Origin of the sequence: Flavobacterium sp. GSP6 (assembly GCF_003984855.1) — a bacterium.
Lineage (GTDB): Bacteria > Bacteroidota > Bacteroidia > Flavobacteriales > Flavobacteriaceae > Flavobacterium.
In genome coordinates this window covers 1-57,671 of record NZ_RYDO01000002.1, presented here as the reverse complement: position 1 = coordinate 57,671, position 57,671 = coordinate 1, and the positions used below count along the sequence as shown (strand labels likewise).

Here is a 57,671-nt window from a genome sequence, read left to right as displayed (position 1 = left end):
GGTTCTACTCATTAGCATCAATCCCGGTGCACCACTTGGTGGTTCAGGAACACAATATTTCATTGGTGATTTTGATGGAAAAAGTTTTAAAACCACCCAAAAAAACATCAAATGGATTGACAATGGTGCTGATAACTATGCCGGAGTCACGTACAATAATACGCCAGAAAACAAACGGATATTCATAGGCTGGATGAGCAATTGGCTGTATGCCAGAAATACGCCTACCAAAAACTGGAGAAGCGCCATGACGTTGCCAAGAGAACTTTCGCTTGCAAAAATCAATGGCGATTATGTCCTAAAAAACGTTGCTGTGGAACAATTCAAAAAACAAGAGGCCATAGCCTTTTCTAAAGATGAAATTATCCTAAAAGCGAATCAAAAAACTACATTTAATTACCAATATTTAAATCAATCAGCAGTACAATTTAATGCTAAAAATAAAAATTTAAAATTGGTTTTTTCCAATGATGTAAAGGATTCTTTGGTCATGAATTACGATGCGAAACGAAAGACTTTTTCTGTTGACAGAAGACATTCCGGCGTAGTCAATTTTGAAAAAAGTTTTGGAGAAGAAATACACAACACCAAAATTCCAAATATAATTCCTGAGGCTATTGATTATCAAATCATAGTAGATTGGTCCTCAATAGAAATTTTCCTCAACGGTGGCGTTTACAGTTTCACAGAACAAATTTTTCCTAACAAACCATATACCAAACTAACCATTCAATCAGATGAAAATCACGAAATTAAAAATTTTAGTATTGCTGAAATAAAAGGAATCTGGTAATAAAATTCATTTATAATAACCAAAACCACTAACTAAAAAAAACAGAATAATGAATAACAAAAAAATACTCTATTGGTCCATTATCGTTGCCTTTGCAGGATTTCTATTTGGATTTGACACCGTCGTAATTTCAGGAGCAGATAAACAATTGCAACAACTATGGGGTTCTTCTGATTTGTTTCATGGATTAGTAGTGATGTCATCCGCATTATGGGGAACGGTTATTGGCGCTATTTTTGGTGCGTTTCCAACGAATATTTTAGGTCGGAAAAAGACTCTAATAATTATAGGATTACTGTTTTTGGTTTCTTCCATTGGAACTGCATTCGCAAATGATCCCATTTTCTTTTCCGTTTTTAGATTTCTTGGCGGAATTGGTATTGGCGCTTCAACCATTGCTGCTCCAACCTATGTTTCTGAAATTGCTCCTGCAAAAGACCGTGGAAAACTGGTTGCTTTGTACCAATTCAATATTGTTTTTGGAATTTTAATCGCCTTTACATCCAACTACTATTTGCAAGATATAGGAGAAAATGCCTGGCGATGGATGTTAGGAATACAAGCGTTTCCATCTTTCATTTACACACTTCTGGTATTTGGAATCCCGGAAAGTCCGCGTTGGATTTTAGAATACAAAAAAGACAGACAAAAAGCAGTCGCTATTTTGAAACAAATCAATAGTGACGCAGCAGTAGAAGCGGAAATTGCTGCTATAGAAAAAGAAACTATTCAGGAGGGGAAAAACGAATCTATTTTCATGGCTAAATATAGAAAACCATTGCTCTTAGCGTTTTTTATTGCCTTTTTCAATCAGCTTTCCGGAATTAATGCTTTTTTATATTATGCGCCTCGAATTTTTGAATTGGCAGGATTAGAAAAATCTGCCTCTTTTTTGAGTAGTATCGGAATTGGGATAATCAATTTAATATTTACCATGATTGGAATCTCGCTAATAGATAAATATGGCCGAAAAACGCTCATGTATTTGGGTTCGGTAGGATACATTATTTCTCTAGGATTAGTGACAACCGCCTTTTATTTTGAATGGAAAGGAATGGCTGTTCCGTTATTTTTCTTTTTGTTTATAGCCTCACACGCCATAGGTCAAGGAGCCGTCATTTGGGTATTTATCTCTGAATTGTTCCCGAATAAACTTCGAGCTGCCGGAACCTCTTTTGGCACTTCTGTACATTGGATTTTAGCAGCATTAATCCCATCATTCATTCCGTTTTTGTTTAAAGAGATTGGAACAACAACCGTTTTTGCCGTCTTCTGCATAATGATGGTTTTCCAATTGCTTTGGGTATTTACAAAAATGCCGGAAACCAAAGGGAGAACATTAGAAGAACTATCTGAAAGTTTGTCAAAAAAAGAATAATTATGACCAAAAAAATAATCTGTTTCGGGGAAGTTTTATTTGACGTTTTCCCAACGCACCAAAAAATCGGAGGAGCGCCATTGAACGTGGCGCTGCGTTTAGCATCACTTGGCATTGATGCTCAAATAATAAGCCGAGTAGGAAATGATGAAATTGGAAAAGAACTCCTTGCCTTTGTTAAAAAAAATGGAGTTGTTACCGATACGATTCAAGTAGATAAAAACGCTTCTACCGGACAAGTTATTGTTCAATTAAATGAGAAAGGAGCTGCTTCATACACAATCAATTATCCGGTTGCTTGGGACAAAATTATATGTATTGCAGAAGACGAAATAATGGTCAAGAAAGCAGATGCACTAGTTTTTGGGAGTCTTGCATGTAGAGATTCTGTTTCGCACGATTCCCTATTAGAAATAATTAACTATGCAAAATATGCCGTTTTCGATGTTAATTTACGTGCTCCTTTTTACACTAAGGAACTACTGATTAATTTGATGATGCAGTCAGATTTTATAAAATTTAATGATGAGGAATTGTATGAAATAAGTGCTTTTATGAATTCACCCTACCATTCATTAGAGCAAAATATTCTTTTTATTGCTACACAAACGAATACAAAACACATTTGCGTTACAAAAGGAAATCATGGTGCGGTGTTGTATTACAATGAAAAAATGTACTACAATAGTGGCTATAAAATAGATGTTGTAGATACCGTGGGTTCCGGAGATTCTTTTTTAGCCGGATTGCTTTCTAAACTATTAAAGGATGCCGATCCCCAAGAAGCAATTGATTTCGCTTGTGCAATAGGAGCCATTGTAGCCAAAAATGAAGGAGCCAATCCCAAAATTTCAAATAATGAAATTAGTGCCTTTATGAATCCATGCTAGTTTAGCGAAACTGATTTTTAACAATTACAACAACCCAAAAAAAACCCATGCATCTGTAAATCAATCATGAAAAGATTGATTTACAGAAATTTTTTAGGATAACAAAAAAGTTATTGTGCTTTTTTTTAGGGTTTTAAACAAAAGTATTGAACTTTGAAAAATCCCATTATCAACGAAATAGCCACTCAATTACGGATTTCTAAAACCCACGTTTCAGAGTCATTGAAGGAATGCCGAAATCTATTAAAGAAAACAATTCCCTTCTGGTTTTAAGTACATTAAGATCGGAACACGTATAAATGAAAGAACGTCAACCTAGGATGTTCCCGCCTTTACTAAAAATGGCAGATCCAATTAGTTTATGTAACGAATGTGTAATAATTTGTTTTATTATTAAAAAATTACAGAAATAAGATAAAAATCAATACCTTGGTAAGGAATATTTGAACTTATAGTCTTTTTTATACCTATGTCAAAGACTGAAAAAGGACGCACAGCAAAGTTACTATAAACACCTTTTCTTAAAATTAAATACGTAGAAATTCGATTCATGAAAGACATTACTCTTAAGGAAATTGCAACAAAACTGGGAATTTCAATAACGACTGTTTCAAAAGCGCTTAAAAATTACCCTGATGTTAGTGAAAAAACTAAAAAAGCAGTAATTGAACTTGCCCAGCAATTACACTACACTCCTAATAGTTTTGCTGTAAATTTAAGAACAAAAGAATCAAAAACCATTGGTCTAATTATTCCTGAAGTTGTACATCATTTCTTTTCGAATGTGGTCAATGCTATCATCAACGAAGCTGAAAAAAACGGCTATTTAGTAATCATTTTACAATCAAATGAGACACTGGCTTTAGAAAAAAAACAAGTAGAACTGCTTATAAACAAAAGAGTTGACGGAATCATCATGTCCTTATCAAATGAGTCCAATAATGATGATCATATAAAAGAAATAATGAATAGAAATATTCCTTTTGTTATGTTTGACAAAATAGCAAAGCTTTCTAAATGCTCGAAAGTAATAATTGATGACCAAAAAGCGGCCTTTAATGCAGTGCAACACTTAATCGACACTGGTTGTAGAAAAATAGCACACATTAGAGGGCCATTGAATCCACAAAATTCAATAGATCGGTATATTGGATATAAAAAAGCATTAGAGAAAAATAACATTCCTTTTGACACAAAATTAGTTTTTGCATGTGAAAATGTGACTTTTGAAGAAGGAAGATATTTTGCTAAACAGATTATTCAAGAGCATGCTGATATAGACGGCATTTTTGCTATAACAGATCTGGTAGCAGTGGGAGTATTAGACTATTTTAATGAAAACAAAATCAATGTCCCGGAACAAGTAGCGGTAATTGGTTTTAGCAATTGGTTTATATCGCAAGTACTGACTCCAAAACTTAGTACTGTAGATCAGCCAAGCCATGAAATGGGAATTGAATCTTTTAACTTATTGTTAGAAGAAATGAATTGTCATAAAGAAGGAATTCCTTTTACTCCAAGAACTGTTGAATTAGAAACAAGCATTATTGTTAGAGAATCTTCTACAAAATTCAAATAAATTAAGTTTCAAAATTTCGTTACTGTAAAAAATCAATATTCCTTTTTAATCCTTGAAACTTGGCTCTTTTAATTGGTGAGTTTTTAAAAACAGCTTTAAATGTTTCTTCAGTAATTTCTATCCAATCTTTTTTGGACAAGGACAGTAATTCTGGATTTGGGTTAAATAAAGGTTCATTATGTGCTTTTGAAAACTTGTTCCAAGGACAAACATCCTGACACACATCGCATCCAAAAGCCCATTCATCAAATTTACCTTTCATCTCCTGAGGGATATTTTCTTTTAATTCAATTGTAAAATAGGAAATGCATTTGCTGCCATCTACTACATAAGGCGCAACTATTGCCGCTGTAGGGCACGCATCTATACAAGCTGTACACGTACCACAATGATCGGTTGTAGGATTGTCATAGTCTAAATCTAAATCGATAATGAGTTCCGCGATAAAGTAAAAAGAACCTACTTTTTGTGTCAATAAATTACTGTTTTTGCCTATCCAACCCAAACCACTTTTGGCAGCCCAAGCTTTGTCAAGGACTGGAGCAGAATCTACAAAGGCCCGACCAGAAACATCTCCGATTGTAGATTGAATAGAAAATAAAAATTCTTTGAGTTTTTCCTTGATCACAAAATGATAATCCTGACCGTACGCATATTTTGAAATCTTATAAGAATCTGTATTTTGCAGGTCTTCTGGATAATAATTTAACAACAGTGAAACTACACTTTTAGCATCCTCAACGAGTAAAGTTGGATTTAAACGCTTGTCAAAATGGTTTTCCATATAGTACATTTGGCCATTTCTATTGTTCTCCAACCAGTTTTCTAACCGCGGTGCTTCTTGTTCCAAGAAACCAGCTTTAGCTATTCCACAGGATAAAAATCCGAGACGTTTCGCTTCAGATTTGATAAATTGCGTGTATGTCGCTTTTGTATTAATATAGTTAAAAAATAGAAGTTAATAAACGGGATTCCAAGACCTGATAGCATCGGCGTCTCCCGATTAACAAAAACTACGGCTGAAAAAGCCTTGTTTTCTATATCGGAAATACAGCGGAAAGCGGGAAACAGCTCCTAAAAATCAGAATAAACCGCCTTGATTGTTTGTTTTTAATTTCCCTAAATGTTGATATGCTTTATCGGTAACTTCTCTACCTCTTGGCGTACGCATAATAAAACCTTCCTGAATCAAAAATGGTTCATAGACTTCCTCGATTGTTTCACTGCTTTCAGATACGGCTGTCGCCAAAGTAGATAAACCTACAGGTCCGCCTTTGAATTTATCGATAATTGTATTTAGTATTTTATTATCCATCTCGTCCAGGCCATGAGCATCTACATTAAGTGCTTTTAAGGCGTAACGGGCAATTTCTATATCGATAGTGCCATTCCCTTTTATCTGGGCAAAATCACGCACACGCCGTAACAATGCGTTCGCGATGCGAGGAGTTCCACGACTACGACCAGCTATTTCTATAGCTGCCTCCATGGATATAGGCATTTTAAATATAGTAGCACTTCTTTCTACGATTGTGGTGAGTAACTCAGTGGTATAATATTGTAAGCGGGAAGAAATTCCAAAACGCGCTCTCATAGGAGCGGTTAATAAACCAGAACGCGTGGTGGCTCCAATTAAGGTAAATGGATTTAGATTGATTTGGACGGTTCTTGCATTAGGTCCAGATTCAATCATGATATCAATCTTAAAATCCTCCATAGCAGAATACAAATATTCTTCTACTATTGGACTCAAACGATGAATTTCATCAATAAATAAAACGTCTCTTTCTTCTAGATTAGTCAGTAAACCGGCTAAATCTCCAGGTTTGTCTAAAACCGGACCGGAAGTAATTTTGATTCCCACTTGCAATTCATTGGCAAGAATATTGGCTAAAGTTGTTTTTCCTAAGCCAGGTGGACCATGAAACAGCGTGTGATCAAGTGCTTCATTTCGTTGATTTGCAGCCTGAACAAAAACTTTCAGATTTTCTAATATTTGGTCTTGTCCTGCAAAATCATCAAAAGAAAGTGGTCTCAATTTTTTTTCAAGATCTAGCTCTTCTGAATTGTAACCATTTGCTGTTGGGTCTAAATTTTCATTCATATAACAAAGATAGCAAAGCAATATTGAATTATAAATTTAAATTTCAAATGCTATAAATAAAAAAGCAATACTATCAAGCAATCTATTTCAGTATGTTATTTTTTTATTCATTCAAACAAAATCCAGACACCACAATGGTTATAGAATGCACTGCATTGACAATTGAACCCTTCTATAAATACAGTGATTACACACTTACAAAAGGGATGAAAATTGAGTAATGTCCTAAAAAAAAGCCTCTACTTTCGCGAGGCTTTTTTTATATTTTAGTGATGTAAAACTTCTTCACCTTCTTTCATTGGAACATTTTGAGGTACAAAATCTACATCATGAGCTGGATTACTGTAGTCATAAGGCCAACGATGAACCTCAGGAATTTCTCCTGGCCAGTTCCCATGAATATGTTCCACAGGTGCAGTCCACTCTAATGTATTTGATTTCCAAGGATTCATTACTGATTTTTTACCGTAGAAGATACTACTGAAAAAATTGTACAAGAAAACCAATTGAAAGGCACCACCAATTAAAGCAAATATTGTGATCAAAACGTTAACATTTTGTAAATCATCAAATAACGGAAAGTTGGTGTTTGTATAGTAACGTCTTGGCAGACCCGCTAGTCCAATAAAGTGCATCGGAAAGAAAACTCCATAGGCACAAATTGCAGTTACCCAAAAGTGTACATATCCAAGATTCTTGTTTAACATTCTTCCAAATAATCTTGGAAACCAGTGATAAATACCTGCAAACATTCCATAAAGTGCAGAAATTCCCATTACCAAGTGAAAGTGAGCTACAACAAAATAAGTATCGTGTACATTAATATCAAGTGTACTATCCCCAAGAATAATCCCTGTTAAACCACCTGTAATAAATGTAGAAACCAATCCAATAGAAAACAGCATAGCCGGATTCAATTGTAAATTTCCTTTCCACAATGTTGTAATATAATTAAACGCTTTTACCGCTGAAGGTATCGCAATTAACAATGTTGTAAATGTAAATACAGATCCTAAAAACGGATTCATACCGGAGACAAACATATGATGCCCCCACACTATCGTCGATAAGAATGCAATTGCAATAATTGACATAATCATTGCTCTGTAACCAAAAATTGGTTTACGAGAATTTGTAGCAATCACTTCAGAAGTAATACCCAAAGCAGGTAATAAAACTATATAAACTTCAGGGTGACCTAAAAACCAGAATAAATGCTCAAACAATACTGGAGAACCTCCTTGATAATGTAACACTTCCCCTGCAATATAAATATCAGATAAGAAAAATGAAGTACCAAAGCTTCTATCAAAAATCAATAATAAAGCAGCTGATAAAAGAACAGGAAAAGATACTATACCAATAATAGCAGTCACAAAGAAAGCCCATATAGTAAGTGGTAATCGAGTCATAGACATTCCCTTAGTCCTTAAGTTAATTACCGTAACAACATAGTTCAAAGATCCCATTAAAGAAGATGCAATAAAAATAGCCATTGAAATTAACCATAATGTCATACCCATACCTGAACCAGGAATAGCTTGTGGTAAAGCACTTAAGGGAGGATATATCGTCCATCCTGAAGAAGCAGGACCAGCCTCAACAAAAAGGGAACTAATCATGATTACACTAGATAAGAAAAACAACCAATACGAAATCATATTCATAAAACCGGATGCCATATCTCGCGCTCCAATTTGAAGTGGAATCAATAAGTTACTAAAAGTACCACTCAGGGCAGCCGTTAAAACAAAGAAAACCATTATTGTTCCATGAATAGTAACCAATGCTAAGTAAATATCATTAGCCATGACTCCATTAGGAGCAAATTTATCCCCTAGTAAAATATTAAATATTCGGAAAGATTCTTCCGGCCATGCTAATTGCATTCTAAAAAGCATAGACATCCCAACACCAATAATCCCCATAATGATACCCGTAATTAGGTATTGTTTGGCAATCATCTTATGATCAATACTAAAAATATATTTAGTAATAAAAGTGTCTTTATGGTGATGTTCGTGTTCGTGATCTATTGCGTGATCGTGACCTTCTGCTGACATATATGTTTACTTTAAATTTTTTTTATAATATTATTTCATTGCCGTTACAGCAGCAGCAGTATCAGTACTTGCTCCAGTATCTACAGGAGCTGGCGTAGCTAAAGCTGCTTTAACTTCATTAACGATAGTAGCCTTCTCTTTCAACCAAGCTTTATAGTCTTCAGGAGTATCTACAATGATCTTCATTTGCATGTTGTAATGAGATGTACCACAAATTTTATTACAAAGTAACAGATAATCAAAAGTATAAGGATCTAAAGCTGCCTCTCCTTTTGCCACCAAACCAACACTTTTCTTAGCCCTTAAAGCATTAATATTTGCAACTTTTTCAACCATATAAGGCAATTCTCTGTATTCTACAGTGGTATAAACAGGCTCAAAAGCGAACTCAGTTACCATACCAGGAACACAATTCATTTGCGCTCTAAAGTGAGGCATGTAAGCAGAATGTAAAACGTCTTGAGAACGCATTTTGAAATGAATTTTCTTCCCTTTTGGAATATGCAATTCTGTTACCAATATATCATCTTGAGAATATGGATCCGATAAATCAACTCCTACAGCATTTGCACCTTCGATAAACCTTACATTTGCTTTTCCAAGTACGTTATCCTCTCCTGAATATCTGGCTTTCCAGTTAAACTGTTGCGCATATAATTCGATTACGATTGTATCTTCATCTTCATCAACAAACATAATATTATTCCAAGCATACAATCCATAAAGTATTAATCCTGCCAAAACTACTGCAGGAATAACGCTCCAAATAGCTTCTAATTTATTATTATCGGCAAAATAAAGTGCCTTTTGATCTTTTTTTCCTCTGTATTTGAAAGCAAAATAATGCAATAAAACCTGAGTAATAGCTTGCACAATAAAGATAAGAATCCAAGTTATGTTCATCAAATAATCCACTTGTTCACCATGAGCAGAAGCAGATGTATGAAGGACTAAAGGTCCCCAAGCAAAAAAACCATATATTGAAAAAATATAAATAAAGGCCAAAAAACCAAACATTAAATAACCTTGAACGTTATTGTCATTATCTGTAGCTACTTCAGAGCTATCGGAATTGGATCCAACTTGCGTCAGATCGAATATTTTAGTCAATTGCCACAAAGCAACAGCTAATAAAGCTAAAACTATAATTACCAACAAACTTGTCATCTGTTTTTTTCTTTAAATATTAATAATGGAAATGTTTACTTTCTTCAATAAATGGATTTCTTTTTGGCAACAAAGGAACTTTTGTCAATGCTGTAAAAACAACATAAATAAATAATCCAAGGAAGAAAAGAACAGAAGCTATCTCTGAAACCCCAATGAACCATCTGTCTCCAACAGTTCCTGGCATAATCATGTTGAAAAAGTCTATATAATGTCCAACCAAAATAACGGCACCTGCCATGACTAAAACCCATGTAATTCTTTTAAAATCAGTATTAACTAAGATCAACAAAGGAAATACAAAATTCATAACCACAGCACCAAAGAACGGAATATTATATAATTCGATTCTAGTTATATAATAAGTTACCTCTTCCGGAATATTAGCATACCAAATAAGCATATATTGTGAAAACCATAAATAAGTCCAAAATATACTAAAACCGAACATGAATTTTGCTAAATCATGAATATGACTCGTATTAACGTGCTCTAAAAAACCTCTAGATTTCAAATACAAAGTAACTAATGCTATCGTGGTGATTCCACTAACAAAGAAACTTGAAAAAACATACCACCCAAATAAAGTACTAAACCAATGTGGATCGATAGACATAATCCAGTCCCAGGACATTATCGATTCTGTAACAATAAAGAAAACTAAGAAGACAGCCGATAATTTAAAGTTTTTCTTGTAAAATAAATCATCACTAGCATCATCTTGCGCTAAACAATATTTTCTAGAAAAATAGTGATACAAATTCCAACCAGTCAAAAATATAGCTGCCCTAATAATCCAAAAAGGAAAATTTAAATACCCCGCTTTATTCGCAATTAATTTATCCGTAGCAACAACTTCAGGATCTAACCATATAAAAAGATGATTAAGATGAAGACCACATAACAATAATACTATAAAAAAGACAACAGACCCTACTGGTAAATAAGACGTTATACCCTGCATAACTCTAAACAAAACAGGCGACCAACCAGCCTGAGCTACTTGTTGAATAGCATAAAAAGCTAAAACACCCAAAGATACCAACATAAAGAATATACAGGCAACATAAAAAGCAGCCCATGGCTTATTTTGCAACTGATGCAAAACATGATTCAAATGTTCCGCATGTTCCGCATGTTTCACTTCTTCACTAATTTCATGTTCACCCTTTTTTACAGCTACTTCGGTGTGTAACGAATTCTCATGAACTTCATTAATAACTTCTGAAGTGCTGTCCGTAGGCGATACTATTGCATTGCCCTCTTTTGTACTTTGAGCTTCCTCGTGCCCGTTAGAAACAACATGCTCTTCAACAGGTTTTGAAGTTTCATGTTTAACTTCTCCATGACTACCATGGCTTTCAGCAGCAAGAAGAGTTTCAACTTCTTGAATATCCTTTGGTGCACTCCAAAAACCATATCCAATCCCTAATACGCCTATGGCCATTAAGAGGAAAGAAAAAGTTTTTAATTTACTTGAAAATGTATACATATCTATTACGATCAGTTTGTTCAACAATTATAATTCGCTTTTTAGTTTTAGAACATAGTCAGTAACCAACCAACGTTCATGGGCACTCAACTGGTTTGCATGCGAGCCCATAGAATTCAAACCATACGTTATTACATGATAAATACTTCCCTCAGTAATAACTCTATCTTTATAACTAGGAACACCCAGAAATTTTTCTCTTTCTACCAGTTTACCTTTACCGTTTCCAGAAGCACCGTGGCAACTGATACAATAAATTTCAAAAAGTTCTTTTGCCTTTTCAGGTTCTCTACTTAAGGAGTCTAAAGGAGATTTAAGATTCACTTTAGCTAACTCATATCCAGCCGTAGAGTTTTCGTATTCAAAAGGCTCAAACCCTCGGTTTATGGATCCTTGAGCAGGAAGTTGTCCTTCTTTACCATTTTTAAATGCATTTGATTCAGAATAAGTTTCATACCCTACTGACTCATACATATTTGGAAAATACTGATAGTTTGGTGCCGCATTATTATGGCAGGAGGAAACTAAAATAGTTATACCAAATAAAAGTGTTATTTTATATACGCTTTTCATATCTATAATTAATGCTTTTCTATTACTTTAACTTCTACAGCTCCCGTGCTTTGGAAAAAAGAAACTAATTCCTCTTCATTATTGTTTACAGCAACTTCCATTAAAAAATGGTCATCTGTGGTTCTTACATCAGGATTTTCCGCTTCTTTGAAAGGCCATAATTTACTTCTCATATAAAAAGTAATAACCATTAAGTGAGCAGAAAAGAACACTGTAAGTTCAAACATAATTGGAACAAAAGCTGGCATATTTTCAATATAACTGAAACTTGGCTTTCCACCAATATCCTGAGGCCAATCTTGAATCATTATATAATTCATCATGGCTGTTGCTACCGAAATACCTACGCAACCATACAGGAAAGCACAAATCGCTAATCTCGTTGGTGCAATTCCCATAGCTTTATCCAAACCGTGTACAGGGAATGGAGTAAAAACTTCTTCAATATGATGATGGGCTGCTCGGGTTTTTTTAACCGCATCCATCAAAATATCATCGTCATTATAAATGGCGTATATTACTTTATTACTCATGGTGTGAATCTTTATTTGCTTCTCTTTCTCTTTTGTAATTATCTCCGGTTCCTTTTAAAATTGTTTTCACCTCTGCCTGAGCTATCACAGGAAATGTTCTGGAATAGAGTAAAAACAGTACGAAGAAGAATCCTATAGTTCCAATAAAAATTCCAATATCAACAAATGTAGGAGAGAACATTGTCCATGAAGATGGCAAATAATCCCTGTGCAATGAAGTTACAATGATTACAAATCTTTCAAACCACATTCCAATATTCACTACAATTGAAATTATAAAGGAAAACATAATACTTGTTCTTAATTTTTTAAACCACATGAATTGTGGAGAAAAAACATTGCAAGTCATCATAGACCAATAAGCCCACCAGTACGGTCCAGTAGCTCTGTTTAAAAAGGCATATTGTTCATACTCTACACCGGAATACCATGCAACAAATAATTCCGTAATATAAGCAACACCTACAATTGAACCTGTAATCATGATTACGATATTCATCAATTCAATGTGTTGAACTGTGATATAAGCTTCTAAATTTGAAACTTTTCTCATAATAATCAGCAACGTATTTACCATTGCAAACCCTGAGAAAACTGCTCCAGCAACAAAGTAAGGCGGAAAAATTGTAGTATGCCAGCCAGGAATAACTGACGTGGCAAAATCCATTGATACAATTGTGTGCACCGAAAGCACAAGCGGAGTTGCTAAACCTGCAAGAACTAAAGAAACTTCTTCAAATCGTTGCCAGTCTTTTGCTCTACCGCTCCAACCAAAACTCAATATAGAATATACTCTTTTATTAAAAGGAGTTATTGCTCTGTCACGCAACATGGCAAAATCAGGTAATAAACCAGTCCACCAAAATACTAATGAAACAGAAAGATAGGTAGAAATTGCAAATACATCCCAAAGTAATGGTGAGTTAAAATTCACCCAAAGAGAACCAAATTGATTCGGAATTGGTAAAACCCAATAGGCTAACCATGGACGACCCATGTGAATAATTGGAAATAAACCTGCCTGGATAACAGAGAAAATTGTCATTGCTTCAGCAGAACGGTTAATAGCCATTCTCCAACGCTGACGGAAAAGCAATAATACTGCCGAAATTAAAGTTCCAGCATGACCAATACCAACCCACCAAACAAAGTTCGTGATATCCCAAGCCCATCCAACAGTTTTATTTAACCCCCATGTTCCAATACCTGTAGAAACAGTGTAAATTATACAGCCTAAACCCCAAAGGAAGGCTATTAATGCAATTGAAAATACAATCCACCAATGTTTATTTGCTTTACCTTCAACAGGTGCTGCTACATCTACAGTTACATCATGATAAGTTTTATCACCTATAACTAAGGGTTTTCTAATGGTTGCTTCGTAGTGAGACGACATAATCCTTTATATTGATTCTTAATTAATTCTTTTTTTGTACTAAGTATTTCTAACTTTAACGTGATAAATCACATTAGGTTTTGTTCCAACATGCTCCAACAAATGATACATCCTTTCGTCAGCAACTAAGGCAGCCACTTCCGCATCTTTATCATTTATATCTCCAAATTTCATTGCTCCATTAGAACAAGCATTTGAACATGCCGTTTGGAATTCACCATCAATGATTACTCTTCCTTCGTTTTTAGCTTTCAAAATAGTTGCTTGTGTCATTTGAATACACATTGAACATTTTTCCATAACTCCACGAGAGCGAACATTAACATCCGGATTCAATACCATACGTCCTAAATCATCATTCATATGATAATCAAATTCACTGTTTTTGTTGTATAAAAACCAGTTAAAACGACGTACTTTATACGGACAGTTGTTAGCACAATAACGCGTACCAACGCATCTGTTATAAGCCATATGATTTTGACCTTGACGCGAGTGTGAAGTTGCCGCTACTGGACAAACTGTTTCACAGGGTGCATGGTTACAATGTTGACACATTACTGGCTGAAAGGAAACTTGAGGATTATCACCTGCCTTTTCCATTTCATTAAATGTAGATAATGAACTTGATAAACCTGCTATATTTTCTTTTCTTTCGTTATCACCTTCAAAAGTACTTTCGGAAGAATAATACCTGTCAATACGCAACCAGTGCATATCACGACTTCTTCTAATTTCAGCTTTCCCTACTACAGGAACGTTATTTTCAGCATGACATGCTATCACACAAGCACCACAACCGGTACATGAATTTAAATCTATAGAAAGATTAAAATGATGCCCGACAGAACGATCAAATGAAGACCACAAATCTACCTTAGTAGCTTCTACCTCCTTATGATCCAATGACACCATAGGTTGAGGATTCCAAATTTGAGCATCTTTTGTATTAAAAATTTCTAAAGATGTTTCTTTTATAATATCCCCTCTTCCCATCAATGTTTTCTGACCTTGAACACAAGCAAACTCATGTTCACCTTCAGCTTTTACCAAGGTTACTGATTGTACATTATTGAAACCTTTATATAAAGAATAGGCATTTAAACCCACCATCATTTCTTCCTTCAAAGCCGCTTTGCGACCGTACCCTAACGCCAAGCCAATAGTACCAACAGCCTGACCCGGTTGCACAATTACAGGAACATTTTCTAATTTAATTCCGTCTGCTGTGGTAATGCTAGCATAACTTCCGTTTAACCCCCCATTAGCAACAATTTCATTCGAAAGATCATATTTCTTAGCATCAGCATTCGAAACCGTAAGATAGTTATCCCAAGAAACTCTTGTAATTGGATCCGGAAATTCTTGTAACCAAGGGTTGTTTGCTTGTTGTCCATCCCCTAAACCAGTTTTGGTGTATAAAACAAGTTCTAGTCCTTCAGAAGCTTTTGATTGTGCCAAAGCAGTTGCAGCAGCACCATAATCAGCAGAACCTGCAGCTACAGTTGGTACAACACCCACATAAACACCATCATGCAACACTTTATTCCAAGAAGAACCTGCTATTATTGCCGAAGCATTCCCTTTAATATAATCGTAAAATGTACCAGTCATTCCATTTAAAGACAACAATACATCCTGAAATTGTTTGGTATTAAAAAGAGGACGGATCGTAGGCTGAGTAATCCCATAAGTTCCTTTGGTGAAACTTACATCATTCCATGATTCCAAATAATGAGGAACAGCTGCTGCAATTGTACTTACTAAAGCCGTTTCATCTTCTTTCAAAGAAAAAGATACTGATGTATCAACTTTCTTCAGTGCTTCAACAAAAGAAGTGCTGTCTGGTAAAGTATAGACTGGATTAACACCACTCATAATCAACGTATGAACACTTCCTGCTTTCATATCATTAATTAATTGATTCACTTTTTCATTTGAACCTTTTCTGATTTGTCTTACACCAGAGGTAGTAAAAGCCTCACTGGCCAATGCTTGATTGACAGCCAAAACTACTAACTGAGCATTTTTATCTTGAATACCAGAAACTAAAACTCCTTTTGCACCAGCAGCTTTTAACTGCTGAGCCGCTTTAGTAACTTCAGCTTTAAATTTATCTTCTAAAGTTACGCCAACAGAAGAACCTGTTACCACATTATAAATATGAACTAACGCTTGCTTTTGATTAGCCGTAGACATTGGCAAACGTTTATCAGCTGCAGCACCCGAGAGTGTCATATTAGCTTCTAACTGAAAATGACGAGACATTTTTCCTGCTTTTGGCACTCTTCCTTGCGTATAACCCGAATCATAACCCCCGCCTTGCCAGTCTCCAAGAAAATCAGCTCCAACAGAAACGATAAGAGATGCTTTTGAAAAATCATAATTAACTAAAGCTCTTTCTCCATAAACAGTTTCAAAAGCATCTAATGCTTCCGAAGAAGAAACAGCATCGTAAACAACATGTTTCGCATTTGGATTTTTGGCAATAAATTCAGCAATAAGCTTTTCTGATGATGGACTCGCCAATGTATTAGTCAAAAGCACCACTTGCCCGCCTTTTGCAGCAGCAGCAACGATACTAGACTTTATTTTAGAATCAACAGCAGACCAAGCCGCATTTTTACCTTCTATCTTTGGCTCCTTCAAACGCATACTGTCGTATAACGAAAGAATAGAAGCATGAATTCTTGCATTAGCACTAAACGCAGCACCTTGAATAGTATTATTATCTATTTTAATAGGGCGCCCTTCACGTGTTTTCACCAAAAGATTTGCAAAGTCAAAACCATCAAAAACTGACGTTGCATAATAATCGGCTACTCCGGGGATAATTTGTTCCGGCTGAAGCACGTAAGGAATAGACTTGTTAACCGGTCCTTCACAAGCCGCAAGCGTGGCTGCTGCTGTGCTAAAACCAACGTACTTTAAAAAATCACGACGTGATGTTGACGAAGATGACAAAGTACCATCATTTCCTAAAAATTCATCCGTAGGAATTTCTTCAACAAATTCGTTATTTCTAAGGGCCTCAACAACAGAACTATTTTGATCTAGCTCTTCAACACTTTTCCAGTATTTTTTGTTTGATGACATATATAAATATTAAAATCTTAATAATTTGATTAATAATGGCATTTACCACATTCTAAACCTCCCATTTGAGCCGCAGTCAACTTGTCTACACCGTATTTCTTAGAAAGCTCCTCGTGAATCTTAGTATAATATTCATTGCCTTCCATTTTTACCTCAGTTTTCCTGTGACAATCAATACACCAACCCATTGTTAAAGGAGCGAATTGTTTTTGAATCTCATATTCTTGTACTGGACCGTGACAAGTTTGACATTCAATACCAGCCACCGTTACGTGTTGCGAGTGATTAAAATAAACAAAATCCGGCAAGTTATGAATACGAACCCATTTTACAGGCTGTGTTTTACCTGTGTACGTTTGAGTTGTTTGATCCCAACCAACTGCTGTATATAATTTCTGAATTTGCTCATCATAAAACGCCTTACTGTATTCAGGAGTAGCTGTTGTTTCAGCAACTTCAGCAATATTCTTATGACAATTCATACAAACATTCAATGAAGGAATTCCAGCATTCTTACTAACTCTTGCCGAGGAGTGACAATACTTACAGTTGATCTCATTATCTCCAGCATGTATTCTATGAGAATAATGAATCGGCTGAACTGGCGCATAATCCTGGTCAACACCAATTTGCATCAGATAACCATATACAAAATACGCACTCGCCAACAACAAAAACACAGAAGTAACCAATACTAAAAACTGATTTCTAACAAACGATTTCCAAATAGGTGTTGTTGGAGTTTTTGGAGCAACTTCAATACCATTTGCTTTTGCTACTTTAGTTAACACATTATTTACAAGAAACAACATTACCACAAGAACTAACATCACCAAGGACAAAGCCCCTAAAATAATATTATTCGAAACCCCACTGCCTGCATCAGCTGTTCCTGGAACCGCCTCAGTACCTGAAGCTACTGCAGGAGCCTCCGCTTTTGGCTCTGAAGTGTAAGCAATTATATCATCAATATCAGCATCCGATAATTGAGGAAAAGCAGACATTACGGCCTTGTTATTTTCCTCATAAACTTTTACAGCTTGAGCATCTCCTGATTTGATAAGATCTGAACTATTACGAACCCACTTATGAAGCCATGAAGCATCATATTTAGCACCCACGCCTCTAAGAGCCGGTCCTGTTGCTTTCGCATCAAGTTTGTGACATGCCGCACAGTTAGCATTAAAAAGCTCTTTACCCTTAACCGGATCAGCACTTTGTGAAGTAGCTGTAGCATCCGCAGTAACATCCGCTACTGCTGGAGTAGCTTCTTGAGCAAATGAAGTAAAGGAAACAGACAGCATTAAAGCTATGCTAAGAATTAATTTCCTTGAGATCGAATTATGGTTACCCACCTTTTTCATATAGTATAATGATTATCTACTAAAAATTGGCACAGTTTTTTCTAATTATTTTTATAAAAACTGATCCTTTATTTTAAACTTGCACAAAAATACGACTTAAGAACTACTCTCAAAACCTTAAAATAGTCTTAATTTCAATTTATATCTATTCTAAATAATATTCTGAGTTTAGTATGATTTATTAAATAGTACTTTTACACAAAAACAATCACATTATGAGAATTTTAGCCTCCAAAAAAGCTTTTTTTATCACTATTGCATTTTGTATATCTTATATACATGCAATTGCACAAGACAAAAACTTAACCGTTAATCAAGACCCTAAATTTGAACAATTACTAAATGAAAAGAGAAAAACAAATATTTCTAATGCTATAAATGACCAATATAAAATTCAAATATTTAGTGGCGAAAGTGAAAAAGCAAGAAACACTCTTAATCAATTTAGACAACAATTTCGAGATATTGACGGCACCATTATTTTTTTTACTCCAAACTACAAAGTTTGGGTTGGGAATTTCAAAACACGAATTGAAGCAGAACGAAATCTAATAGAGATCAAAAAAAGCTATTCCAATGTACATTTGATAAAGCCTAACAAATAAAACAGCATCAGTAATCATGCATCTCCTATTTAAAAAAAACCACTTCAAAAGTGGTTTTTTTGTTTTTATAATTGGATTAAAAAAAACCAAAGACAATTGAAAAATAGCAAAATTATCCTCTAATAAACTTAAAAAATATTCAAATTATATAAAATCAAGCTCTCTATTATTTGAAATAAGCAAAAAACTTTAAATCAGGATGACATAAACGAATAAGCTCAGTTCAACACAAACTCCTATCCCACTCTCGATTAAATAAAAAATCGCGTTTTACTAACTGAAATAAAAAAAAGTTGTCACTTTTCCTTAACAAATAAAAATCAGTGTTAAAACAAAAAACTTTTATTCAGCCATTAAAAAAGCTTTTCAAGACTAAACCTGTCTTTGTTTAAAACAAAAAAATCCCGACTAGTCGGGATTTTAATTAAAACAATATAATTCTATTTCAATTTCTTCTTAATTGCTACCTCATGGTAAGATTCAATAACATCTCTTTCTTCAATGTCATTATATCCCTTGATCTGAATTCCACAATCATAGCCTTTAGCAACCTCTTTAACATCATCTTTGAAACGTTTCAATGCTATCAGTTCACCTGTATGCACCACCACACCATCTCTAATGATTCTCATTTTAGCGCTTCTGGAAATTTTACCGTCCATTACCATACAACCCGCAATAGAACCTACTTTAGAGATTTTGAATATCTCTCTAATCTCCGCTGTACCCAAAATTTCTTCTTTCATTTCTGGAGCTAACATCCCTTCCATGGCATCTTTCAAGTCATCAATTGCAGCATAAATAATAGAATAGTAACGGATATCAATTTCTTCTTTATCTGCTAATTGTCTTGCGTTTCCAGCAGGACGAACATTAAATCCGATGATGATTGCATCCGATGCCGAAGCCAACATTACGTCAGTTTCTGTAATTGCACCAACCCCTTTATGAATAATATTAATTTGAATTTCTTCGGTAGATAATTTAGAGAACGAATCAGACAATGCTTCAACAGAACCATCCACATCTCCCTTAAGGATAATATTTAATTCTTTAAATTGACCCAATGCTATTCTACGTCCAATTTCATCCAATGTAATGTGTCGTTGTGTACGTACAGACTGCTCACGCATCAATTGAGAACGTTTTGAAGCAATTTGTTTGGCTTCTTTTTCATCTTCAAAAATATTGAACTTATCCCCTGCAGTGGCTGCTCCATCAAGACCCAGAACAGAAACCGGAGTTGAAGGTCCCGCAACTGTAACTATATTCCCTCTTTCATCATGCATGGCTTTTATCTTACCATGATGCTTCCCTGCTAACATATAATCACCAACTCGTAACGTTCCATGCTGTACTAATATGGTAGAAACATATCCTTTTCCTTTATCAAGAAATGCCTCAACCACTGTACCTTGAGCCGCTTTATTTGGATTTGATTTTAAATCTAAAAGTTCCGCTTCTAACAATACCTTCTCTAATAATTCTTTGACACCTGTACCAACTTTTGCAGAGATATCATGAGATTGAATTTTCCCACCCCAATCTTCTACTAGTAAATTCATACCCGCTAATCTTTCTTTTACTTTTTCAGGATTGGCATTAGGCTTGTCAATTTTATTAATGGCAAATATAATAGGAACGCCTGCTGCTTGAGCATGACTGATCGCTTCTTTCGTTTGTGGCATGATGTCATCATCCGCAGCAATCACAATAATTGCAATATCCGTAACTTGAGCACCACGCGCACGCATCGCTGTAAAAGCTTCGTGACCCGGTGTATCTAAGAATGCAATTTTTTGTCCGTTATCCAAAGTTACTCCGTAGGCACCAATATGTTGTGTAATTCCTCCAGACTCCCCTGCGATTACGTTTTCTTTACGAACGTAATCCAGTAACGATGTTTTACCGTGATCTACGTGACCCATTACCGTAACAATAGGCGCTCTGAACACTAAATCTTCTTCTCTATCTGCAACAACCTGAATTGCTTCTTCAATATCTACCGTGATAAATTCAACTTCATAACCAAACTCATCCGCAACGATTGTCAATGTTTCCGCATCAAGACGCTGATTCATGGTAACCATGATTCCAAGCGACATACAAGTTCCAATAACTTTTGTAATTGGCACATCCATCATGATGGCAATTTCACCAACGGTAACAAACTCAGTAACCTTAATCGTTTTGCTTCCTTCGTCTATGGCTCTTTGCTCGTCATCTGATTTTTGACGGTGCGTATCTCTTTTATCTCTTCTATATTTAGCTGCTTTAGATTTACCTCCTTTTCCTTGAAGTTTTTCTAAAGTCTCTCTAATTTGGTTTTTTACTTCTTCTTCCGTAGGCTCTACTTTAGCAACAATAGCAGGTCTGTTTCCTCTTACGAAACCAGGTCTTGCACTTCTGTTAGCATTAAATCCGCCACCACCAACATTTGGCGTAATCTTGTTAGGATTTGGCGCTCCCGGAACTCCTGGAACTGCAGGCGGCCTAGGAACTCCTGGTTTAGGAGCAATCCTTTTACGCTTGTTTTTATTTGCATTAGCCGCAGCCGATCCTGGAGCACCCGGTTTATTAGGAGTGATTTTAGGTTCTTCTTTTTTCTTTTTTGGTTTGTTGAATTGTGACAAATCAATGATCTGCCCTGTCAAAGTAGTTCCTGATAATTTTTGATATTGCGTTGTGATGGTTTCATCAACAGGCACGTCATCAGTTTTAGCAATTTCCGTTTTCACTACCTCTTTTGGTTCAGCAGGGACTGCTTTTACAGTCTCTTTTTTTACCTCTTTAATTCCAACAACCGGTTTTATCTCTTTTTTATCTGAAACAGGTTTTTCATCTAAAGGTTTTTCTGGCGACAGTTTTTCTGTTGAAGCTTCTTTTTGAATTGCTTTCACCTCAGCTACTTTAGCAACTGGAGTCTCCACTTTTTCAACCGCTTTCACAGGAGTGACGATGGAAGGTTTTTTAGGATTAAGATCAATCTTACCTACCTGAACAGGACCCGCTATAACTGCTCTCGCTTTTATAACTTCTTGCTGTTTCAGACGCTCTTCCTCAATCTTACGTTTGTCTTCGATTTCTTTCTCTCGTTCTAAACGCAAAGCCTCTTTTTCTTTTCTTTTTTCTTCCCCAACTTCTTTCGAAGCTTCTTTATTCCCTTTGTCACCTGCAAACTGACCGCACAAGACATTGTATACATCATCAGAAATTTTTGTGTTTGGGTTTGCTTCAATAGCTATCCCTTTATCTTTTAGATAATCCACAGCTCTTTCCAAAGAAATATTCAATTCCCTTAAAACTTTGTTTATTCTAATAATTCTCTCTTCAGACATAAAACCTTTTTATTATTACCTTTTTTGTTATTCCTCACTTTACTCCCGACTCGATACCTACCGAGCAAGAATTAATTGTAAAATGGCATGTTTATCGTTGAAGACTCAATGACTAACTGTCAAATTCTTCTTTCAATATTCTCATTACATCCAGAATCGTTTCCTCTTCCAGGTCTGTTCTTCGTACTAAATCTTCTACATCTTGTTTTAAGATACTTTTTGCAGTATCCAATCCAATTTTTGCAAATTCTTCAATAACCCAGTCTTCAATTTCATCTGAAAACTCTGTTAATTCAACATCATCATCATCAGCGGTAGCACCAGCAACATCACCTTCACGAATAACGTCTAATTCATAGCCCGTTAATAAGCCCGCTAATTTGATATTGTGTCCCCCACGACCAATCGCTTTTGAAACTTCTTCAAGCTTCAAGAAAACCTCTGCTCTTTTAGTCTCTTCATTGATCTTGATCGAAGATACTTTTGCAGGGCTTAATGCTCTTGTGATAAACAATTGAATGTTGCTTGTATAATTGATAACATCTATATTCTCATTACCTAATTCACGCACGATTCCATGAATACGAGACCCCTTCATACCTACACAAGCCCCCACAGGATCTATTCTGTCGTCATAAGAATCAACAGCTACTTTTGCTTTTTCGCCGGGTATCCTAACCACTTTCTTTACCATGATTAAACCATCAAATACTTCCGGAATTTCTTGCTCAAACAATTTTTCCAAGAACTTCTCCGAAGTTCTAGACATAATAATTTGAGGTTTATTTCCCTTCAACTCAACGCTTTCAATTATCCCTCGGACATTATCACCCTTGCGGAAAAAATCAGAAGGTATTTGTTTTTCTTTTGGCAAAATAATTTCATTGCCTTCATCATCAACTAAAATCACAACTCTTGGACGCACATGGTGCACTTCGGCGGTGTAAATATCTCCTATTAAATCTTTAAACTGCTTGTAAAGATTGGTGTTATCGTGTTCATGAATTTTAGAAATCAAATTCTGACGCAAAGCTAAAATTGCTCTTCTTCCTAAATCAATTAATTTAACTTCTTCAGAAACCTCTTCTCCAATTTCAAAATCAGGCTCTATTTTTCTAGCTTCAGTCAATGTAATTTCAAGGTGATCAAAATCCAAGTCTTCATCCGCAACAATTACTCTTCTTTGCCAAATCTCCATATCTCCTTTATCAGGATTTATAATGATATCGAAATTATCATCTGAACCGTATTTTTTTTTCAATGCATTTCTAAATACATCTTCTAAAATTGCCATAAGCGTTACACGATCAATAAGTTTATCATCTTTAAACTCTGAGAATGAATCGATCAATGCTAAATTTTCCATGCGAATTCTTTAATTAAAATGTTACTGTAACAATTGCTTCTTTAATGTCTCCATAAGGTAGTTTAAGTTCTTTTTGAACGGTCTCCTTCCCTTTACCAATCTTTTTTGGCTCTCTTGCTTCCCATGACAAAATTACAAAATCATCATTAGCTTCCACTAATTCCGCTTCAATTATTTCTGCTCCAGTTTTCACAATCAATGTACGCCCTATATTTTTCTTGTATTGTCTGATCAATTTCAATGGAGATCCTACTCCTACCGAAGCCACTTCTAAAGAAAAATCCTGCTCCTCACGGTCCAGGTTATTGTCTAGTGAACGGCTCACATCAATACAATCCTGAAGCGCTACTCCATTATCTCCATCCAAGGTCACAATAACCTTAAAAGCATCCGTGATAATCAGGTCTATCAAAAAAATTGACGGCTTCTCTAACAGGCCTTCTGCCAATAACGTGTTTACTTTCTCTTTAAATGTCATATGCTTATAAAAAGAGGGGACATTTAGTCCCCTCATTATCTAGATTTTAATAAATAACGGTGCAAATATAGTGTTTTTTTTTATAAACCAAAATAATCGATTGCTCTAAAATAATTTCTTATCTTTAATGAACAATTCAAAACAACAGTTTTACCATAATTTAACACGCTGTAATTATGAAACGTATTTTAGTCCCAACCGATTTTTCTGATCATGCCGGAAACGCTCTAAAAGTGGCTGCTGTAATTGCAAGAAAAAACAAGTGTGAAATATTCCTATTGCATTTGTTAGAACTCCCAAACCACATGAATGACTCTGTTACTGGAGCAGACATTACTCCGGCGCTTATGTTGTTCATCAAAAAAGTTAACGAAAACCTTCAAAAAATAAAAGAACAGCCCTATTTGAAAGGAATTCCGGTACATGTCTCTGTACAATTTGAAAAAGCTTTTAGCGGTATTTTATCCTTTAACAAAAAGAATAAAATTGATTTAATCGTTATGGGCTCTCATGGCACTTCAGGCATTGAAGAAATCATTATTGGCTCTAATACTGAAAAAGTGGTCCGACTCTCCGAAATTCCAGTTTTAGTTATAAAAAAAGATGTAGGTAAATTAAAATTTAAAAATTTCGTCTTTGCCTCTGATTTTTCAAAAGAAGCTAAAAAGCCTTTTAAAAAAATGATGGAGTTCGCGAAGATCTTTGATGCCAATTTGTTTTTAGTCATGATTTGCACACCCAATAGTTTTAAGACCACTCTTGCTGCCGAAAAGGTGATGGGCGCTTTTATGGCTGAATTTGATCTTCCAAACTACTCCTCACATCTATTTAATGATGCAAATATTGAAAGTGGAATAATCAATTTTTCAAAAACAATAGATGCTGATTTAATTGGCCTTTGCACTCATGGCAGAACTGGTTTAGCGCATTTTTTTAACGGAAGCATCAGTGAGGACTTAGTAAACCACACCACCAGACCTGTTATCACTTTTAGAATTTAACTCCTTTTGGCTTTGCAAAAACAACTAACCAACTTCACTCTCTTATCTCGAAAATCCCAACAAACACTACTCAGAATTTTATCTATAAAAAAACCTCTCAGGAATTGAGAGGTTTTTTGTTGGTCTACAAGGACTCGAACCTTGAACGACTGCACCAAAAACAGTTGTGTTACCATTACACCATAGACCAGCAGTGCTGCTAAGCGAGTGCAAATTTAAAATAATATTTAGTTTGCACAAATTTTTTTTGTCTTTTTATTAAAAAAATAACAACAAAAAATAAAATCAGCTGCAAAGCATCTCAAAAGAGCTTTACAATCAATTGATTATTGAATTTTATTACTTTTCCAGAAAATAGTGTTAATGCTACTAGGGTTAAATAAAAAAACATTTTCTTTGTAACTTACATTTAAACTAAATTTTAATACATGGACAAAGGAACATTCAACTTCAATAAATGGAACACAATTGTTGGTTGGTTAACATTTGGAATCGCATTATTAACTTACACTTTAACTGTTGAGCCTACTATGAGTTTTTGGGATTGTGGCGAATACATTTCCACCGCAGCAAAACTTCAAGTTGGCCACCCTCCGGGAGCTCCTTTATACCAGATGATTGGCGCTTTTTTTGCCATGTTTGCATCAGATGATCAACACATTGCCTTAATGGTAAACATGATGTCTGTATTCTCGAGTGCCTTTACTATTTTATTCCTTTTTTGGTCTTCGTCCATTCTTCTAAAAAAATTGATTTCCCGATTTTCAGAGACTAACAGAAACAATGAAATCGTTATACTAGGAAGTTCATTTGTTGGTGCTTTAGCCTTCACCTTTTCAGATAGCTTTTGGTACAATGCTGTCGAGGCTGAGGTTTACGCCATGGCATCCTTGTTTATTGCCCTATTGTTTTGGCTGGGTTTACGCTGGGAGCAAGACATGAATACTCCAAGAGGAAATAAGTGGTTATTGATTATTTCTCTTGTTGTAGGACTTTCCTTTGGGGTTCACTTTATGGCATTACTAACAATTCCCGCAATAGGTTTTCTTTATTTTTTTAAAAACTATAAGGTAGTAACAGTTAAAAGTTTCCTTATTGCAAATGTTGTAGTAATTGCTATTTTGTTGTTTATTTTCAAATTGCTACTTCCTATGACCATGGGATTCTTTGGTAAAACAGAAGTTTTTATGGTCAATAGTTTAGGACTGCCGTTTGACTCGGGCACTGTGTTTGTTACAATAGCTTTGATTGCTTTCTTTTACTTTGGATTGAAATACACCAAACAAAAAGGGTTTGTGTTCTACAACACCATAATTCTTTGCATCCTTTTTATTTTAATTGGTTTCTCGACATGGATGATGCTACCCATTCGAGCAAATGCAAATACTGTAATCAATGAAAACAAACCGTCTGATGCCCGCGAAGTTTTAGCCTATTACAATAGAGAACAATATGGCGTAAATGCATTGTTCTATGGTCCACAATACACAGAGAATTTTGCCGGATTAGATGCCAATAATCCTTATTTAGACAAAGCACCCAATTATGAAAGAGATTATAAAACAGGGAAATATGTTATTGTCAATAATTATAAAAATGCTTCCCAAAATTCAGATGATAATCACAAAACCATTCTGCCAAGAATGTGGAGCGATGGACATATTGAAAATTACATGAATTTTACCAATCCGCCTCAATTCAAATTAAATCCTAATTATCCTTACGAGGATGATTTAGCAAAATACGGTATTGATGCCAGTCAGCTTAGTGAAGAAGATTATAATAAAGCGATTGCTCAACTCAAAAATGAAACTCAAAAAATAATTTCTGAATTCAGACAAGCCTACGCGCAAAAACAAATTGACAACGAAGGATATGTCACCTTCCTAAAAAGTTATGGTGACTATTTGATTGTTGAAAAACCAACAACTGCGGACAATCTAGGTTTTATGGTAGAGTATCAATTTGGATACATGTATTGGAGGTACTTGATGTGGAATTTTGTTGGCCGTCAAAATGATGTTCAGGGACGATACGATTATCTGGATGGCAACTGGCTCAGTGGTATAAAATTCATTGATGAATTGCATTTAGGAAGTCAGGACAACTTACCATCGGATGTATTGAACAACAAAGGTCGGAATGTATATTTCTTTTTGCCTTTTATTCTGGGCCTTATTGGACTTATGTATCATGCCAATAAGGATTTAAAAAGCTTTTATGTTTTGCTTGCCTTGTTCCTTTTTACGGGAATAGCCCTGAAAATTTATTTGAACGAAAGACCTTTTGAACCTCGAGAAAGGGATTATGCACTGGTAGGCTCCTTTTATGTATTTGCCATCTGGATAGGCTTTGGTGTTTACGCCTTGTATGAAAGTGTCAAAAAACATCTCGCTCCAAAAATAGCTGGCCCTCTCCTTATCGCATTAAGTTTAGTAGCAGCACCAATGCTTATGGCGTCACAAAACTGGGATGACCACGACCGTTCCGGCAAATATACCGCCTTGTCTATGGCAAAAGCGTATCTTACCTCGTGTGACCCTAATGCCATTTTATTCACCATTGGAGACAATGACACTTTCCCGCTTTGGTACGCACAGGAAATTGAAAAAATAAGAACCGATGTCAAAATTGTAAACACCAGTTTATTCATGACGGACTGGTATATCGATCAAATGAAAACCAAAACATACGAATCAGACCCGGTACCGGTTTCGTTTACACACGAGGAGTATGTGGGAGACAAATTAGACTATGTGGCTCATATTCCAAAAATTGAAAGTCGCTGGGATATAAAAGATTTTATCGATTTTATTAAAAATCCTAAATCAACGGTAGGAATGCAAAACGGACAAACCATCCATTTTTATCCAACCAATAAGATTCGGATTCCCGTTGACAAAAAAACGATCATACAAAACAAAGTAGTATCCCCTAAATACAATGACTCTATAGTGCCTTATATTGACATAGACATCAAAGGGAGTGCGTTGTACAAAAACAGATTGATGATGCTTGACATTGTTGCTAATAACAACTGGAAAAGACCAATTTATTTTAGCGGTGGTGCTTATGATAGCGAAGACTACATCTGGATGAAAGAATACCTTCAACTCGAAGGTATGGTATACAAACTAGTTCCAATAAAAACCCCAATGTCCAAAGATGGAAGTCTACTTGAAATGGGACAAATAGACACTGACAGAATGTATGCAAAGGTCATGAAATGGGATTGGGGAAATAGTGATAGTCCTTCTATTTATCATGATCCAGAAACCAGAAAAAATAGCATTACCTACCGAAACAATCTGTCAAGATTGATGAATCAGTTAATCCTGGAAGGACAGAAAGAAAAAGCCAAAAAAATCATTGATTTAGCTATGGCAAAAATGCCTTTGGACAGCTTTGGCTATTATTCATTAGTAGAACCTTTTGCGGGGGGCTATTATAAAACTGGCGAAAAAATAAAAGCCGAACAATTATTGGACCGATTAGTCTTTAAGTACCAAGAAAACCTCAACTATTATGGCAATCTTAAATCTTCTGAACAAAGCAGTATTGCAATTCCAATCATAACTGATATTGAGCGCTACAGAAGCCTCTTGCAAGTCATGAAAGAAAATGGCGATCTCGCATTTTACAATAAGAACAAAATTGTCTTCAATACGTACATCAAAATGTTTGAACGTTTTGGACGCGACAAAGAGTAATATTAGAGAGCCATTAAAAAAATAGCGACATTTTTCAATGTCGCTATTTTTTTTAATTTTAAAATGAAAAAAATGAAATTGTACTGGACAAAGACCCATTCGATTATAAAAAAAATATTCTCTAATTATAGTTGGGATGTCTCCAATACAGGAAATACTGTATACCTTACCTTTGATGACGGCCCCATTCCAGAAGTTACAGAATGGGTTTTGGTGGAATTAAAAAAATACGGAATCAAAGCCACTTTTTTCTGTATTGGAAATAATATCGAAAAAAATTCTGAAATATTCAAAAAGGTGATTCGGGAAGGCCACACCATAGGAAACCACACTTTCAACCACTTAAATGGCTGGCAAACAACTACTGATACGTACATCAAAAACACGAAACAAGCTCAAGAAGCGATTGAAAACCACACCCATCCAGACGCTAAACTTTTTCGCCCTCCGTATGGAAAAATAAAAAAATCGCAATCAAAAAAACTACAAAAACTAGGGTACAAAATAATTATGTGGGATGTCCTGAGTGCTGATTTTGATGCCACAATATCTAAAGAAAAATGCCTGAATAATGTGTTGTCAAATGTAAGACCGGGGAGTATTATTGTTTTTCACGACAGTATAAAAGCGTTCAAGAACCTACAATACGTGTTGCCAAAAACACTAGCTTATTTAAAAGAAAATAATTTTAAGTGCAACCCTTTATAAAAATATTACAATTGTTCCTGAACGAGACTAATTATCGTATTGGCGTCAAGTTCTCCGGACTGTCTCCAGATCATCTGACCTTGTTTATAGATCATCAACGTAGGCAACCCTTTGATCCGCAAAGCATCCGCTAATTCTTGATTTTTATCCACGTCAATCTTAATGACTTTCGCTTTATCGCCAAGGGCCGCCGCTACATCTCTGATCACAGGATGCATTAAAACGGAGGATTCATTCCACTCCGTATAAAAGTCAATTAATACCGGAATTTTAGTATTTATAAGTTCTCCAAATTTTGACATAAAACCAAAAATTTAATTTTTAAAATTCACTAAACAGAGATATTATTTTTACAAATGTAGCATTTTAAACGAATTCTGCTACATTAGTGCCTTTTTTTAGTTCGATGACCGTTATTTCCGGCATGATTCCTACTCTTCCGGGAAAGGCATGAAAACCAAATCCCCTATTTACATAAACGTATCTTCCCATGTTTTCATATAAGCCGGCCCATTGTTTGTATACGTATTGCGCCAAACTCCATTTGAAATAACCGGGAATTTCGATTCCAAATTGCATTCCGTGTGTGTGCCCGGAAAGCGTAAGGTGGTAGTGTTTATCATCGTGCTGCACCACGTGCTCCCAATGGGAAGGGTCATGGCTCATCAAAATCTTGAAATCTTCCTTCTTCAACTGCCCCGAAGCCTTATTCAAATCTCCGGCCTGCTTGAAATTATGTCCCCAGTTTTCGACACCTACTAATGCTATTTTGGCATCTCCTTTCTCGATAAACGTATGCTCATTCAGCAATAAATCAAACCCAATTTCTCCGTATAAATTTTTTATTGCCTTAAAATTATCTGCTTTTGCGGCTTCACTTGGCCAGGTTACATATTCTCCGTAATCATGATTCCCCAAAACGGAATATTTGCCATATTCATGTTTCTTAATTCGGTTGAATGTTTCTATCCAAGGATGCATCTCTTTGGCGTGCGTATTGACAATATCTCCAGTAAACAGAATCATATCTGAATTTTGCTCATTTACCAAGTCAATCGCATAATTAATTTTTTCCGGGTCATCAAAGCTTCCACTATGAACATCGGATATTTGAGTAATTTTAAAACCATCAAAAGCATCCGGTAAATCCGGAAAAAAAATACGCTGCCTGATCACTTTGTAATTGTATTTCCCAATCGTGACTCCATATATCAAGGATAAAAACGGAACCGCCGCTAACCCTAATCCTATTTGACTGATAAACTTTCTTCTGGAATTAAGGAAATCAGTACTCTTGTCATAATCCACGAAAAAATTTAAGGCTCCAGCACCTACTCTAAAAATGTCTTCCCCTATTAAAATTAAGGCTAAAATTAATTTTGGAACATAAACAATAAGCAACAATCCCATACTAAACATGAATTGCTGGGTTTGTCCTACGCTACGGTCAAATTGCATTAAAGAATACACGATATATATTAAAACTAATAGGCTTATACCCTGAATTGAAAACAATATTAGTTTTGATTTTATCAAAGTTTTTAAGATCTGAAAAGTATACAGCTCAATAATAAGTAGAATTGAACACAAGAATACGACACGGAAAATCATTTTTAATCAAATTTTACACAAAATAACAAATTAAGAAAATAGTATGCGTTTTTATTAATCTAAATTTAACTAAAATTACATTAAATCAACTTGAAACAGCTTAGCTGAAATAGAAAAACTTAATTTTAAATAAAAAGCAAAACCGTTATCGTACAAATTATTCGTGCTTTATTTAATAAACAAGTTTAACAAATATAAAATCGCTGCACCTAAGCCCCTGTTTCTCCTATTTTATTTTAAAAAACATAGTGAAATTGATTTGAAGAAATATTTCATGCCTTTATCTGACAAGTTTTGTACTTTTGAAAACTTTACAAAAATTACAATTCATGTCACAACAAAAACGCCTGTTTCTTCTTGATGCCTATGCCTTAATCTTCAGAGGCTATTATGCTTTTATAAAAAATCCACGGATCAATTCTAAAGGAATGGATACATCCGCCATTATGGGTTTTATGAATTCATTGATGGATGTTATAAAAAGAGAAAAACCAGATCATTTAGCCGTTGCTTTTGACAATGGTGGCAGCCAGTTGAGAAATGACATCTTCCCGGAATACAAAGCCCATCGTGATGCTACTCCGGAAGCCATAAAAATTGCTATTCCTTATATCCAAGATTTACTGAAAGCCATGCATATTCCTATAATAGAAGTCAAAGGCTATGAGGCTGATGACCTAATTGGGACCATTGCCAAACAAGCCGAAAAACAAAATTATAAAGTTTTTATGGTCACCCCGGATAAGGATTTTGCACAACTTGTTTCTGAAAACATATTTATGTACAAACCTGCCCGAATGGGGAATGGAATAGAGATCTGGGGAATTCCTGAGGTTTTGGCAAAATTTGAAATTGAACGCCCGGATCAGGTAATCGATTTCCTTGGAATGATGGGTGATGCAGCGGATAATATTCCAGGACTTCCCGGGGTAGGCGAAGTCACTGCAAAGAAGTTTCTAAAAGAATTTGGAACCATGGAAAATCTTTTAGCTAATACGGATAAGCTGAAAGGAAAAATGAAAGAGAACATTGAGGCGAACAAGGAAAAAGGATTATTATCTAAAACCTTAGCCACAATTTTACTGGATTGTCCCGTTATTTTTGATGAAACGGACTATGAATTATCCACTCCTGATGTCGAAAAAACAGACGCACTGTTCAACGAGTTAGAATTCCGCCGAATGGCAGAGCAGTTTGACGCTATATTCAAAAAAGGAGCGACTGCGACAGCCAATAACCCGGTTGATGAAACTAAATTATATAAAAAAACACAACCTAAAACTGAAGAACAGTTTGATCTTTTTGGAAGTGCCATTCAGGAAGATTCATCAGAAGAAACACGCCATCAATATTATAGTTCATTAGCAAATACAGAACATTCGTATCAGATAATCCAAGGGGATTTAGGGCTGAAGTTGCTGTTGCAAAATTTACAAAAACAAGCTTCAGTATGTTTTGACACCGAAACAACTGGTCTAGATGCTTTGCATGCCGAATTAGTGGGGATTTCGTTTTCTTTCGAAAAAGGAAAAGGATTCTATGTTCCTTTTCCGGAAAATCAAGAGGAAGCACAAGTTTTAATCGAGAAATTTATTCCTTTTTTCGAAAATGAAAACATCGAGAAAATTGGTCAGAATTTAAAATACGATTTAAAGATACTCTCTAATTACAAGGTTACCGTAAAAGGAAAACTATTCGATACCATGATTGCACATTATCTAATCAATCCGGATATGCGTCATAATATGGATATTTTGGCAGAAACATATTTAAAATATTCCCCGCAATCTATTGAAACTTTAATTGGAAAAAAAGGGAAAAACCAGAAATCAATGCGCGACGTTGAACTGGAAGAAATCAAAGAATATGCGGTTGAAGACGCTGATGTAACTTTGCAACTCAAGGAAATATTCACTTTAGAATTAGACAAAACCGGCACCAAAAAACTTTTTGAGGAAATCGAAATTCCATTGGTACCTGTTTTGGCCGCTATGGAAAAAGAAGGAATCCGCGTAGATGTCGATTTCTTGAAATCCCTGTCGAAAACCTTGGATGATGATATAAAGATACTGGAAGCAAATATTTATGAAACTGCCGGTGAAAAATTCAATCTCGCTTCCCCAAAACAACTGGGCGATGTATTATTTGACAAATTGAAAATTGGAGGAGCCAAACAAAAGAAAACCAAAACCGGTCAATACGCAACCGGAGAGGAAATCTTAAGCTATTTAGCCGCTGAAAACCCAATTGTAAAAGACATTCTGGATTGGCGACAATTGATAAAGCTGCAAAACACGTATGTTGATGCTTTACCCAACCAAGTTGACAAAATCACGAACCGCATACACACCGATTATATGCAAACCGTTGCGGCAACAGGACGATTGAGTTCGAATAATCCCAACTTACAAAACATCCCGATTCGAACCGAACGTGGCCGACAAATCCGGAAAGCATTTGTGGCACGAGATGAAAATTACACATTGGTTTCTGCAGATTATTCCCAAATAGAATTGCGGGTAATTGCTGCATTAAGCGGTGAAGAAAACATGATCAAAGCCTTTCAGAATCACGAAGACATTCACAAATCTACTGCTTCAAAAGTCTTTAATGTTCCGCTGGAAGAAGTGACTCGCGAGCAACGAAGTCATGCCAAAACGGTCAATTTCGGAATTATATATGGTGTTTCGGCTTTTGGATTGAGCAATCAAACTAACTTATCTCGTAAAGAGAGTGCTGATTTGATTGAAGCGTATTACCAAACCTATCCAAGATTAAAGTCTTATATTCAGGAACAAATAGATTTTGCAAGAGAGAACGGCTATGTGCAAACCATCCTGGGCCGTCGTCGTTATTTGAAAGATATTAATTCTCAAAACGCCATTGTTCGAGGTGGCGCAGAACGAAATGCGGTAAACGCACCAATTCAAGGCAGTGCTGCTGATATCATCAAAATTGCAATGATTAATATTCACGGAAAACTAACCTCTGAAAATTGGAAAAGTAAAATGTTGCTACAGGTTCATGATGAGCTTGTGTTTGATGTGCATAATGATGAACTCGAAAAAATCAAACCGATGATAAAATATGAAATGGAACATGCTTTCAAGTTAAATGTTCCACTAGAAGTAGATCTTGGTACTGGCAAAGACTGGCTGGAAGCGCATTAATAACTGCTTGAAATATCCCAGAAAGATTGCATCTAATAGTACAATTAGCGCTTTATTGCGGCAGTATTTCACTATTTCATTCCTGATAAAACGAACAAAAACAACTTATGAAAATAGCAAGATGACTAGATTTTTTTTGTTTTAAAAAGAAAAGGGGGAACAGTAGAAATCGAGAGCCAGCTCTAAAAAGCGAATTTAATTTTTTTTTAATTCGCTTATTAACAAGCCAGTTACCTTTTTTATAATTGCCATCTATTGATTCTCAATTATATAAATACTATCTTTGCGCAAATTAAGGAATATTATGAATAATAAGCAAGGCAACAATAAAGGAAGTGGTGCTAGAACAAATAGTTCAAGACCAAGTTCTAACAAGCCAAAACCTGCGATGCAAAAACGGGCACAAGGGCCAAAAAAAGTTAAAATAAATACTAAAGTTGTAGCTGTCGATACGGATAAAGTAGAAAAAAAACCAAATCAAGCTCCTAAAAGACCAAAGGTAAAAGACGAAATCCGTTTGAATAAATACATCGCCAATTCTGGGGCATGCTCGCGTCGTGATGCGGATATTTACATTCAATCCGGAACTGTAAAAGTAAATGGAATTCCCGTTATCGAAATGGGATATATGGTAAAACCGGGAGACGTAGTAAATTTTGACGGAGCCACTTTGACACCGGAGAAAAAAGTATACATCTTATTGAACAAACCAAAAAACTTTACTACTGCGATGGACGAAGGTCAGGAATATCGTAATGTACTGGAACTAGTAAAAGGCTCTACAACAGCAAAAATTGGCGCTATTGGGAGAATGGACAAGAATACAACTGGTTTACTATTGTTTACGAATGATACGGATATGATTCGTAAATTTACGTTACCAAGTCAAAAATCATCTAAAATCTACCAAGTTTCATTAGATAAAAACTTGAAATTTGAGGATTTAGAAAAAATAAACAAAGGACTGACTCTTGACGGACACCGTGTTTTTGTGGAAGATGTAAGCTACATTGACGGAGAAGCGAAAAGTGAAATTGGATTACAGTTGAGATCCGCTAACGTGAAAGTGGTTCGTAATATTTTTGAACATTTCAGTTATGATGTGTTGCGTATTGACAGAGTTGCTTTTGCTGGTTTGACTAAAAAGAATTTACCAAGAGGAAACTGGAGATTGCTTACTGAACAAGAAATTATCAATTTGAAGAACGTTTAATATTTCTTTGAAATTATAAAATTAAATCCCTTTTGCGTAGCAAAACGGGATTTTTTTAATTAAAAATGCAAATTAAAATTAGTATGATGCCAGAAAAATTACAATCTATAGCTTTTAAATGGTTTGAAACTTTCAACAATAAAGAATTAGAAAAACTATTGTCTTTGTATGATGACGATGCTGTGCATTTTAGTCCAAAACTAAAAATATTCAAACCCGAAAGCAACGGTTTTGTCACCGGCAAAGAAGCCTTGCGAGAATGGTGGAAAGATACTTTTGAACGTTTGCCGAGTTTGAATTACAATGTAAAATCGCTTACCGCAAATGGTGACCGCGTTTTTATGGAATACATACGAACGGTAGCCGGTGAAGAAGATTTACTGGTAGCAGAAGTATTAGATATCAGAGAAGGTAAAATAATTGCTTCCAGAGTGTATCACGGATAAGCCTTTTTTGAAGGACAATAAAAAACCCTACAACACATTATTTGTATTGTAGGGTTTTTGCTTTAGAACAAAATTATTTTATCCTTTTATCTTTTTAAATACTTCTTCTTTTTTGTCCAAACCACGTTTTCTCAACAGCGGTTCAATACTTGGCTCCGCACCGCGGAAACGTTTGTACAAAACCATCGGATCTTCTGTCCCTCCTTTTTCCAAAACATTCTCACGGAATAATTTGGCTTTTTCAGGATTGAACAAAGTAGTTGTTTTGAACGCTTCAAAAGCATCCGTATCTAAAACTCCTGACCATATATAACTGTAATATCCGGAAGAATATCCTCCAGAAAATATATGACTGAAATACGTACTTCTGTATCTTGGAATAATAGATGCAATCAAACCAATTTTTGTCATTGCTGCTTTTTCGAAAGCGTTTGCATCAACGGTAATGTCTTTGGTTTGAGAATGGTATTCTAAATCCAATAAAGAAGCTGCTAGATATTCTGTTGTAGTAAAACCTTGGTCAAAAGTCCCTGCTTTTTTTAATTTATTCACCAATGTTTCTGGAATCACTTCCCCAGTTTTATAATGCTTTGCATACATTTTTAAGACCTCTGGTTCAGCTGCCCAATTCTCCATAATTTGAGAAGGAAGTTCTACAAAATCTCTTGGAACACTTGTTCCTGCTAAACTTTTATAGGTCACATTAGACAGCATTCCGTGTAAAGAATGTCCAAACTCGTGAAAGAAAGTCGTAACCTCATCAAATGTCAAAAGTGCTGGGGCATTCGCTGATGGTTTAGTAAAATTACAAACAATAGAAACTACTGGAGCCACGCGTTTTCCGTCAACCGTTTTTTGAGTTCTGTACGAGGTCATCCATGCACCGCCTCGTTTGGATTCACGCGGATGAAAGTCCATGTATAAAACACCCAAATGGGTTCCGTCTTTCTCAGTCACTTCCCAAACTGTAACATCTTCATGGTATTTTGGAACATCCGTCAATACTTTAAACTGAAGCCCGTATAGCTTTTCGGTTACTTGAAAAACGCCTTTTCTAACATTTTCTAAACTGAAATACGGCTTTAATTCTTCTTCGTCTAAATCAAAACGTTCTTTTCTGATTTTCTCCGTGTAATACCTCCAGTCATACGGCTGTACGGCACCTTTAATTCCTTCTTTAGCCATCATTTTCTGAATATCGGCAGCTTCCGTTTTAGCAATTTTCAAAGCTGGTTTCCACAAATCATTCAATAGCTTATTCACATTTTCGGGAGTTTTAGCCATTGATTCTTCCAAGACATAATTGGAATGTGATTTATACCCTAATAATCGTGCTTTTTGCCCACGAAGATTTGCTAATGCTATTGCATTCTTTTTATTGTCAAATTCATTATCTTGATTACCTCTAGTCTGGTAGGCATTCCAAATTTGCTTGCGCAATTCTCGATTAGAACTGTATTGCAGAAATGGCATCACACTGGAATTAGAAAGGGTAAAAACCCATTTTCCTTCTTTGCCTTTTGCTTTGGCATCAACAGCTGCAGCATCAATTAATCCTTGTGGCAATCCGGACAAATCTTTTTTGGCATCAACAACCAACTCGTATGAATTAGTCTCCGCCAAAATATTCTGTCCATACTTTAAACTGGTCAGCGAAAGATCTCCGTTTATTTTACGCAATATTTCCTTGTCAGCATTTGATAAATTGGCTCCACTACGAACGAAATCTTTGTACGCATTATCCAAAATTTTAGCCTGTTCTAAATTCAGTCCCAAAGTTTCTTTTTTGTCCCAAAGCGTTTTTACTTTTGCGAATAATTTCTCGTTCAGGTAAATATTATCTCTGTGCGCGGAAAGATTTGGTGCCATTTCTTTGGCAATATTCTGAATCTCTTTATTGGTATTCGCCGAATTCAGATTAGAAAAAACCGTATTCACATTCGATAATAATTCCCCTGCATTTTCCATGGCAAGAATAGTATTCTCAAAAGTAGCGGGTTGCGTATTATTTGCAACAGCATTAACCTCCGCTTGATGGGTACTAATTCCCTCTAAAATCGCGGGCTTAAAATGTTCGTTTTTAATTTTATCGAAAGGCGGCACATTAAACGGCGTGTCGTAAGCCTGAAAAAATGGATTCATACTAGTGTTCTCTTGTTTTTCTTGTGCTTCAATTGTTAGCATATTTCCGATAACTAACAAAATAAAAAAGGATTTTTTTCTCATTTAGGTGTGATTAATTAAAAAAGTAAATTTAGCAGAAATCTACTAAAAACAAACTGTACGATGGCGCGTTAACTAAATTTTATGACAAATAAAGATGTTTTTACAAACGAAAAACTATTCTTATATTTGAATTTGAAAAAAAAACAATAAATTAGCTCAATCTATTACCAAATATAATTATGAAAAAAATAACCACTCTTTTACTTTCCGTAACCACTTCATTATTGCTACTTAATTGTAAATCGGAAGAAAAAAAACAAGACTTTAGCAGTTTGACAGAAAATTATTTTGACGACAAAAATGCTATGAATCCTCTGGATGCGACCCAAAGTGGTCAAAACCAATACAACGACCAACTGCAGTTTGAAATGACGGACAGTTTTAGAAAATCACAAGAAGCTTTCTTTAACAAATACCAAACTGCCTTAAAAGGATTTGCTATTGAAGACTTATCCGAAGAGGAAAAAAACAGTTACGAAATCATCAAATGGGAAGTTGAAATCGGGAAAGATTTATTAAAACAACCGACAAATTTGTTGCCGGTACATCAATTTTGGGGAACACATCTAACCATGGGACAATTTGCGGGAGGAACCGGTGCACAACCATTTAAGACAGAACAAGATTATACCAATTTCCTAAAAAGAATGGACAAATATGCTGTCTGGATCGATTCAGCAATGGTGTATATGAAAAAAGGAATGGCAAAAGGGGTTGTTTTACCAAAATCATTAACGGTAAAACTGATTCCACAATTTGCAGAAATGGCTACACCTAAAATCGAAGACAATTTGTTTTATTCTTCTATAATACTCCTGCCTACTACTTTTCCTGACAGAATCAAAAACGAGTTAACCGCAAAATATACCGCAACCATCAACAACAAATTGATTCCGCAATACAAGAAAATGGCCGATTTCCTGAATAAAGAATATCTTCCTGCTTCCAGAGCTACCAGCGGAATAGGAAGTTTGCCTTTTGGAAAAGAGCTATATGCCACGTATGTAAAACAATGGACCACTACTGATATGACTCCCGAACAAATTCACGAACTGGGATTAAAAGAAGTTGCACGATTGAACGCCGAAATGGAAAAGGTAAAAACGCAAGTAGGTTTCAAAGGCACTTTATTAGAATTCTTTGAAGTGGTTAGAAACAAAAAAGAATTAAAACCATTTACAAAACCAGAAGAGGTTATAGCCAATTTTCAAAGCATTTATACCCGTATCAAACCGAATGTAGATAAATTATTCGCACTCCAACCCAAGACGAAGTTTGAAATCAGAAGAACAGAAGCCTTTAGAGAAAAAACGGCTAGCGCCGAGTACAATCAAGGAACTGCTGATGGTTCGCGCCCAGGCATTTTCTATGTTCCGATACCTGATGTAGCGAATTATAATATGTACGGCGATGAAGATTTGTTTTTGCATGAAGCCGTTCCTGGACACCATTTCCAAATATCCTTGCAGCAGGAAAACGAAAATCTTCCTGACTTCAGAAAATTCAATTGGTTTGGCGCTTATGGTGAGGGTTGGGCTTTGTACACGGAAAGCTTAGGAAAAGAACTGGGATTGTATCAAGATCCATATCAATACTTTGGAATGCTGGGCAATGAAATGCACCGCGCAGTGCGACTAGTAGTTGACACTGGACTGCACTCCAAAGGCTGGACTAGAGCGCAAGCCATCCAATATTCATTAGCAAATGAGGCCGAAAGTGAAGCTAGTATTATTCCAGAAATAGAGCGGTATATGGCCATCCCTGGACAGGCTTTATCCTATAAAATTGGTCAGTTGAAGATTCTAGAATTACGTAAAAAAGCCGAAACAAAAATGGGTGCTAAATTCGATATTAAAAAATTCCATGAAAAAGTATTGGAATCCGGTGTAATGCCTTTAGCGATATTAGAAAATAAAATTAATGCTTGGATACCTAAATCTAACTAAAATGAAAAAAATAACCGTTAACGTCTTATTCCTGTTCTGCATTGTTTTAAATAGCTATTCTCAAGGATATCTTGATAAAATTGACCCATACTCAACTGGTGTATTATATCGAAGCACTGATTTAAACAATCCTGTTTTAGCAAAAACAGAAGGCACGCAGTACCTCAATAAAGACTTTCAATTAGCGGAAGTTTCTGATGTTCCAAAAAAATTAATGGTGCGATACAATGCCGTCACAGACACTCTAGAGATTCAAAGTGAGGGTGACCAATTCTTTTCGCTCACAAAAAAAGCTCCATATAATACCATCACTATGGTTTCTAACCAAAATAAATTAAAACTTTTAAATTACACAAATAAAGAAGGCGACGTTTATGGGTACCTATCTGAATTACATGGTACAAGCTATTTCGCCTTGTACCGAAGAGATAAAATTATACTCCAAAAAGCAACAGAGGCCAGAACAAGCTATCAGCAAGCTAAACCCGCAAAATTTGTTAAAACAAATGCAGAGTATTATCTAAGTTTAGAAAATAAAACAGCAAGACCAATGCCAAAGAACAAGAAAGAGCTTCAAGACTTGTTCCCAATGAAAAAAGAGGAAATTGCAGTTTACTTAAAAAAGAATACCTTTTCTTTGAAAGAGGAAAAGAGTATTATTGAAATTGCAAAATTTCTTTCTGCTTTATAGAAACTTCACTAAAAAACATAGAAATCCGGAGATATACCTGATGACTCGGATATGTGAGCGCAACGATAGTGGACTTGCTAACTTTCCTCTCTAACCCCGGGGTAAAGCCTCGAGGAATTCAACTGATTGAAGAATTTGATTATGGGCACGAGCGGGCAATGTCATTAAGTTAAGGGGTTATTGTTTTTAATGGCAAAAGCAATCAAGTTTTCTATCGCTTCGCCATTTCTGAAAGGCGTCAGTAAATCTGTTTCGGAGTTAGAGAACAGACAGTTTTTTAGTTGCCCATTGGCCGTAAGGCGAATTCTGTTGCAACTGTAACAAAAAGGATTGGCTATCGAACTGATAATTCCAAAACTTCCCAAATAGTTTCGTGTTTTGAATTCTCTGGCAGTGAAGTTTTTATCGTCTTCTAATTTCTCTACATCGGATTGCCGGAAATGATGTAACACCTGATCCAGAATCTCCTTTTGAGCAACCATTTTGCTCTTGTCCCACTCATTTCCTCCAAAAGGCATGAATTCTATAAACCGAATCGAAATCGGTCAATCTTATTTTGTCAACACCATTATTGACGAATATTTGGGCGATTGCTTGAATTTCGTCAGTCGTCATCAGGCTCGCTTTTGGAGGTACTACAATTCCATCGACCGGCATGCAATAGGTGCAACGCAAATTGCATTTCTCAATTAGAGAAATACGTAAATAGTGGTGTTTACATCCAAAATCATTCGATAAAACAGCCTTATTTGATATCATGATTATTGCCTTTCAAAATATGAAAAACATGCAGCACATGAGGAAATATCGCATCCATAGATTCCTTTGCGCCATTGGTTGAACCTGGCAAAGCCAATACCAACGAATTCCCTAAAGTTCCCGCGACTGTTCTGGAAAGCATGGAATACGGCATGCGTTGTTGCCCATAACTGCGTATGGCTTCCTCGATTCCCGGAATTCGGGTTTCTAATAAAGGTTCCAGTGCTTGCGGGGTAACATCTCTTGGCGAAAGCCCGGTTCCTCCTGTAAAAATGATTAATTGATTTTCTTTGGCAAAAGCTTTAGTCCGCTCCTGAATCACATCAATTTCATCCGGTATGATTTCGTAATGCGTCGTTTCTACACCGCTAATTTCCAATTTTTCAACGATTATTTTTCCGGAACGATCTTGTTTATCTCCCGCAAAAATAGAATCGGAACAAACGAAAACCGCCGCTTTAATTGCGGATGGAAATCTATTTTTGAAAGACGATTTTCCGCCTTCCTTACTGATTAATTTAATGGTTGAAATCTCGATATTTTTGTCAATTGGTTTCAGCATGTCATACATCGTAAGCGCCACAATCGAAGCACCGTGCATCGCCTCTACCTCAACTCCGGTTTTGTAAACCGTTTTCACGTTGAAAATAATATCAATGCGTAATTCGTTAATTTCATATTCCACCGATGTAAATTCAATTGGAATAGGATGACAATCCGGAATGGATAAATGCGTGTTTTTCACGGCAAATAAACCAGCCGTTTTAGCCATTTCCAGTACGTTTCCTTTGGGAACCAGATTATTTATAACGGCGTCAATTGTGGCTTGAAGACTCACAATTACTGTGGCCTTTGCGGTTGCTGTACGAAGCGTACTTATTTTATGTGTGATATCAACCATTTTTTTTTAAATGTTTAAAGTTTCAGGTTAAATCTGATAACGACTAATTATAGAAACTACGAACTACTTTTTAATTATTTTTGTACTTTAAAATGTTTAAGACAATCATTAAAGACAATCGCTATCGACAACGGACTTTATGACTTTCGACTTTAAGACCTTCGACTCGGTTACTTTATGATATTTATACTACAACCTATTTTTATTCCCCGTAAAAGTACTGTTTTCAACTATTTCTTTATCAGAAACAGGTACATCTTCAACATTCTTCTTTTGAAAATAAGCCGTTAGTTTTGAAGCATTACGTACCACTTCTCCAATGACAATAATTGCAGGTGACGAAAGTTGGTGTTCTTGAACCAATTTCACAATAGAATTGATGGTTCCCACCACTTTTTTCTCCGAGTCTTTTGTTCCGTTCTGAATGATGGCAACCGGTAAATCATCGGTTCTGTTGTTTTGATAAATCGAAATAATTTCGTCTAATTTATTCATTCCCATCAAAATAACCACCGTTGCCGCGGATTGCGATGCCAAAGCCACATCTTTAGATAATTTATGATTCGAAGTAGTTCCGGTGATTACCCAAAAACTTTCGGCAATTTTTCGCTGTGTCAAACTGATTCCGTTAGACGCCGGGACACCTAAAGCCGATGAAATTCCGGGAACAATTGCGGTTTCCAAATCAAATTTTTCAGCATATTCAATCTCTTCGCTTCCTCTTCCAAAAACAAATGGATCGCCGCCTTTCAACCGGACGACATGACCAAAACGTTTTGCCATCGATACAATCAATTCATTAATTTGATCTTGACTGTAGGCGTGACAACCAAAACGTTTCCCCACAAAAATAATTTCGGCATTCGACGCATATTGCAACAATTCTTCATTTACAAGGGCATCATACAAAACAACGGCGGCACTTTCTAATGCTTTGATCGCTTTCAAAGTAATTAACTCTACATCTCCGGGACCTGCCCCTACGATTGTCAATTTTGGTGTATTGGAATTTTTCATTTTAACTGGGATAAATTGGTATTCAATTCGTTCAACTCGGCAACAGCATTTATATTTTTAAACACCTGTCTTTTTTCATTCGGAATCGGAATCAATTGGCGTTGTACAGTTGCAATAAAGCGCATCATTTTTAACTCATTTTCATCAATTGCCTTTTATAAAACTGGCAGTATTCGTTTCGAATAGATTCCTATCAAAGGATGCATCCGATTTGCCTCTTCAAAAGCAGTTTTTTATTTATGATAAATAAATTAGATTTATACAAAAAGACAAAAATTATATTAAAATCCTAGTCGTTTTATCGTTTTAGTTAAAAAATAAAAATAATTCAAGATACAGTCAATATGTGATTATTAAGCAAAAAATCTATTATATCGTCGTTTATTAAGATAATTAACTGAATATAAAACAGAATAATATAAAAATATATGTTATTTTTTACATAATTCGTTTTTTGGATAATTGCAAATTTACTATAGTTATGCAAAATTTATATACACACGAACCTTTTCTTCTTTAAAAAAAATAGTTACACATAGCTTAAGCTCTGTAAGCAATACAAAAAACAGAAAGATACTAATAAATTTTATTTGAGAAATATTTATAAAACAACCACTGCATTTCCCTTATTACTCTTTTTTAATACAACAAAAGCATTCCTAATTTAAGAAATCGTATTGATTTTAAAACAAGGCAAGAATCGTGTTGTTCCCGCTGAACCAATAGCGGTTAAATTCCTGAAAAAAAATATAATTACAAATAAAAATAATTTAAAACATTGATTTTTAGAATTTTAATTGAATACGCTTCGTCAAAAACCAATCCATTTTTGTTCTTGTCAGGCATGTATCAACCACAAACATACTTATCTATTCCGGTGCATTCAGGCTTTAATTTAAATAAAAACTATAGTATTTAACTTATATATATACCATATATTTTTATACTAAATATAAAATTGGACTTTAGCATTGTTGCAAGAATATTTTTTAACGCCTTAAATTCTAATTTATTATGAAAAAAACGTATTTGATAGCTTTCGTATTGCTCTTCTCTTTAAAAGGTTTTTCACAAGGTTCTCCAGATTATGGGGCTGGGATGAAATTCGATTTAAATGACGAAGGAACAAAATATCTAAGGGTGATTTCTTGGGCTCAAATTTGGTCCCAATACAATTCGGATCGCCCTTTAGATGCCAATGGAAACCAACAAGGCGATCTCGATTTTAGCGTTAGGAGATCCAGAGTATTATTGTTAGCACAAATTAATAAAGACTTTCTGATAGTCACCCATGTTGGATTGAATAGTTTAAATGCTAATTCAATGACGCCAACCGGACTTGGTGATGGCCCACAATTTTTTCTTCATGATGCATGGGCACAGTACAGTGTGGGCGCAAATAATGCCGTGGGAGCAGGGCTGCATTATTGGAACGGAATCTCCAGAATGAACAACCAAGGAACTTTGAACTTAATGACCTTAGACAATACGCGTCAAGGCTGGGCTACGCTGGGTTTATCGGATCAATTTGCCAGACATATTGGGGTTTATGCAAAAGGAACCGTTGGAAAGTTACAGTATCGCGTTTCTGTGAATGAAGCCTCAAATAATAATTTAGAACAATTAGTTGTGCCTACTAATGATGGAGCCGCCACCTATACCGGCAGAAGGTTATTGGGTTCAAAAGCTGCCGGAAAAACCTTTGCTGGTTATTTTGAATACAGCCTTTTTGATACCGAAAGCAATGTTTTGCCCTATAAAGTAGGATCCTATTTAGGAACACAAAGAGTATTTAATATTGGAGCCGGATTTTTTTCCCATCCTAATGGTGCAGTCGTAGCGGATGCTTCGGGAAATATAAGTGGTGAAAATGTAAACATTTTTGCTCTGGATGCTTTTTACGATGTCCCAGTTGGCACTAAAGGAGGTGCCATAACCGCTTATGGTATGTTTCAAAAAACAGATTATGGCGAAAATTTTAGATTAGGAACTACATACGAAACTGGCTCTCTAGTTCACGGTCATGTAGGGTATGTTATTCCGGGAGAATCTAAAACCCGTATCCAGCCGTATGTATCTTATGACAATCGTCAAATTGATGTTTTAGACGATTCTGCAAATCAATTTGGAATTGGCGCCAATGCTTATTTCAGCGGCCATAATTCAAAATTAACGTTAGAATTTCAATCTCTGAAATATGCTACGTTCAACACCATCAATACCATTACATTGCAAGCCATGATCTATTTATAAATTAATCTATTAAAAAAAACAGTATGACAACACCAGAAAACGCAAGCGCCTATTGGAAGGAAAATATACGATACCTCTTTATTTTACTAGCGATCTGGCTTATCGCTTCTTTTGGAGCAGGAATACTATTTGCAGAATAATTAAACACCATAAAACTGGGCGGATTTCCACTGGGATTTTGGTTTGCACAGCAAGGATCCGGCTTTTATAGCCACTGCTGAAGCAAAAGGATTAAAGGGAAGTGAACTAAAAAATGACAATGACATTATGGTATTGGCAAATCCGGAAATTGCCAATTTACCGGATTGGGTTATTACTTTGGTAGCTGCGGGCGCTTTGGCATTTCTCCAGAAGGTTTTGGTACAATCGCTATGCTAGCCAATTTCATTGTTGCTTTTATTATCAATAGTTTTACACCGGAACCACCGCAGGAAGTTCAGGAAATTGTAGAAAACATCCGAATTCCTTCTGGTGTTGGTGAAGACTCCTCACTTTAGAACCAATTTCAATACCAATAAAAAGCGCTATTCTTCAGATAGAATAGCGCTTTTTATTTACTACCAAAGATATTTTTGTCTAAAAAAAGGCACTACAAAGAGGCAAACCCTATTTAATTTTCAACACCTATTTAATTTCTATTTTCTAAAAACCATTTTATATAAAACTGCATTTATCTACTTATAATTAAAGCATTCCCCAATAAAAACAGATAGTGTGCAAAATAAATCCATTTTTTTTACACAATTCATTTTTAAATTGTTGCTAAATTACTATATTTATGCAAAATTTATATATATGGAGATTTTAAGCTGTCCTAAATGCCAAAACAATCAGATTATAAAAAGCGGCATAATCAACAGTAAACAAAGGTATTTATGCAAAAAATGCAAGTATTTTTTCACGGTTAACAAAATAGGAAAAAAGATTGATGATTACTATGTTACCAAGGCTTTACAGCTGTATCTGGAAGGACTCAGTTTTCGAGAAATAGAGCGTATTCTTGGCGTTTCACATGTTACGATCAGCAATTGGGTAAAGTCCTTTAACATCAAAAAACCTTCGCACGCAAACTACCACCCTACTTATAAGATTTTTAGTCACTTAGAACTGGTAGAATACCTCAAAAACAAACAATTGTTATCCGGGGCAGGCATGATCATTACAGAACTAGGAGACAAATTTATGCTCATAAAATGGGAACGATTCAAGGACTAACTATATCTCTTTACATAAAAATATATCAAAATTTTTTTCTAGAATTAAATAACTCAATTTGGCACTTTATTAACCAACCATTTAATAACCAAAATTTTATTTATGAAAAAAATATTTTTTATAGCGGTACTATTATTATTGTCGCTAAAAAGTTTTTCACAAGGCTCTACTGACTATGGCGCTGGATTGAAATTTAACCTGAACGAAGACGGTTCCAAATTCATGCGTGTAATTGCATGGAACCAGATCTGGATGCGTTCCTCTCAGATGAATCCAGGAACAATGATTGGTGGCGAAGCAACTTCAACTGCAACCGACATTGGTAATCGACGTTTGCGTTTTCTAGCTTATGCACAAGTATCCAAAAGATACATGATCTTAACCCATTTTGGAATCAACAACCAAACTTTTATTAACGGTGGTGCAGCAGGATCCTCAGGTACTGGTGGCTACGGTGCCGGAAAAAAACCGGGTTTATTCTTTCATGACGCATGGAATGAATATGCAGTTGTATTGCCAGAAAAAGATAAGAAATTTAGTTTCACCCTCGGTGCTGGATTGCACTACTACATGGGATTGTCTAGACTTACGATGGCTTCAACGCTAAACTTCTTAACCATAGACGCCCCTGTTTTTAACTGGCCTTTAATAGAGAACTCCGATCAGTTTGCCAGACAAGTAGGTTTATTCGCTAAAGGAAAATACGGTAAGTTAGAATACAGAATGAGTTATAATAAACCGTATGCTACGAATTTAACACCTACAAATACCTCGAATGCATCGAATGCCGTAGCTGTAGATAACAGTGGAAATACAAAATGGTCTAAAGCGGGTTATTTTGAGTATCAATTTTTAGATCAAGAAGCTAATGTATTGCCTTTTAAAGTAGGTAGCTATTTAGGAACTAAAAAAGTATTCAACATTGGCGCTGGTTTTTACACTGCGCCTGATGCCACAAAAACTTCTGTAAACAGCACTATCAACAAACATGACATCAAACTTTTCTCTGCCGATGTTTTTCTTGATATGCCTATTGGAAAAAAAGAAAACAAAATGGCCGTTACAGCTTACAGTGTACTATATGATTATGATTTTGGTCCTAATTATTTGCGTAATGTTGGGATTATGAATATTGGCTCAGTAGATCCAAATTTCACAGGGAGTAGAGCTATAGCAGGAGCTGGAAATGCACAGCCAACGATGGGATCTGGAAATATTTGGTACACACAAGCTGGTGTTTTATTGCCATGTAAAGAAGCGAAACCTAAAATTCGTATCCAGCCTTTTGGTGCTGTTACCTATAAAAACTTTGATGCTTTGGAACAATCAAGCACACAGTTTGATGTAGGATCTAACTTTTTCCTAGATGGACACCATGCCAAAATAACGGCACAATATTCAACTAGACCCGTATACACCTCTCTTACAAACCGCTCAGGATCATTAGGAGACTTCATAGTACAACTTCAAATTTATCTATAATCAATTTTAAAAATAACAATACATGAAAGAAAAATCAACAAAAGGAATTTGGAAAGTTATTTCCGCATCCTCAATGGGTACCATGATCGAATGGTATGACTTTTACATCTTTGGAAGTTTAGCAGTTGTAATTTCAACTAAATTTTTCCCTTCGGATAATCCAACAGCTGCTTTCTTATCTACTTTGGCAACATTTGCCGCAGGGTTTGTAGTTAGACCATTTGGAGCCCTTTTCTTTGGAAGATTAGGCGATTTAATTGGCCGAAAATACACCTTCATGGTCACCTTACTTTTGATGGGTGGAGCCACGTTCCTGATTGGTTGTATTCCGAGTTATGAAACCATTGGTTTTATGGCTCCTTTATTAGTATTAATTCTACGTTTGCTTCAAGGTCTTGCTTTGGGTGGTGAATATGGCGGAGCTGCGACATACGTAGCGGAACATGCCCCTGTAGGACAAAGAGGCTACTGGACTTCGTGGATTCAAACTACTGCAACGGTGGGTTTATTCATCTCTTTGATGGTGATTTTAGCCACTAGAAATATCCTTACGCCAGAGCAATTTGACGAATGGGGATGGAGAGTTCCGTTCTGGGTATCTATCATCATGGTTGGCGTTTCCTATTTAATTAGAAAAAATATGGATGAATCTCCTGTTTTTGCTAAAGCAAAAGCGGAAGGAAAAACCAGTACCAATCCATTGAAAGAGAGTTTTGGAAATCGTTACAATTTGAAATTTGTCTTATTAGCTTTATTTGGAGCTACTATGGGTCAAGGGGTCGTTTGGTACACCGGTCAATTCTATGCCATGAATTTCATGAAAACAGTAATGGCTATTGATTCGTCACAAGTTGACACTTTACTGGGAATTGCATTAATGCTTGGTACTCCGTTTTTCATCCTTTTTGGTTGGTTAAGTGATAAAGTAGGCCGAAAATACATCATGATGGGCGGGATGTTGCTAGCCATCATATTATACCGACCTATTTATAAAAGTATGTACGAAACTACCTCGATAGCCAATAAAACGGAAATGGTAGAAAAAACAACGCTAATCGCGGAGCTGAAAGAGAACAAGAAGCAAACCATGGACTCTATTTACACCACCAATAAAGAGTATGCGGATGGAACTACTTTTCAAGAAATAAAAACCGTACATTTAGAAAACGGAACGGCAGTAATTGTAGATGGCAAAGCAAAAGTAGACACCAAAACAACTATTAAGATCTCCACTGCTGACGAATGGTCGTTAATATTTCTAGTCTTCGTTCAGGTCATATTTGTTACAATGGTATATGGTCCAATTGCGGCTTTCCTTGTAGAGATGTTCCCTGTAAAAATTAGATATACGTCTATGTCGTTACCATACCACGTAGGAAATGGAATTTTTGGAGGACTGCTTCCTGCCATTTCAACCTATTTTGTTATAAATGCAAAAGAGGGCGGGAATCCGGAATTTTACCTCGAAGGACTTTGGTATCCAATTGTTATTGCTGCTATCAGCTTTGTAATTGGAATGGTTTACATTAAAAATAAAGACAAAAACGCTCACATTTAAAAAACACAGCTATGAATCAAATAAAAAGAATTTTAGGATTAGTTTGGATTGCATTAGCAGCTGCTGCAGCCTATTTTTGCATCTTCACTTTCGGATTGCCCAAATTTATGTCCGGTAAACAAGAGGATTTAGTATTCGGGATTATCATCCTATTCATACTCACCCCACTAATTGTTTTAGGATTGGGAGCCTTTGGGTACTTCTCCTTAATGGGAGATTACGATGAAAAAAACGATTAATTAAATGCATTCCTTAAAAACAATCTCTGCATTTTTTTGCAGAGATTGTTTATTTTTTTACAATGAAAAAAAGACATGAACAAAAGCTGGTTATACTCTCAGTGTTAATCTTATTAGCATTGAATATTCCGCTTTTGCTATTATTTGACAGTTCTAAACCTATTTTTGGTTTACCCCTAATTTACCTCTACATTTTTTCGGCATGGCTATTTTCAATCGCTATAACCTACTTAATCATAAAAAGATATTATGAATAGCGTAGGGGTTTTACTGATTTTAGCGCTTTATGTCTCCATTTTATTTTACATAGCGCATTGGTCTGAAAAAAGAAGACATTCTAAATGGACTAACAATCCGTATGTCTATTCTTTTTCATTGGCAGTATATTGTACTGCTTGGACCTATTATGGCAGTATAGGAGTCGCAGCAGAAACAGGACTAGCCTATTTACCTATTTATTTAGGCCCTATTATTATTATACCAACGTGGATGATCATCCTAAAGAGAATTATCCGAATTTCGAGAGTAAATAAAATCTCCAGTATAGCAGATTTTATTTCTTTACGATACGGAAACAGTAGATTTCTTGGAGCATTAGTCACCATGGTTTGTGTTATTGGGATACTTCCTTATATTTCACTACAACTAAAATCAATTTCAGATACCTTTCATATTGTCAGCAAAACACAATCAAGCGACAACATCTTTACGGATACAACTACATATGTGTGTCTTGCTTTGGCATTATTTGCCTCTTATTATGGAACACGCTACGTGGATGCTTCCGAAAAAAGACGTGGTATTGTAACTGCCGTAGCCATGGAATCAATCCTAAAATTAGTTTTCTTTTTAATGATTGGCATTTACGTAACCTTCTTTGTTTTTGATGGGTTTGATGATATTTATCAAAAAGCGAGTGTCCTTGAAAATTTTGACAAAAAAAATACCATTGGCGGGATTACAAACGGAATCAACTGGTTTTTCCTTTGTGTGTTGTCTATGTTTGCCATTTTTTTATTGCCAAGACAGTTTCACACCGCCATCGTAGAAAACAATAAAGAAAGCCACATTCGAACAGCCATTTGGCTTTTTCCACTCTATCTGTTGCTTTTTAATCTTTTTGTTTTCCCAATTGCTTGGGGAGGAAACATCTTATTTGAGGGGCAAGGACTCAATTCCGATACCTATTCATTGTTAATCCCACAATATTTCAACAACAACACCGTAATGGTTTTAGTCTTTCTGGGCGGATTTTCGGCAGCGATCTCAATGATAATCGTTTCCTCAATTGCGCTCGCCACTATGCTTAGTAACAACCTATTAATCCCTTATGGCTTTATAGGTTCACTCGAGAATGATTCCCAGAAAAAAAACAACAAACGCATCTTGATCAGTCGGAAAATAGGCATTTTTTCTCTCATTATCCTGGCGTATGCTATCTATCGAATTTTTATTCTGGACTACTCTTTGGTTTCCATAGGACTTGTCGCCTTTGTAGTAATCGCGCAATTGGCTCCTTCTTTTTTTGGTGCCATATTCTGGAAAAGAGGATCAAAAAATGGTGCTATAACAGGGATTTTATTTGGATTTATAACCTGTTTTTATACCCTTCTAGTTCCTTACGCCATTGGGATAACCGAATCAACAAGCTTATTCATTCAAGAAGGCCCTTGGGGAATTGAACTTCTAAAACCATTTCAGCTTTTCGGACTGGATTATTTAGAACCTATACCACATGCCGTTTTTTGGAGTTTATTAATCAATTTGATGAGTTATCTGGCCATTTCCGTTAGTTTTAAAGGGAATTACAGGGAACGCAATTATGCCGAAATGTTTGTAGACATCGACAAATACATTACCAATCATGAAAATGCTTTTATTTGGAAAGGAACGGCCTATATCTCCGACATTCAAAAAGTATTGCAGCGATTTCTAGGGGAAGAAAGAACAAAACGTGCACTGACCATTTTCAATTTGAAATACAACATAGACAAAGACATCACCACCGCCGATGCCCGATTTATAAAATTTGCTGAGAATTTATTGACGGGACACATTGGTACGGCTTCCGCCAAAATATTAATATCAAGCGTGGTCAAAGAAGATAAAATCAGTCTGCCAGAAGTGTTGCGAATTTTAGAAGAATCCAAAGAAAACATCATCATCAACAAAAAGCTGACAGACACCTCAAATGAATTAAAAAAAATATCCGAACAACTCAAAAATGCCAATTTGGAATTAATAAACAAAGACATTCAAAAAGATGAATTTCTTGACACTGTTACCCACGAATTGAGAACGCCAATAACCGCAATTCGTGCGGCAAGCGAAATCCTTCATGATGATGACGACATTCCGGAGGAGTTGAGAAAACAGTTTTTGCAAAATATCATTTCTGAGTCCGATCGTTTGAATCGTTTAATTGATAAAATTCTGGATTTAGAAAAATTTGAAACCGGAAAACAAAAAATTTACCTCTCTAAAAACAACATTTCAAAAACAATCAAAAAAACATTGAATTCCCTCCAGCAACTCCTAAAAAACAAAAACATAAATGTTGAATTTCAGGAGGAATCAAGAGAGATCAAAGCCTTTTATGACGAGGAACGAATCATTCAGGTGATTCACAATTTAGTATCCAATGCGATAAAATTCTGCGCTGAGACAAACGGGAAAATAGTGATTTCCATTCATGAAAACAAAGACAATATTGAAGTCAAAATACACAACAACGGCAAGGCAATTAAGAAAGAAGATTTTCAAGCTATTTTTGATAAATTTTATCAATCTCGAAACCAAAACGTAAAAAAACCAATAGGAAGCGGCTTGGGTTTAGCCATATGCAAACAAATAATAGAACATCACAAAGGTAAAATTTGGGCCGAAGACGATACCGCTGAAGGCGCCACATTCGTATTTACATTACCCAATTATAATACAACAGAAAATAATTAAAAATGAAAAAAATTTTAATTGTAGATGACGAACCAAATATTGTAATGTCATTAGAGTACACTTTCAAAAAGAACAATTTTGAAGTTTTCATTGCGCGCGACGGTCAGGAAGCATTGGATATTTTAAAAAATAAACTTCCGGATGTCATTATTCTTGATGTCATGATGCCTATGGTGGACGGGTATGCCACATTAGAGCAAATAAAAAAAGACGAACGGTTGCAGCATTGCAAAGTCATTTTCCTTTCGGCAAAAAACAAGGAAAAGGACATTGAAAAAGGCCTTTCATTAGGCGCTAATTTATATGTAGTCAAGCCTTTTTCAATCAAAAAGTTAGTCGACCAAGTTCATGAATTAATTCAATAAGAAACAAATTCAACACAATGACATACAAGGAAATTTATGAGGAAAGCATTGAGCAGCCAGAAAAATTCTGGGCTGAACAAGCTGATGCAATTGAGTGGTACAACAAACCGGAGACAATTTTGTCAAAAGACGAAAATGGCTATCCGCTTTGGTACAAAGATGGCGAATTGAACATTTGTTACCTGGCGTTAGACAAACACATTCAGGATGGCTGTGGGGACCAGGTCGCTTTTATTTATGACTCTCCGGTAACACAAACCGTAAAAAAATACACTTTTTCGGAAGTAAAAACCGAAGTTGCAAAACTCGCAGGAGGCATGCAATCACTGGGATTAAAAAAAGGCGACACCGCAATAATTTACATGCCCATGATTCCACAAACAGCTTTTGCCATGTTGGCTTGCGCAAGAATTGGCGTAATCCATTCCGTTGTTTTTGGAGGTTTTGCACCACATGAATTGGCCATCAGAATCGATGATTGCAAACCCCGGGCCATTATTACCGCTTCTTCGGGAATTGAAGTGGATCGTTTGATTGCGTACAAACCTTTGGTCGATCAAGCTATTGAACTCGCTTCACACCGACCAAAAAAAGTAATCGTTTTCAACAGAAAATTAGGCGCCCGAATTCCGTTTAAGAAATATGATGTAGATTATGATGCCTTGGTTTATGGCTCAGAAGAAACTCCTTGTGTTCCTGTAAATTCAAATCATCCGCTTTATATTTTGTATACTTCGGGAACGACGGGAAAGCCAAAAGGAATTGTAAGAGATACTGGTGGATATGCTGTGGCATTGAAATTTTCTATGAAATACATCTATAATGTCAAAGAAGGCGAGACTTTTTGGGCCGCATCAGATATGGGTTGGGCAGTAGGTCATAGCTACATCCTTTACGCTCCGTTATTAAATCGAAATACTACCATAATTTTTGAAGGCAAACCGATTAAAACTCCCGATGCGAGTACGTTTTGGAGAATAATTTCAGAGCATAAAGTGGGCACTATGTTTACGGCTCCTACCGCCATCAGAGCTATCAAAAAAGAAGATCCTGATGGAACATTCATCAAACAATATGATTTAAGTTGTCTCAAAAATCAATTTTTGGCGGGCGAACGTTGTGATAATGCCACTTTAGAATGGTATCAACAACACATTCCTATTCCTGTAATTGACCATTGGTGGCAAACAGAATCAGGCTGGCCAATGATTGCCAATTCTCTCGGCATTGAAAAAATGCCAGTGAAATTCGGTTCTGCCACAAAAGCAGTTTGCGGATATGATATTCGGATTTTCAATGAAAACGGTGACGAATTAAGCGCCAATGAAGAAGGCTTGGTTGTCATAAAATTACCTTTGCCTCCGGGAAATATGTTGGGTATCTGGGAAAACGAAGCCCGTTTTAAAGCCAGTTATTTCAGCAAATTTGATGGCTATTATCTATCTGGTGATGGTGGTTATAAAGATGAGGACGGTTATATTTTCATCACCGGAAGAACGGATGATGTTATCAATGTAGCAGGACACCGCTTATCTACAGCTGAAATGGAAGAAGTTGTTGCTTCCCACCGATTCGTTGCAGAGTGTGCGGTCATTGGAATTCAAGATGATTTGAAAGGACAAATTCCGTTGGCATTGGTCGTAACGAAATTAGATATTGCAATAGAGCATTATCAATTGGAGCAAGAAATTATTAAATTGATTCGCCAGCAAATTGGAGCGGTCACTTCTTTACGAAATGTAGTTATTGTAACGCGCTTACCAAAAACGCGCTCGGGAAAAACCCTTCGAAAACTACTGCGCAGGATTGCAGATGGTGCCGAATTCCAAATTCCGTCGACCATTGACGACGAATCGATTGTGGAAGAAATTATCACCGCATTAAAAAAGTATAAAATAGGAATTAACAACATATAAAATATATCAATAATCATGAGTTACTATAAAATTAATAATCTAGAAGAGTACTTTAAACATTACAAAAAATCAATTCGTGAACCGGGAAAATTCTGGGACAAAGTGGCCTCAGAGAATTTTACTTGGTACCAGCAATGGGATAAAGTAGTTGATTTCAATATGGCTGACGCCGAAATAAAATGGTTTACCAATGCCAAAGTAAACATTGTAAAAAACTGTATCGACAGGCATCTTGCTAAAAAAGGAGATAAAACAGCTATCATTTTTGAACCGAATGACCCAAATGAAGAGGCATTGCATATTTCATATAATGAGTTATACGAGCGTGTTTGCAAAATGGCGAATGTCTTAAAGGAGCAAGGCATACAAAAAGGAGATCGGGTTTGTATTTATTTACCAATGATTCCTGAATTAGCGATTACCACTCTGGCCTGCGCCAGAATTGGAGCAATCCATTCGGTTGTTTTTGCAGGATTTTCCGCCTCGGCAGTTGCCGCAAGAATCAATGACAGCGAATGTAAAATGGTCATCACTTCAGATGGTGGGTATCGCGGGAATAAAACCATCGATTTAAAAAGTATCGTTGACGAAGCCTTATTGAATTGCCCTTGTGTAGAGAACGTTTTAGTAGCTAAAAGAATCAACTCCACTATCCACATGAAAGAAGGTCGTGACCAATGGCTGCAACCACTTTTAGACCAAGCTTCGAATAACAATGTGGCTGAAATCATGGATGCCGAAGATCCTTTGTTCATCCTTTATACTTCCGGTTCAACAGGTAAACCAAAAGGAATGGTTCACACTACAGCCGGTTATATGGTGTATTCCGCATATACGTTCAAGAACGTTTTTAATTATGAAGACAATGATATTTTCTGGTGTACCGCTGATATTGGTTGGATTACCGGACATTCCTATATTCTTTACGGCCCGTTATTGAACGGAGCTACGACCGTAATTTTCGAAGGCGTTCCGTCTTATCCTGATTTCAGTCGCTTTTGGCAAACCATCGAAAAACACAAAGTTACCCAGTTTTACACGGCGCCAACAGCGATTAGAGCTTTAGCAAAAGAAAGCATCGAATACGTGCAACGCTACCAGTTGACCTCTTTGAAAGTAATTGGATCTGTAGGAGAACCCATCAATGAGGAAGCATGGCACTGGTACAACAACCACGTAGGCGATAAAAAATGTCCTGTGGTAGATACGTGGTGGCAAACGGAAACCGGAGGAATTATGATCTCACCAATTGCCTTTGTAACCCCGACAAAACCTACTTATGCTTCATTACCTTTACCGGGAATCCAACCCGTTTTGATGGATGAAAAACGAAATGAAATAGAAGGGAATCAGGTTACCGGAAGTTTGTGTATTAAATTTCCTTGGCCAGGAATTGCAAGAACAATTTGGGGCGATCATCAACGGTATAAAGAAACCTATTTTTCTACCTTTCCAGGTAAATATTTCACTGGCGACGGCGCTTTGCGTGACGAGGTTGGGTATTACAGAATCACTGGACGTGTAGATGATGTAGTAATTGTTTCCGGACACAATCTGGGGACTGCCCCTATTGAAGATGCCATCAATGAACATCCTGCTGTTGCGGAATCAGCCATTGTAGGTTTCCCGCATGATATCAAAGGAAATGCGTTGTATGGTTTTGTAATTCTAAAAGAAACCGGAGAATATCGCGACAGAGAAAACCTGAGTAAAGAAATCAACCAACACATATCCGATCACATAGGACCCATTGCCAAATTAGACAAAATCCAGTTTGTTTCCGGTTTGCCAAAAACCCGTTCCGGAAAAATCATGCGCAGAATTTTGCGTAAGATTGCCGAAGGGGATTATTCTAATTTTGGCGATACCTCAACCTTGTTAAATCCTGAAATTGTGGAGGAAATCAAAGACGGTAAAATTTAATATTTAGTTGTAATTGTAGTTAAAAACTGCTTCATTTATGGAGCAGTTTTTTATACAAAAAAGGCTGCCTTTTTATAGACTGCACCCAAAAGTTTAGACAAATTTATAATTAATTTTGATAATAATGAGCCCGATATTGTGTCGGGCTCAT

45 protein-coding genes, 1 tRNA gene and 1 pseudogene (1 of these 47 running past the window's edge) are annotated in these 57,671 nt (G+C 35.9%); 25 read left to right on the top strand and 22 right to left on the bottom strand.

What is annotated here, in order from left to right; all coding sequences use genetic code 11:
* The 4 genes from EKM03_RS02195 to EKM03_RS02180 all read left to right on the top strand — a co-directional run.
* Positions 1-793, top strand: the end of a protein-coding gene (locus EKM03_RS02195) for a glycoside hydrolase family 32 protein (RefSeq protein WP_126739812.1). The gene continues 797 nt to the left of window position 1, outside the view; the window shows 793 of its 1,590 coding nt (coding positions 798-1,590); its start codon lies off the left edge, out of view; the stop codon is at positions 791-793.
* 49 nt (positions 794-842) lie between these two features.
* Complete coding sequence (locus EKM03_RS02190; protein WP_126563416.1) at positions 843-2,171, top strand: sugar porter family MFS transporter; 1,329 nt, start codon at positions 843-845, stop codon at positions 2,169-2,171.
* A 2-nt stretch (positions 2,172-2,173) separates the two neighbouring features.
* Positions 2,174-3,061 carry a carbohydrate kinase gene (locus tag EKM03_RS02185; protein WP_126739811.1) on the top strand — a complete coding sequence of 296 codons (888 nt, stop codon included), beginning with the start codon at positions 2,174-2,176 and terminating at the stop codon, positions 3,059-3,061.
* 550 nt (positions 3,062-3,611) lie between these two features.
* The gene (locus tag EKM03_RS02180) at positions 3,612-4,640 is read left to right on the top strand and encodes a LacI family DNA-binding transcriptional regulator (protein ID WP_126458431.1); all 1,029 of its coding nucleotides are present in this window, start codon (positions 3,612-3,614) and stop codon (positions 4,638-4,640) included.
* 19 nt (positions 4,641-4,659) lie between these two features.
* On the opposite strand, the gene queG is transcribed toward EKM03_RS02180, so the two are convergent.
* The 10 genes from queG to EKM03_RS02130 all read right to left on the bottom strand — a co-directional run bounded on the left by queG (position 4,660) and on the right by EKM03_RS02130 (position 18,428).
* A complete protein-coding gene (gene queG, locus EKM03_RS02175) occupies positions 4,660-5,580 on the bottom strand; it encodes a tRNA epoxyqueuosine(34) reductase QueG (protein WP_126562634.1) in 921 nt (306 codons plus the stop codon).
* A gap of 141 nt (positions 5,581-5,721) precedes the next feature.
* Complete coding sequence (gene ruvB, locus EKM03_RS02170) at positions 5,722-6,744, bottom strand: Holliday junction branch migration DNA helicase RuvB (RefSeq protein WP_126454217.1); 1,023 nt, start codon at positions 6,742-6,744, stop codon at positions 5,722-5,724.
* A 266-nt stretch (positions 6,745-7,010) separates the two neighbouring features.
* The gene (locus tag EKM03_RS02165) at positions 7,011-8,807 is read right to left on the bottom strand and encodes a cbb3-type cytochrome c oxidase subunit I (protein WP_126562636.1); all 1,797 of its coding nucleotides are present in this window, start codon (positions 8,805-8,807) and stop codon (positions 7,011-7,013) included.
* Positions 8,808-8,837: 30 nt separating this feature from the next.
* Complete coding sequence (locus tag EKM03_RS02160; RefSeq protein WP_126739810.1) at positions 8,838-9,974, bottom strand: cytochrome c oxidase subunit II; 1,137 nt, start codon at positions 9,972-9,974, stop codon at positions 8,838-8,840.
* Positions 9,975-9,993: 19 nt separating this feature from the next.
* Positions 9,994-11,466, bottom strand: a complete 1,473-nt coding sequence (locus tag EKM03_RS02155) for a quinol:cytochrome C oxidoreductase (protein WP_126553155.1) — start codon at positions 11,464-11,466, stop codon at positions 9,994-9,996.
* Positions 11,467-11,493: 27 nt separating this feature from the next.
* The gene (locus EKM03_RS02150) at positions 11,494-12,039 is read right to left on the bottom strand and encodes a cytochrome c (RefSeq protein WP_126458417.1); all 546 of its coding nucleotides are present in this window, start codon (positions 12,037-12,039) and stop codon (positions 11,494-11,496) included.
* A gap of 8 nt (positions 12,040-12,047) precedes the next feature.
* Positions 12,048-12,572, bottom strand: a complete 525-nt coding sequence (locus tag EKM03_RS02145; RefSeq protein WP_126458413.1) for a DUF3341 domain-containing protein — start codon at positions 12,570-12,572, stop codon at positions 12,048-12,050.
* A complete protein-coding gene (gene nrfD / locus EKM03_RS02140) occupies positions 12,565-13,968 on the bottom strand; it encodes an NrfD/PsrC family molybdoenzyme membrane anchor subunit (protein ID WP_126458410.1) in 1,404 nt (467 codons plus the stop codon). The genes EKM03_RS02145 and nrfD overlap by 8 nt, the downstream gene beginning before the upstream one ends.
* 39 nt (positions 13,969-14,007) lie before the next feature.
* Complete coding sequence (locus EKM03_RS02135; RefSeq protein ID WP_126739809.1) at positions 14,008-17,064, bottom strand: TAT-variant-translocated molybdopterin oxidoreductase; 3,057 nt, start codon at positions 17,062-17,064, stop codon at positions 14,008-14,010.
* A 29-nt stretch (positions 17,065-17,093) separates the two neighbouring features.
* Positions 17,094-18,428, bottom strand: a complete 1,335-nt coding sequence (locus tag EKM03_RS02130) for a c-type cytochrome (RefSeq protein ID WP_126458406.1) — start codon at positions 18,426-18,428, stop codon at positions 17,094-17,096.
* Positions 18,429-18,643: 215 nt separating this feature from the next.
* Here EKM03_RS02130 and EKM03_RS02125 point away from each other — a divergent pair, with 215 nt between their 5' ends.
* The gene (locus tag EKM03_RS02125) at positions 18,644-19,033 is read left to right on the top strand and encodes an SPOR domain-containing protein (protein WP_126458404.1); all 390 of its coding nucleotides are present in this window, start codon (positions 18,644-18,646) and stop codon (positions 19,031-19,033) included.
* A 440-nt stretch (positions 19,034-19,473) separates the two neighbouring features.
* Here EKM03_RS02125 and infB read toward each other — a convergent pair whose 3' ends face one another.
* The 3 genes from infB to rimP form a co-directional block, all read right to left on the bottom strand.
* A complete protein-coding gene (gene infB, locus EKM03_RS02120; protein WP_126562646.1) occupies positions 19,474-22,371 on the bottom strand; it encodes a translation initiation factor IF-2 in 2,898 nt (965 codons plus the stop codon).
* A gap of 112 nt (positions 22,372-22,483) precedes the next feature.
* Positions 22,484-23,737 (bottom strand): transcription termination factor NusA, encoded by a 1,254-nt coding sequence (gene nusA / locus EKM03_RS02115; RefSeq protein WP_126453830.1) that lies wholly within the window; start codon positions 23,735-23,737, stop codon positions 22,484-22,486.
* Positions 23,738-23,750: 13 nt separating this feature from the next.
* Positions 23,751-24,215 (bottom strand): ribosome assembly cofactor RimP, encoded by a 465-nt coding sequence (gene rimP / locus EKM03_RS02110; protein WP_126459084.1) that lies wholly within the window; start codon positions 24,213-24,215, stop codon positions 23,751-23,753.
* A gap of 176 nt (positions 24,216-24,391) precedes the next feature.
* On the opposite strand from rimP, the gene EKM03_RS02105 reads away from it, so the two are divergent.
* Positions 24,392-25,216: a universal stress protein gene (locus EKM03_RS02105; RefSeq protein ID WP_126453832.1), complete on the top strand. Its 825-nt coding sequence runs from the start codon at positions 24,392-24,394 to the stop codon at positions 25,214-25,216.
* A gap of 119 nt (positions 25,217-25,335) precedes the next feature.
* Here the strand turns inward: EKM03_RS02105 and EKM03_RS02100 are convergent.
* Positions 25,336-25,406: transfer RNA gene (locus EKM03_RS02100), tRNA-Gln, on the bottom strand.
* Between the two features lie 238 nt (positions 25,407-25,644).
* Between EKM03_RS02100 and EKM03_RS02095 the strand changes: the two genes are divergently transcribed.
* Together EKM03_RS02095 and EKM03_RS02090 are read left to right on the top strand one after the other, a co-directional pair.
* Positions 25,645-28,926 carry a DUF2723 domain-containing protein gene (locus tag EKM03_RS02095; protein ID WP_126739808.1) on the top strand — a complete coding sequence of 1,094 codons (3,282 nt, stop codon included), beginning with the start codon at positions 25,645-25,647 and terminating at the stop codon, positions 28,924-28,926.
* A gap of 72 nt (positions 28,927-28,998) precedes the next feature.
* A complete protein-coding gene (locus EKM03_RS02090) occupies positions 28,999-29,634 on the top strand; it encodes a polysaccharide deacetylase family protein (RefSeq protein WP_126739899.1) in 636 nt (211 codons plus the stop codon).
* A 5-nt stretch (positions 29,635-29,639) separates the two neighbouring features.
* Here the strand turns inward: EKM03_RS02090 and EKM03_RS02085 are convergent, their stop codons facing one another.
* Together EKM03_RS02085 and EKM03_RS02080 are read right to left on the bottom strand one after the other, a co-directional pair.
* A complete protein-coding gene (locus EKM03_RS02085; RefSeq protein WP_126458398.1) occupies positions 29,640-29,936 on the bottom strand; it encodes a co-chaperone YbbN in 297 nt (98 codons plus the stop codon).
* A 64-nt stretch (positions 29,937-30,000) separates the two neighbouring features.
* Positions 30,001-31,245 carry a metallophosphoesterase gene (locus tag EKM03_RS02080; RefSeq protein ID WP_126563421.1) on the bottom strand — a complete coding sequence of 415 codons (1,245 nt, stop codon included), beginning with the start codon at positions 31,243-31,245 and terminating at the stop codon, positions 30,001-30,003.
* Positions 31,246-31,574: 329 nt separating this feature from the next.
* On the opposite strand from EKM03_RS02080, the gene polA reads away from it, so the two are divergent.
* The 3 genes from polA (at position 31,575) to EKM03_RS02065 (ending at position 36,074) form a co-directional block, all read left to right on the top strand.
* Positions 31,575-34,415 carry a DNA polymerase I gene (gene polA, locus EKM03_RS02075; RefSeq protein ID WP_126576924.1) on the top strand — a complete coding sequence of 947 codons (2,841 nt, stop codon included), beginning with the start codon at positions 31,575-31,577 and terminating at the stop codon, positions 34,413-34,415.
* Positions 34,416-34,719: 304 nt separating this feature from the next.
* Positions 34,720-35,628 (top strand): pseudouridine synthase, encoded by a 909-nt coding sequence (locus tag EKM03_RS02070; RefSeq protein WP_126458390.1) that lies wholly within the window; start codon positions 34,720-34,722, stop codon positions 35,626-35,628.
* A 65-nt stretch (positions 35,629-35,693) separates the two neighbouring features.
* The gene (locus tag EKM03_RS02065; protein WP_231507426.1) at positions 35,694-36,074 is read left to right on the top strand and encodes a nuclear transport factor 2 family protein; all 381 of its coding nucleotides are present in this window, start codon (positions 35,694-35,696) and stop codon (positions 36,072-36,074) included.
* Between the two features lie 78 nt (positions 36,075-36,152).
* On the opposite strand, the gene EKM03_RS02060 is transcribed toward EKM03_RS02065, so the two are convergent.
* The gene (locus EKM03_RS02060; protein WP_126739807.1) at positions 36,153-38,300 is read right to left on the bottom strand and encodes a M3 family metallopeptidase; all 2,148 of its coding nucleotides are present in this window, start codon (positions 38,298-38,300) and stop codon (positions 36,153-36,155) included.
* 179 nt (positions 38,301-38,479) lie between these two features.
* On the opposite strand from EKM03_RS02060, the gene EKM03_RS02055 reads away from it, so the two are divergent.
* The gene (locus tag EKM03_RS02055; protein WP_126561231.1) at positions 38,480-40,246 is read left to right on the top strand and encodes a DUF885 family protein; all 1,767 of its coding nucleotides are present in this window, start codon (positions 38,480-38,482) and stop codon (positions 40,244-40,246) included.
* 1 nt (position 40,247) lies between these two features.
* Complete coding sequence (locus EKM03_RS02050) at positions 40,248-40,937, top strand: hypothetical protein (protein ID WP_126739806.1); 690 nt, start codon at positions 40,248-40,250, stop codon at positions 40,935-40,937.
* Positions 40,938-41,101: 164 nt separating this feature from the next.
* Here the strand turns inward: EKM03_RS02050 and EKM03_RS15160 are convergent, their stop codons facing one another.
* The 5 genes from EKM03_RS15160 to EKM03_RS15360 form a co-directional block, all read right to left on the bottom strand.
* A complete protein-coding gene (locus EKM03_RS15160; RefSeq protein WP_233584046.1) occupies positions 41,102-41,455 on the bottom strand; it encodes a hypothetical protein in 354 nt (117 codons plus the stop codon).
* On the bottom strand, positions 41,436-41,696 hold the full coding sequence (locus EKM03_RS15155) for a hypothetical protein (protein WP_233584045.1): 261 nt from the start codon (positions 41,694-41,696) through the stop codon (positions 41,436-41,438). The genes EKM03_RS15160 and EKM03_RS15155 overlap by 20 nt, the downstream gene beginning before the upstream one ends.
* Positions 41,683-42,597, bottom strand: a complete 915-nt coding sequence (gene moaCB, locus EKM03_RS02040) for a bifunctional molybdenum cofactor biosynthesis protein MoaC/MoaB (protein WP_126458380.1) — start codon at positions 42,595-42,597, stop codon at positions 41,683-41,685. Before moaCB ends, EKM03_RS15155 begins: the two co-directional genes overlap by 14 nt.
* A gap of 189 nt (positions 42,598-42,786) precedes the next feature.
* A complete protein-coding gene (cobA, locus tag EKM03_RS02035; RefSeq protein ID WP_126739805.1) occupies positions 42,787-43,614 on the bottom strand; it encodes a uroporphyrinogen-III C-methyltransferase in 828 nt (275 codons plus the stop codon).
* Positions 43,611-43,742 (bottom strand): hypothetical protein, encoded by a 132-nt coding sequence (locus tag EKM03_RS15360; RefSeq protein ID WP_255416219.1) that lies wholly within the window; start codon positions 43,740-43,742, stop codon positions 43,611-43,613. The genes cobA and EKM03_RS15360 overlap by 4 nt, the downstream gene beginning before the upstream one ends.
* An 886-nt stretch (positions 43,743-44,628) precedes the next feature.
* Here EKM03_RS15360 and EKM03_RS02030 point away from each other — a divergent pair.
* From EKM03_RS02030 to acs, 12 genes and pseudogenes are all read left to right on the top strand, one after another.
* On the top strand, positions 44,629-45,867 hold the full coding sequence (locus EKM03_RS02030) for a hypothetical protein (RefSeq protein WP_126739804.1): 1,239 nt from the start codon (positions 44,629-44,631) through the stop codon (positions 45,865-45,867).
* A gap of 23 nt (positions 45,868-45,890) precedes the next feature.
* A pseudogene (locus EKM03_RS02025) lies at positions 45,891-46,067 on the top strand (DUF4212 domain-containing protein); the annotation flags it as partial.
* Positions 46,051-46,245, top strand: a complete 195-nt coding sequence (locus EKM03_RS15065) for a hypothetical protein (protein WP_199741551.1) — start codon at positions 46,051-46,053, stop codon at positions 46,243-46,245. The pseudogene EKM03_RS02025 and the gene EKM03_RS15065, both read left to right, overlap by 17 nt.
* Positions 46,239-46,364, top strand: a complete 126-nt coding sequence (locus tag EKM03_RS15355) for a hypothetical protein (protein WP_255416366.1) — start codon at positions 46,239-46,241, stop codon at positions 46,362-46,364. Before EKM03_RS15065 ends, EKM03_RS15355 begins: the two co-directional genes overlap by 7 nt.
* A 298-nt stretch (positions 46,365-46,662) precedes the next feature.
* Positions 46,663-47,082, top strand: coding sequence for a helix-turn-helix domain-containing protein (locus tag EKM03_RS02015; protein ID WP_126453860.1), 420 nt, complete (start codon positions 46,663-46,665; stop codon positions 47,080-47,082).
* Positions 47,083-47,184: 102 nt separating this feature from the next.
* On the top strand, positions 47,185-48,564 hold the full coding sequence (locus EKM03_RS02010) for a porin (RefSeq protein ID WP_126458373.1): 1,380 nt from the start codon (positions 47,185-47,187) through the stop codon (positions 48,562-48,564).
* Positions 48,565-48,586: 22 nt separating this feature from the next.
* A complete protein-coding gene (locus EKM03_RS02005) occupies positions 48,587-50,122 on the top strand; it encodes an MFS transporter (RefSeq protein ID WP_126458370.1) in 1,536 nt (511 codons plus the stop codon).
* Between the two features lie 11 nt (positions 50,123-50,133).
* On the top strand, positions 50,134-50,361 hold the full coding sequence (locus tag EKM03_RS02000) for a DUF6814 family protein (RefSeq protein WP_126453866.1): 228 nt from the start codon (positions 50,134-50,136) through the stop codon (positions 50,359-50,361).
* 249 nt (positions 50,362-50,610) lie between these two features.
* Positions 50,611-53,316: an ATP-binding protein gene (locus EKM03_RS01990; protein ID WP_126515120.1), complete on the top strand. Its 2,706-nt coding sequence runs from the start codon at positions 50,611-50,613 to the stop codon at positions 53,314-53,316.
* 2 nt (positions 53,317-53,318) lie between these two features.
* A complete protein-coding gene (locus tag EKM03_RS01985; RefSeq protein ID WP_126453872.1) occupies positions 53,319-53,681 on the top strand; it encodes a response regulator transcription factor in 363 nt (120 codons plus the stop codon).
* Positions 53,682-53,698: 17 nt separating this feature from the next.
* Positions 53,699-55,597, top strand: a complete 1,899-nt coding sequence (locus EKM03_RS01980) for an AMP-binding protein (RefSeq protein ID WP_126739803.1) — start codon at positions 53,699-53,701, stop codon at positions 55,595-55,597.
* 15 nt (positions 55,598-55,612) lie between these two features.
* Positions 55,613-57,520: an acetate--CoA ligase gene (gene acs / locus EKM03_RS01975; protein ID WP_126458363.1), complete on the top strand. Its 1,908-nt coding sequence runs from the start codon at positions 55,613-55,615 to the stop codon at positions 57,518-57,520.
* Positions 57,521-57,671: the final 151 nt, after the last annotated feature.

What these genes read in the sequence shown, in the direction of transcription:
- EKM03_RS01990 (WP_126515120.1), top strand. Translation starts at nt 50,611, where the DNA reads ATGAATAGCGTAGGGGTTTTACTGATTTTAGCGCTTTATGTCTCCATT.
- EKM03_RS02125 (WP_126458404.1), top strand. Translation starts at nt 18,644, where the DNA reads ATGAGAATTTTAGCCTCCAAAAAAGCTTTTTTTATCACTATTGCATTT.
- EKM03_RS02090 (WP_126739899.1), top strand. Translation starts at nt 28,999, where the DNA reads ATGAAATTGTACTGGACAAAGACCCATTCGATTATAAAAAAAATATTC.
- EKM03_RS15360 (WP_255416219.1), bottom strand. Translation starts at nt 43,742, where the DNA reads ATGATGCGCTTTATTGCAACTGTACAACGCCAATTGATTCCGATTCCG.
- acs (WP_126458363.1), top strand. Translation starts at nt 55,613, where the DNA reads ATGAGTTACTATAAAATTAATAATCTAGAAGAGTACTTTAAACATTAC.
- EKM03_RS02030 (WP_126739804.1), top strand. Translation starts at nt 44,629, where the DNA reads ATGAAAAAAACGTATTTGATAGCTTTCGTATTGCTCTTCTCTTTAAAA.
- EKM03_RS15160 (WP_233584046.1), bottom strand. Translation starts at nt 41,455, where the DNA reads ATGCCTTTTGGAGGAAATGAGTGGGACAAGAGCAAAATGGTTGCTCAA.
- EKM03_RS02190 (WP_126563416.1), top strand. Translation starts at nt 843, where the DNA reads ATGAATAACAAAAAAATACTCTATTGGTCCATTATCGTTGCCTTTGCA.
- EKM03_RS02145 (WP_126458413.1), bottom strand. Translation starts at nt 12,572, where the DNA reads ATGAGTAATAAAGTAATATACGCCATTTATAATGACGATGATATTTTG.
- EKM03_RS01980 (WP_126739803.1), top strand. Translation starts at nt 53,699, where the DNA reads ATGACATACAAGGAAATTTATGAGGAAAGCATTGAGCAGCCAGAAAAA.
- EKM03_RS15155 (WP_233584045.1), bottom strand. Translation starts at nt 41,696, where the DNA reads ATGATATCAAATAAGGCTGTTTTATCGAATGATTTTGGATGTAAACAC.
- cobA (WP_126739805.1), bottom strand. Translation starts at nt 43,614, where the DNA reads ATGAAAAATTCCAATACACCAAAATTGACAATCGTAGGGGCAGGTCCC.
- EKM03_RS15355 (WP_255416366.1), top strand. Translation starts at nt 46,239, where the DNA reads ATGCTAGCCAATTTCATTGTTGCTTTTATTATCAATAGTTTTACACCG.
- infB (WP_126562646.1), bottom strand. Translation starts at nt 22,371, where the DNA reads ATGTCTGAAGAGAGAATTATTAGAATAAACAAAGTTTTAAGGGAATTG.
- EKM03_RS02095 (WP_126739808.1), top strand. Translation starts at nt 25,645, where the DNA reads ATGGACAAAGGAACATTCAACTTCAATAAATGGAACACAATTGTTGGT.
- nusA (WP_126453830.1), bottom strand. Translation starts at nt 23,737, where the DNA reads ATGGAAAATTTAGCATTGATCGATTCATTCTCAGAGTTTAAAGATGAT.
- EKM03_RS02130 (WP_126458406.1), bottom strand. Translation starts at nt 18,428, where the DNA reads ATGAAAAAGGTGGGTAACCATAATTCGATCTCAAGGAAATTAATTCTT.
- EKM03_RS02180 (WP_126458431.1), top strand. Translation starts at nt 3,612, where the DNA reads ATGAAAGACATTACTCTTAAGGAAATTGCAACAAAACTGGGAATTTCA.
- EKM03_RS02150 (WP_126458417.1), bottom strand. Translation starts at nt 12,039, where the DNA reads ATGAAAAGCGTATATAAAATAACACTTTTATTTGGTATAACTATTTTA.
- EKM03_RS02160 (WP_126739810.1), bottom strand. Translation starts at nt 9,974, where the DNA reads ATGACAAGTTTGTTGGTAATTATAGTTTTAGCTTTATTAGCTGTTGCT.
- EKM03_RS02015 (WP_126453860.1), top strand. Translation starts at nt 46,663, where the DNA reads ATGGAGATTTTAAGCTGTCCTAAATGCCAAAACAATCAGATTATAAAA.
- EKM03_RS02185 (WP_126739811.1), top strand. Translation starts at nt 2,174, where the DNA reads ATGACCAAAAAAATAATCTGTTTCGGGGAAGTTTTATTTGACGTTTTC.
- EKM03_RS02055 (WP_126561231.1), top strand. Translation starts at nt 38,480, where the DNA reads ATGAAAAAAATAACCACTCTTTTACTTTCCGTAACCACTTCATTATTG.
- EKM03_RS02135 (WP_126739809.1), bottom strand. Translation starts at nt 17,064, where the DNA reads ATGTCATCAAACAAAAAATACTGGAAAAGTGTTGAAGAGCTAGATCAA.
- polA (WP_126576924.1), top strand. Translation starts at nt 31,575, where the DNA reads ATGTCACAACAAAAACGCCTGTTTCTTCTTGATGCCTATGCCTTAATC.
- EKM03_RS02010 (WP_126458373.1), top strand. Translation starts at nt 47,185, where the DNA reads ATGAAAAAAATATTTTTTATAGCGGTACTATTATTATTGTCGCTAAAA.
- EKM03_RS02070 (WP_126458390.1), top strand. Translation starts at nt 34,720, where the DNA reads ATGAATAATAAGCAAGGCAACAATAAAGGAAGTGGTGCTAGAACAAAT.
- EKM03_RS02050 (WP_126739806.1), top strand. Translation starts at nt 40,248, where the DNA reads ATGAAAAAAATAACCGTTAACGTCTTATTCCTGTTCTGCATTGTTTTA.
- EKM03_RS02165 (WP_126562636.1), bottom strand. Translation starts at nt 8,807, where the DNA reads ATGTCAGCAGAAGGTCACGATCACGCAATAGATCACGAACACGAACAT.
- ruvB (WP_126454217.1), bottom strand. Translation starts at nt 6,744, where the DNA reads ATGAATGAAAATTTAGACCCAACAGCAAATGGTTACAATTCAGAAGAG.
- EKM03_RS02155 (WP_126553155.1), bottom strand. Translation starts at nt 11,466, where the DNA reads ATGTATACATTTTCAAGTAAATTAAAAACTTTTTCTTTCCTCTTAATG.
- EKM03_RS02005 (WP_126458370.1), top strand. Translation starts at nt 48,587, where the DNA reads ATGAAAGAAAAATCAACAAAAGGAATTTGGAAAGTTATTTCCGCATCC.
- nrfD (WP_126458410.1), bottom strand. Translation starts at nt 13,968, where the DNA reads ATGTCGTCTCACTACGAAGCAACCATTAGAAAACCCTTAGTTATAGGT.
- EKM03_RS02080 (WP_126563421.1), bottom strand. Translation starts at nt 31,245, where the DNA reads ATGATTTTCCGTGTCGTATTCTTGTGTTCAATTCTACTTATTATTGAG.
- EKM03_RS01985 (WP_126453872.1), top strand. Translation starts at nt 53,319, where the DNA reads ATGAAAAAAATTTTAATTGTAGATGACGAACCAAATATTGTAATGTCA.
- EKM03_RS02000 (WP_126453866.1), top strand. Translation starts at nt 50,134, where the DNA reads ATGAATCAAATAAAAAGAATTTTAGGATTAGTTTGGATTGCATTAGCA.
- moaCB (WP_126458380.1), bottom strand. Translation starts at nt 42,597, where the DNA reads ATGGTTGATATCACACATAAAATAAGTACGCTTCGTACAGCAACCGCA.
- EKM03_RS02060 (WP_126739807.1), bottom strand. Translation starts at nt 38,300, where the DNA reads ATGAGAAAAAAATCCTTTTTTATTTTGTTAGTTATCGGAAATATGCTA.
- EKM03_RS02105 (WP_126453832.1), top strand. Translation starts at nt 24,392, where the DNA reads ATGAAACGTATTTTAGTCCCAACCGATTTTTCTGATCATGCCGGAAAC.
- rimP (WP_126459084.1), bottom strand. Translation starts at nt 24,215, where the DNA reads ATGACATTTAAAGAGAAAGTAAACACGTTATTGGCAGAAGGCCTGTTA.
- EKM03_RS02065 (WP_231507426.1), top strand. Translation starts at nt 35,694, where the DNA reads ATGCAAATTAAAATTAGTATGATGCCAGAAAAATTACAATCTATAGCT.
- EKM03_RS02085 (WP_126458398.1), bottom strand. Translation starts at nt 29,936, where the DNA reads ATGTCAAAATTTGGAGAACTTATAAATACTAAAATTCCGGTATTAATT.